This is a genomic window from Vagococcus salmoninarum, assembly GCF_003987495.1.
Lineage (GTDB): Bacteria > Bacillota > Bacilli > Lactobacillales > Vagococcaceae > Vagococcus_D > Vagococcus_D salmoninarum.
In genome coordinates this window covers 1-57,671 of record NZ_NGJU01000022.1, presented here as the reverse complement: position 1 = coordinate 57,671, position 57,671 = coordinate 1, and the positions used below count along the sequence as shown (strand labels likewise).

At 37.7% G+C, this 57,671-nt stretch carries 46 protein-coding genes (1 of these 46 running past the window's edge); 40 read left to right on the top strand and 6 right to left on the bottom strand.

What is annotated here, in order from left to right; genetic code table 11:
- The 7 genes from pstB (CBF35_RS12805) to CBF35_RS12775 form a co-directional block, all read left to right on the top strand.
- Nucleotides 1-672, top strand: the 3' portion of a protein-coding gene (gene pstB, locus CBF35_RS12805) for a phosphate ABC transporter ATP-binding protein PstB (protein WP_126781825.1). 138 nt of this gene lie to the left of the window's left edge; the window shows 672 of its 810 coding nt (coding positions 139-810); the start codon falls outside the window, past its left edge; it ends in the stop codon at nt 670-672.
- Between the two features lie 10 nt (nt 673-682).
- Complete coding sequence (gene pstB, locus CBF35_RS12800; RefSeq protein ID WP_407290295.1) at nt 683-1,435, top strand: phosphate ABC transporter ATP-binding protein PstB; 753 nt, start codon at nt 683-685, stop codon at nt 1,433-1,435.
- Between the two features lie 15 nt (nt 1,436-1,450).
- Nucleotides 1,451-2,131, top strand: coding sequence for a phosphate signaling complex protein PhoU (gene phoU / locus CBF35_RS12795; protein WP_126781823.1), 681 nt, complete (start codon nt 1,451-1,453; stop codon nt 2,129-2,131).
- A gap of 232 nt (nt 2,132-2,363) precedes the next feature.
- Nucleotides 2,364-3,683, top strand: a complete 1,320-nt coding sequence (locus CBF35_RS12790) for a murein hydrolase activator EnvC family protein (RefSeq protein ID WP_126781821.1) — start codon at nt 2,364-2,366, stop codon at nt 3,681-3,683.
- Between the two features lie 203 nt (nt 3,684-3,886).
- Nucleotides 3,887-5,533, top strand: a complete 1,647-nt coding sequence (gene liaX / locus CBF35_RS12785; RefSeq protein ID WP_126781819.1) for a daptomycin-sensing surface protein LiaX — start codon at nt 3,887-3,889, stop codon at nt 5,531-5,533.
- A gap of 62 nt (nt 5,534-5,595) precedes the next feature.
- Nucleotides 5,596-5,928, top strand: coding sequence for a PspC domain-containing protein (locus CBF35_RS12780; RefSeq protein WP_126781817.1), 333 nt, complete (start codon nt 5,596-5,598; stop codon nt 5,926-5,928).
- Nucleotides 5,928-6,287: a phage holin family protein gene (locus CBF35_RS12775; protein WP_126781815.1), complete on the top strand. Its 360-nt coding sequence runs from the start codon at nt 5,928-5,930 to the stop codon at nt 6,285-6,287. The genes CBF35_RS12780 and CBF35_RS12775 overlap by 1 nt, the downstream gene beginning before the upstream one ends.
- 35 nt (nt 6,288-6,322) lie before the next feature.
- Here the strand turns inward: CBF35_RS12775 and CBF35_RS12770 are convergent, their stop codons facing one another.
- A complete protein-coding gene (locus CBF35_RS12770) occupies nt 6,323-8,023 on the bottom strand; it encodes an NFACT RNA binding domain-containing protein (protein ID WP_126781813.1) in 1,701 nt (566 codons plus the stop codon).
- Nucleotides 8,024-8,192: 169 nt separating this feature from the next.
- On the opposite strand from CBF35_RS12770, the gene CBF35_RS12765 reads away from it, so the two are divergent.
- The 6 genes from CBF35_RS12765 (at nt 8,193) to CBF35_RS12740 (ending at nt 15,473) form a co-directional block, all read left to right on the top strand.
- Nucleotides 8,193-8,876 carry a hypothetical protein gene (locus tag CBF35_RS12765; RefSeq protein ID WP_126781811.1) on the top strand — a complete coding sequence of 228 codons (684 nt, stop codon included), beginning with the start codon at nt 8,193-8,195 and terminating at the stop codon, nt 8,874-8,876.
- A 142-nt stretch (nt 8,877-9,018) separates the two neighbouring features.
- Complete coding sequence (locus tag CBF35_RS12760) at nt 9,019-10,968, top strand: S9 family peptidase (protein ID WP_126781809.1); 1,950 nt, start codon at nt 9,019-9,021, stop codon at nt 10,966-10,968.
- A gap of 29 nt (nt 10,969-10,997) precedes the next feature.
- Nucleotides 10,998-12,440: a DUF1958 domain-containing protein gene (locus CBF35_RS12755; RefSeq protein WP_170174805.1), complete on the top strand. Its 1,443-nt coding sequence runs from the start codon at nt 10,998-11,000 to the stop codon at nt 12,438-12,440.
- 363 nt (nt 12,441-12,803) lie between these two features.
- Nucleotides 12,804-13,805: a tryptophan ABC transporter substrate-binding protein gene (gene trpX / locus CBF35_RS12750; protein ID WP_126781804.1), complete on the top strand. Its 1,002-nt coding sequence runs from the start codon at nt 12,804-12,806 to the stop codon at nt 13,803-13,805.
- 15 nt (nt 13,806-13,820) lie between these two features.
- Complete coding sequence (locus tag CBF35_RS12745; protein ID WP_126781802.1) at nt 13,821-14,705, top strand: ABC transporter permease; 885 nt, start codon at nt 13,821-13,823, stop codon at nt 14,703-14,705.
- Nucleotides 14,706-15,473 carry an ABC transporter ATP-binding protein gene (locus CBF35_RS12740; RefSeq protein ID WP_126781800.1) on the top strand — a complete coding sequence of 256 codons (768 nt, stop codon included), beginning with the start codon at nt 14,706-14,708 and terminating at the stop codon, nt 15,471-15,473.
- Between the two features lie 14 nt (nt 15,474-15,487).
- On the opposite strand, the gene CBF35_RS12735 is transcribed toward CBF35_RS12740, so the two are convergent.
- The 4 genes from CBF35_RS12735 to CBF35_RS12720 form a co-directional block, all read right to left on the bottom strand.
- A complete protein-coding gene (locus CBF35_RS12735) occupies nt 15,488-16,216 on the bottom strand; it encodes an ABC transporter ATP-binding protein (RefSeq protein WP_126781798.1) in 729 nt (242 codons plus the stop codon).
- Nucleotides 16,213-17,433 (bottom strand): hypothetical protein, encoded by a 1,221-nt coding sequence (locus CBF35_RS12730; RefSeq protein WP_126781796.1) that lies wholly within the window; start codon nt 17,431-17,433, stop codon nt 16,213-16,215. The genes CBF35_RS12735 and CBF35_RS12730 overlap by 4 nt, the downstream gene beginning before the upstream one ends.
- On the bottom strand, nt 17,430-18,572 hold the full coding sequence (locus CBF35_RS12725) for a hypothetical protein (protein ID WP_126781794.1): 1,143 nt from the start codon (nt 18,570-18,572) through the stop codon (nt 17,430-17,432). The genes CBF35_RS12730 and CBF35_RS12725 overlap by 4 nt, the downstream gene beginning before the upstream one ends.
- A 92-nt stretch (nt 18,573-18,664) precedes the next feature.
- A complete protein-coding gene (locus tag CBF35_RS12720; protein WP_126781792.1) occupies nt 18,665-19,714 on the bottom strand; it encodes a YdcF family protein in 1,050 nt (349 codons plus the stop codon).
- Between the two features lie 318 nt (nt 19,715-20,032).
- Between CBF35_RS12720 and abc-f the strand changes: the two genes are divergently transcribed.
- The 20 genes from abc-f to CBF35_RS12620 all read left to right on the top strand — a co-directional run bounded on the left by abc-f (nt 20,033) and on the right by CBF35_RS12620 (nt 46,820).
- On the top strand, nt 20,033-21,676 hold the full coding sequence (gene abc-f, locus CBF35_RS12715) for a ribosomal protection-like ABC-F family protein (protein WP_126781790.1): 1,644 nt from the start codon (nt 20,033-20,035) through the stop codon (nt 21,674-21,676).
- Entirely contained in the window at nt 21,677-22,312 is a 636-nt protein-coding gene (locus CBF35_RS12710; protein WP_126781788.1) for a Vat family streptogramin A O-acetyltransferase, read from the top strand.
- Nucleotides 22,313-22,383: 71 nt separating this feature from the next.
- Nucleotides 22,384-22,866 (top strand): hypothetical protein, encoded by a 483-nt coding sequence (locus CBF35_RS12705; RefSeq protein ID WP_126781786.1) that lies wholly within the window; start codon nt 22,384-22,386, stop codon nt 22,864-22,866.
- Nucleotides 22,867-23,069: 203 nt separating this feature from the next.
- Nucleotides 23,070-24,359 carry an alkaline phosphatase family protein gene (locus CBF35_RS12700; protein ID WP_126781784.1) on the top strand — a complete coding sequence of 430 codons (1,290 nt, stop codon included), beginning with the start codon at nt 23,070-23,072 and terminating at the stop codon, nt 24,357-24,359.
- A gap of 16 nt (nt 24,360-24,375) precedes the next feature.
- A complete protein-coding gene (locus CBF35_RS12695) occupies nt 24,376-25,617 on the top strand; it encodes an MFS transporter (RefSeq protein ID WP_126781782.1) in 1,242 nt (413 codons plus the stop codon).
- 474 nt (nt 25,618-26,091) lie between these two features.
- On the top strand, nt 26,092-26,958 hold the full coding sequence (gene aroE / locus CBF35_RS12690) for a shikimate dehydrogenase (protein WP_126781780.1): 867 nt from the start codon (nt 26,092-26,094) through the stop codon (nt 26,956-26,958).
- Nucleotides 26,959-26,994: 36 nt separating this feature from the next.
- Nucleotides 26,995-28,023 carry a 3-deoxy-7-phosphoheptulonate synthase gene (aroF, locus tag CBF35_RS12685; RefSeq protein WP_126781778.1) on the top strand — a complete coding sequence of 343 codons (1,029 nt, stop codon included), beginning with the start codon at nt 26,995-26,997 and terminating at the stop codon, nt 28,021-28,023.
- Nucleotides 28,024-28,033: 10 nt separating this feature from the next.
- Nucleotides 28,034-29,104: a 3-dehydroquinate synthase gene (aroB, locus tag CBF35_RS12680; RefSeq protein ID WP_126781776.1), complete on the top strand. Its 1,071-nt coding sequence runs from the start codon at nt 28,034-28,036 to the stop codon at nt 29,102-29,104.
- A gap of 2 nt (nt 29,105-29,106) precedes the next feature.
- Nucleotides 29,107-29,586 (top strand): GNAT family N-acetyltransferase, encoded by a 480-nt coding sequence (locus CBF35_RS12675; protein WP_126781774.1) that lies wholly within the window; start codon nt 29,107-29,109, stop codon nt 29,584-29,586.
- Between the two features lie 24 nt (nt 29,587-29,610).
- The gene (aroC, locus tag CBF35_RS12670) at nt 29,611-30,777 is read left to right on the top strand and encodes a chorismate synthase (RefSeq protein ID WP_126781772.1); all 1,167 of its coding nucleotides are present in this window, start codon (nt 29,611-29,613) and stop codon (nt 30,775-30,777) included.
- Between the two features lie 21 nt (nt 30,778-30,798).
- Complete coding sequence (locus CBF35_RS12665) at nt 30,799-31,908, top strand: prephenate dehydrogenase (protein ID WP_244922604.1); 1,110 nt, start codon at nt 30,799-30,801, stop codon at nt 31,906-31,908.
- Entirely contained in the window at nt 31,898-33,208 is a 1,311-nt protein-coding gene (gene aroA / locus CBF35_RS12660; RefSeq protein ID WP_126781770.1) for a 3-phosphoshikimate 1-carboxyvinyltransferase, read from the top strand. The genes CBF35_RS12665 and aroA overlap by 11 nt, the downstream gene beginning before the upstream one ends.
- Nucleotide 33,209: 1 nt before the next feature.
- Entirely contained in the window at nt 33,210-33,731 is a 522-nt protein-coding gene (locus CBF35_RS12655) for a shikimate kinase (protein ID WP_126781768.1), read from the top strand.
- Entirely contained in the window at nt 33,728-34,573 is an 846-nt protein-coding gene (gene pheA / locus CBF35_RS12650) for a prephenate dehydratase (protein WP_126781766.1), read from the top strand. The genes CBF35_RS12655 and pheA overlap by 4 nt, the downstream gene beginning before the upstream one ends.
- Nucleotides 34,574-34,706: 133 nt before the next feature.
- Nucleotides 34,707-35,723: an LCP family protein gene (locus tag CBF35_RS12645; RefSeq protein ID WP_244922603.1), complete on the top strand. Its 1,017-nt coding sequence runs from the start codon at nt 34,707-34,709 to the stop codon at nt 35,721-35,723.
- Nucleotides 35,724-35,816: 93 nt separating this feature from the next.
- Nucleotides 35,817-36,665 (top strand): DegV family protein, encoded by an 849-nt coding sequence (locus tag CBF35_RS12640; protein ID WP_126781764.1) that lies wholly within the window; start codon nt 35,817-35,819, stop codon nt 36,663-36,665.
- Between the two features lie 79 nt (nt 36,666-36,744).
- Nucleotides 36,745-37,302 carry a DNA-3-methyladenine glycosylase I gene (locus CBF35_RS12635; protein ID WP_126781838.1) on the top strand — a complete coding sequence of 186 codons (558 nt, stop codon included), beginning with the start codon at nt 36,745-36,747 and terminating at the stop codon, nt 37,300-37,302.
- Between the two features lie 186 nt (nt 37,303-37,488).
- On the top strand, nt 37,489-38,382 hold the full coding sequence (locus tag CBF35_RS12630) for an Rgg/GadR/MutR family transcriptional regulator (protein WP_126781762.1): 894 nt from the start codon (nt 37,489-37,491) through the stop codon (nt 38,380-38,382).
- A gap of 486 nt (nt 38,383-38,868) precedes the next feature.
- The gene (locus CBF35_RS12625; protein ID WP_126781759.1) at nt 38,869-45,375 is read left to right on the top strand and encodes a SpaA isopeptide-forming pilin-related protein; all 6,507 of its coding nucleotides are present in this window, start codon (nt 38,869-38,871) and stop codon (nt 45,373-45,375) included.
- Between the two features lie 239 nt (nt 45,376-45,614).
- Nucleotides 45,615-46,820, top strand: coding sequence for a multidrug efflux MFS transporter (locus CBF35_RS12620; protein WP_126781757.1), 1,206 nt, complete (start codon nt 45,615-45,617; stop codon nt 46,818-46,820).
- A gap of 116 nt (nt 46,821-46,936) precedes the next feature.
- Here the strand turns inward: CBF35_RS12620 and CBF35_RS12615 are convergent, their stop codons facing one another.
- Nucleotides 46,937-47,122, bottom strand: a complete 186-nt coding sequence (locus CBF35_RS12615) for a DUF2929 family protein (RefSeq protein WP_126781755.1) — start codon at nt 47,120-47,122, stop codon at nt 46,937-46,939.
- Nucleotides 47,123-47,298: 176 nt separating this feature from the next.
- Between CBF35_RS12615 and dnaE the strand changes: the two genes are divergently transcribed.
- The 7 genes from dnaE to CBF35_RS12580 all read left to right on the top strand — a co-directional run bounded on the left by dnaE (nt 47,299) and on the right by CBF35_RS12580 (nt 57,508).
- Nucleotides 47,299-50,610: a DNA polymerase III subunit alpha gene (gene dnaE / locus CBF35_RS12610; RefSeq protein WP_126781836.1), complete on the top strand. Its 3,312-nt coding sequence runs from the start codon at nt 47,299-47,301 to the stop codon at nt 50,608-50,610.
- Between the two features lie 173 nt (nt 50,611-50,783).
- Nucleotides 50,784-51,746 (top strand): 6-phosphofructokinase, encoded by a 963-nt coding sequence (gene pfkA / locus CBF35_RS12605; RefSeq protein ID WP_126781753.1) that lies wholly within the window; start codon nt 50,784-50,786, stop codon nt 51,744-51,746.
- Between the two features lie 52 nt (nt 51,747-51,798).
- Nucleotides 51,799-53,562, top strand: a complete 1,764-nt coding sequence (gene pyk / locus CBF35_RS12600) for a pyruvate kinase (RefSeq protein WP_126781752.1) — start codon at nt 51,799-51,801, stop codon at nt 53,560-53,562.
- Nucleotides 53,563-53,739: 177 nt separating this feature from the next.
- A complete protein-coding gene (locus CBF35_RS12595; RefSeq protein ID WP_244922602.1) occupies nt 53,740-55,185 on the top strand; it encodes a S41 family peptidase in 1,446 nt (481 codons plus the stop codon).
- 121 nt (nt 55,186-55,306) lie between these two features.
- Nucleotides 55,307-55,849, top strand: coding sequence for a signal peptidase I (gene lepB, locus CBF35_RS12590; RefSeq protein WP_126781750.1), 543 nt, complete (start codon nt 55,307-55,309; stop codon nt 55,847-55,849).
- Nucleotides 55,850-55,878: 29 nt separating this feature from the next.
- Nucleotides 55,879-56,742, top strand: a complete 864-nt coding sequence (gene ylqF / locus CBF35_RS12585; RefSeq protein ID WP_126781748.1) for a ribosome biogenesis GTPase YlqF — start codon at nt 55,879-55,881, stop codon at nt 56,740-56,742.
- Nucleotides 56,732-57,508, top strand: a complete 777-nt coding sequence (locus tag CBF35_RS12580) for a ribonuclease HII (RefSeq protein WP_126781745.1) — start codon at nt 56,732-56,734, stop codon at nt 57,506-57,508. The genes ylqF and CBF35_RS12580 overlap by 11 nt, the downstream gene beginning before the upstream one ends.
- Nucleotides 57,509-57,671: the final 163 nt, after the last annotated feature.

The window sequence follows — 57,671 nt, the reverse complement described above, 5'->3', positions numbered from 1 at the left end:
CAAAATAAAATTACTTCCTTAATTGGACCTTCTGGCTGTGGTAAGTCAACGTATCTCCGTTCTTTGAATCGGATGAATGATGAGATAGCTGGGACGAAAATTACTGGTGAAATCATGTATGAAAAAACTGATATTAATTCTAAAGCCATTGATGTCTATGAAATGCGAAAACATATTGGCATGGTTTTCCAACGACCGAATCCTTTTAGTAAGTCAATCTATGGCAATATTACCTTTGCCTTAAAGCAACATGGCATGACGGATAAAAAACAGTTAGATGAAATTGTGGAAACAAGTTTAAAACAAGCGGCTCTTTGGGAACAAGTTAAAGATAATTTAGATAAGAGTGCACATGCCTTATCTGGTGGTCAACAACAGCGTTTATGTATTGCGCGAGCAATTGCGTTGAAGCCAGACGTCTTGCTCTTAGATGAGCCGGCAAGTGCCTTAGATCCGATATCTACTAGTAAGGTTGAAGAAACCTTGATTAACTTGAAAGAACATTACACAATTGCAATTGTGACCCATAATATGCAACAAGCGGCTAGAATTAGTGATTACACAGCTTTCTTCTATATGGGGAAAGTCCTAGAATACGATCAAACGAGTAAAATCTTTACCCGTCCTAAAATACAAGCTACAGAAGATTATGTTTCTGGGCATTTTGGTTAGGAGAATCCAAATGACGATTATTGAATCAAAAGCGTTGCATTTATATTATGGTAAGAAAGAAGCGTTAAAAGGCATTGACATGGCCTTTAATAAAGGGGAAATCACAGCGTTGATTGGCCCTTCTGGCTGTGGTAAATCAACTTACTTAAGAACCTTGAACCGCATGAACGACTTAATTCCAGATGTCACTATTACTGGAAATGTTATGTTTAAAGATCAAAACATTTATAGCCCTAAAACTGATACCGTTGAACTTCGGAAACAAATTGGGATGGTGTTTCAACAACCGAACCCTTTCCCGTTTTCAATTTATGAAAACGTGATTTATGGCTTACGTTTAGCAGGCAACAATAATAAAGCTGAATTAGACGAAGCAGTCGAAACAAGTTTAAAAGCGGCCGCTGTTTGGGATGATGTGAAAGACAAATTAAACAAAAGCGCCTTATCGCTATCTGGTGGGCAACAACAACGGGTCTGTATCGCCCGGGTCTTAGCCGTTAAGCCTGAGATCATCTTGTTAGATGAACCGACTAGTGCCCTGGATCCCGTTTCTAGTGGTAAGATTGAGAACATGCTCTTTGAGTTAAAAGACAAGTATACAATGATTATGGTGACTCATAATATGCAACAAGCTTCCCGGATTTCTGATAAAACCGCCTTTTTCTTAAATGGCGATTTAATTGAATACGACAAAACTAAAAAAATATTTTTAAATCCATCAAAACAAGAGACTGAAGATTATATCTCTGGTAAATTTGGATAAGAGAGGAGTAACAGTATGTTACGAACACAATTTGAAGAAGATTTAACTAAACTACACGTGCAATTTTCAGAAATGGCTCAAGAGGTCAGTGACGCCGTCTATAAATCAGTTAAAGCTTTCATTAAACACGACAAAGAGATTGCTTTTAATGTGATTGAAAATGACGCTAAAATCAATGAAATGGAAGTTAAGCTAGAAAAGAAAAGTCTTGAAATGATTGCCTTACAACAACCTGTTACCACTGACTTACGAATTATTATTACTGTTATGAAAGCTAGTTCAGATTTAGAACGGATGGGAGATCACGCAGTTTCAATTGCGAAATCAACGATTCGTGTCAAAGGGAACGAGCGGATTCTAGAAGTGGAAGAAAAAATTTCTGACATGGCAGATGCTGTCAAAAAAATGGTCGACGCTGTGAAGGATGCCTATATTGAAGGGGATGCTGAAAAAGCGAAACTAATTGCAACGAATGACAGTAAGATTAATGATTACTTTACTGAAATTTACGACATGTGTATTAAAGAAATGAAAGAAAATCCTGAAACCGTTGTTGGTGGCACGGATTACTTACAAGTCTCTGGTTTCTTAGAGCGGATTGGCGACTATGTCACTAATATTTGTGAGTGGATCGTTTACTTAAAAACTGGTAAAATTTTAGAACTAAACTCAAATCGCACAGATTTCATTGGGTAAAGACTAAACAAAAAAAGCTGCTGACTTTAATGTCTCAGCTTTTTTTGTTTGCAAGTAAATTTATAACCATAAATAAACAACTTAAATAAGGCAGATTACTTAACAAGAAAGGCGCTAGTAAAGCTTATCATTGTTAAGTAATAACTTGTAATACAACTGTAATTTCATAATGGCTGATTTTATGTTATAGTTCTAGATGTGGCAAATAATAATAACGAGGTAAGCTAAATTTATGAAAAATAAATATATTACACTATTATCTGTTTTAGTTATTGGAGCAACGCCTCTTGTGGCAAGCGCTGATGCAATTGATAATGAAATTAATAATACAGAAACTAAAATTGAAACATTAAAAGGTCAAAAGGCGGCAGCAGAAGCTGAATTAGCAATGTTAAACGCTGAAGTGACAGAACTTGAAAATCAAGTTCAATCAACATTAGACCAAAAAGTTGAATTAGAAAAAGAAATGAATAAACTAAATGAAGAAATTCGTAAACTAGAACAAGCAATTGAAAAAAGATCAGATAAAATTGATGATCAAGCTCGTGCAGCCCAAGTCAATAAAGCTGACCGTTTTCTAGATGTTATGTTAGATGCTGATAGTATTTCTGATGCCATTAACCGTTCATGGGCTTATGGAAAATTAGTTAGTGCTAATAACGACATTGTAACTGCTCAAAAAGAAGACAAAGAAGCCGTAGCTAAGTCGAAAGCAACTGTTGATAAAAAACTTATCGAAGTTAACGCTTTAACTGAACAATTAAAAGTTCAACAAGAAGAAATGGTTGCGAAACAATACGATCAAGCGATCTTGACGAAAGAAGTTGAAGCAAGCTTAGCAACAGAAGAAACTAAAAAGACTGGTTTATTAGCTGAGAAAAAAGCAGCTGAAAAACGTAAAGCTGAAGCAGCTCGTATTCAAAAAGAAGAAGCAGCGAAAGCCGCCGCAGCAGCCGCTAAATTACAAGAAGAAGCTCGTAAATCAGAAGAAGCTATTGCGAAAGAAATTGAAAACATCAATACGCAAGAAATGCCTGATGAAGACACTTCTAAACCGGCTGAAGACACAAACACAAATGATGATAGCTCAAACAATAGCAACTCTGGTAATGCTGGTAATTCAAATGCTGGCAATAAGCCTCAAACAGGTTCAGGCGACTTCAAGTGGCCTTTACCAAGTATGAGTATTACGAGTGGTTATGGTAACCGTCCTGACCCTAATGGTGTTTCAGGTAACGGACATGACGGCATTGATTTAGCCGGTGCTAACAACTCGAACGTTTACGCTAGTCGTGATGGAATTGTTGTGTCATCAAGCTTCAATCCAAGTGGTGGTAACTTAGTTATTCTGCAACACGATAATGGTTATTACTCTTACTACTTACATTTAAACTCACAATCAGTCACAGCTGGCCAAGAAGTTAGAGCTGGCGACGTTGTTGGCTTGATGGGCTCAACTGGTAACTCAACAGGAACACATTTACATTTCGGTATTAGTACTGGTATGTGGAGTGGATTTGTCGATCCAGGTGTCATGTTAGGTTTATATTAAAGACTTTGAAAGACTATCAATTGATAGTCTTTTTTCTATCATTTCAAAAAGTTCATGAGCTGAAGTCAAACTAAGACTTACAAAGGAAGAATAAATCCATCTTAAGTCCTATGACATTTTCGTTAAAACAAGGCATAATAGGTAATGTAAGAAGGAAACTTCTTTTAGAATGATAGGTAATTAGCTAAGGAGGCTATAATATTATGAAAGAACGGGAAAGAGTGTTCGAACTAGTCAAACAAGGAATCATCACAACTGAGGAAGCATTAGTTTTGTTAGAAAACATGGCAACTGAGAAAGATGAAAAAATTGTTAAAAAAGAGGCCTTAGACGTTAAAAAAGCGCCAGTATTTAAAAATAGCTTTGATGAAGATAAAAGTTCAATCAGTGACACACCAGAGCAACCATTTAACGAAGAAGAATTATTTGGTTCAGCAGTCGATTTAGAAGAAGCGGAAGCGGAAGCTTTTGAAAAATTTGCTGATAATGAAGAAGCTGATCGTCAACGATTAGAAAAAATCTTAGATGAATTAGCAACTGAAGCAAATAAAACCTCAGCAGAATTGGATGAAGTCAATGTCGAAATTCAAGGTATCTACTCTGAGTTGTTAGAAAAAGAAGAGCAGTTAATGGTTCTTAACACAATTGAAGAGTTAGATGAGTTAGCTGAAGAAAAAGCAGTGGAACGTCAAACAATTGAAGCTGAAATGATTGCTTTAAACGGCTCGCTCGCTGGCTTAAATGAAGAAAAAGCCGCTTTGGAAGAGAAGTTAAAAGTGATTCGCAAAGAACAAAAAGACAGTAACCGGGAACAATGGTCGAAAAAATTTGAAATTCCGAATGATTGGGAAGAATCATTTACTGACTTTGGTCAAAAAATGGGTGAAGCTGGTACTCAATTTGGACGTAAGATGGGGGAAGCTGGCACTCATTTAGGACGTTTTGTCAAAGAAACAATCAAAACTGTCACAGAGACAGTCAATGACAATGTTGATTGGAAAGACATTAGCATTAAAGTCCCAGGCGTTACAACTAATAGCTTTAAACATGAGTTCTTCTACCCAGAAATTACAGCTTCTTTAATTGATGTTAAAGTAGCCAATGGTCAAGTCACTTTCAGTCAATGGGATCAAGCTGACTTAAAAGTTGAAGCTGACATTAAGTTATATGGAAAAATGGATGCGGAGACACCTTTTGAAGCGTTCTTAGAAAGAAGTCAAATCGACGTGGATGAGGAAAAAATTTCATTCCAAATTCCTAACAAACGGATTAAAGCTGATTTACATTTCTACTTACCAGCCAAAGTCTACGATCATATGTCTGTTAAACTATTAAATGGTGACGTCTCAATTACAACCTTAGAAGCGAAAGATTTGTTTATTAAGAGTACCAATGGCAACATGAGTTTTGAAGATTTAACTGCAACAATGCTTGAAGTTGAAGGTGTTAATGGTGATGTCAAAGTTACTAACTGTCACATTATGGATTTCTTAGCGGAATCAGTAAATGGCGATGCGACGATTCACTCAATCATTGAAAATGCAAATATCTCTAATGTTAATGGCGACATTAAAATTACTGGTCAAGGGGAATCTTTGAAAAAAATTGAAGCTAAAGTGGTCAATGGGACGATTAAAGTGGCAATTCCCCAAGAAGTTGGAATTGAAGGCTTAGTTAAAACGAGCATTGGAACTATTAAAAATCGCCTGACTGAGTTTGAGGTCATTCGTGAGAAAACTGAGAAAACGAATCAAATGTTACAATTCCGTCGTTACAATGAAGAGCAAACCGTTGATGTTCGCTTAAGTACAACGACAGGTAGTATTTATTTAAAAGATACAGATCAATAAACAATTAAGGGTGGGAGCTTGCTCCCACTAAACTAATTTTATTTAAGACGAAGGTGAGATAAATGAAAAAGAGATTAATGAAATCCAAAAGTAACGTCGTTTTTTCTGGTGTATTAGGAGGTATAGGGGAATATTTAGGAATTGACCCGACTATTTTAAGAGTAATTTTTATCTTAATCGTTTTTTTAGGGGCAGGTTCACCAATTCCATTGTATTTCATTTTAATGTTTGTTCTACCATCGGATAAACGCGATCACCGCAACGGAAGCTACAACACGTATGAAAATCCAAGGGATAGCTACCAGAGCTACCATAACTATGGTCAACCAACTAAAGGACCCAAGAAACGTAAAGAAGCTGAGAAGGTCGAAGACGAAGATTGGAGCGATTTCTAATGTCATACTTCCAACGCCTTGTTGTTAATACGTTGACATTCGTTTCGTTATCGATGTTGCTTCCTAATGATATGCTTCACGTCAAGAGTTTATTCGTAGCAGTTTTAGCAAGTTTTGTCTTGTCAATCTTGAATACCCTAGTCAAACCAATTTTACACTTACTATCTTTTCCAATCACCTTATTAACTTTTGGATTGTTTAGTTTTGTAATCAATGGTGTGATGTTAAACTTAACTTCTAGTTTAGTTGGGTCGACTAATTTTGGCTTTTCAAGCTTTGGTGCGGCCATGTTAGTTGCGGTCATCATGTCAGTAGTCAATTCAATTGTGCTTAATCATAAATACGATCAAAAATACTAAAAAAACCATTTAGGGATTTCCTAAATGGTTTTTTATTAGGCTTTTAAGGCTGAGACTAAAGCTTCTTCTGGTGTCACGTAAAGGGTTTTTTGTTGTTCGTAAATAACGTAACCAGGCTTAGAGCCATTTGGTTTTTTGACATGTTTCACTTGGACATAGTCAACAGGGACTGAGCTAGATAGACGGAATTTTGAGAAGTAAGCGGCTAACATGGCAGCTTCACGAATCGTTTCCTCACTAGGATCACTTGATTCAATAATTACATGGGATCCAGGAATGTCTTTGGCGTGTAACCAGTAATGATTTTTATTGGCAGATTTTAATGTCAATTGGTCATTTTGTAAATTGTTTTTACCAACTAAAATCGTCGTCTGATCAGTCGCTAAATATTTTTCAGGTTTGCTTTTTTTCAGCTTCTTCCGATTACCGGCTTTTTGTTTAAAGCGAATGTAGCCTTCCTCGATTAATTCTTCGCGAATCACATCTAAATCCATTGGCGAAGCCAAGTCTAATTGGGAGAGGACAGATTCTAGATAAAGGATTTCACTGTGAGTGACAGCGATTTGACCTTGAATGATCTTTACGCCATTTTTTAATTTCGAATACTTTTGAAAATATTTTTGGGCATTTTGCGCCGGTGATAAGTCCTCTCTTAAAGCAATGTGGATTGGCGCATTGTCTTCATAATAATTTTCCAAAGTAATGCTTTTTAAGCCCCGATCAACTTGATGGAGGAAAGTGGTTAGAAGTTCCCCTTTTTGACGGTAGTTTTCGGCATTTTCAGTGTCTAAGAGGGCTTTTTCTAGCTTCTTGATTTTACTTTTAGCTTTGCGATACTCATTATCAATTTTGCGAATGAGCTCGCCGGCTTGCTGCTTAACGCGCTCCCGTTCAGCTTTCCCCTGGTAGTAGCCATCTAATAAAGTGCTGAGAGTGTCATAAGACTGACTATCTGTACCTAATGACTCGTAGTTTAGAGGCGTAAAGAAACTTTTATTTCCGGAAATGGTTAAAGTCGGTGCCGGGTCACTGTCAAAACGATTCCAGAAAGCTTGCCAAGTCGCTAGTCGTTCTTGAGGGTTTTTAGTTAATAAGTAACTAATTTCTTGAGCGGTATCAAAACCTAACCCTTGAAATGTTTGTTGGAAAAATTTTGGTGTTAGTTCATCAGCTAAAGATAATAGTTCAAACAAAGGACCTTGTTCAATTGTAAAAGGATTTTTTTGCTCTTCATTGGCTGGGGGAGCTAGATACTCCGCGCCTGGTAATAAAGTTCGGTAAGTATTTAAACTAGGTCCGACATGCTTAATACAATCAAGGAGCTTGCCAGTCCGTTGATTGACTAGAATAATGTTGCTGTGGCGACCCATCAGTTCAACTGTTAAGACAATGTCTTCCAAGTCCCCAAGCTCATTGCGTTTTTCAAAAGAAAAATGAATGATCCGGTCGTTAGCAATTTGTTCGATTTTAGTTAAAATGGCTCCTTCTAAATGCTTCCGCATAGTCATACAAAAGTTTGGTGGTGATTGCGGATTTTGATACTCGATTTCAGTTAATTGCATCCGGGCATAAGTTGGATGGGCAGAAAGTAATAATTTATGATTTTTTCCTTGGTTACGGATGACTAAAATAATTTCATTTTCATAAGGTTGATGGATTTTTGAAATACGTCCATTCAACACGGTTCCAGCTAATTCATTGATCATTGTGCGAGTAAAGACGCCGTCGAATGACATAATAAGTTCCTCATTTCTTTTTTATAGTTTAACTAGTTAGTAAAGTTACTAGTTAAAAATCCCTCTATCGGCTGATTTTATTTAAAGGTCTTAAGGATTTTATGATAAGCCTTTCCTTTTTAGTCAGCAATGAGTATACTAATATTATAACAGAGTAAAGGTGAAGTGAATGGATAAATTAGAGAAGATTAAACCAATTGTTATTAAAAGAAGCAAAGAAGTCTTTGAATTTCTGAAAGAACGAAAAGAAATGGTTACATTAACGGTTCTTGGACTAGTGCTAGTCGGTTTGTTTATAACCGTTTTTATTCCTAAGACAAAGGCCCAAATTAGAGTCAAACAAACGGATGCTTTAGCCCTTAAGGACTACACTAATACCGATAAAGTTGTCGGGATTACTTATAACCAGTTAGAGGATACGATTATCAATACTGAAAACGTCGTCGTAGCCCTTGTAGATCAAGATGACCCGTATTACGAAGAGTTCGTCATAGCCCTGAATGATAAGCAAAAAATGGCTGAGTTTCCTGAAAAAGTTTACGTGTATCCAATTATTTATGATAAAAAGAAAACGCGAGATTTTTACAAGCTAGAAAGTGGTTTGACCTTAATTTATTTTCAAAACAAAAAAGAAGTTCAACGAATCAATTTAGACTCTCAAAAAGAAGTTGAATTGTATTTAGTGGATCATTTAAATAGCTTGTTGCGACCGAGTAACTCCGAAGTCATGAAACTTGAGGCAGAACGTCTAGCTCGTGAAGAAGCTGAAAAGCAAGCGGCAGCGGAAAAGAAAAAATTAGAAGAAGAAGAAGTCATTGATGAGTTAAAAAACTCAGAAACGACTGACCAATAAGAATGTTGAAAAAACTGTCTTACGGGACAGTTTTTTTCATTACATTCTTGTCAGTATTGGAAAAAGCCCTTGCTAAAAGTTTGAATAAACGAGATAATTACTTAAAGTATTTGAACTAGTATATTAGAATGGAGGGATGAGAATGGACAAAGTTGGAATTGAGGATTTATTTGTTTTGAAATCGGTGTCCCAAACACTAGTCAGCAATAGTCATTATTTTTATCTTGAAACAAAGATTGACGTTGAGCAGAATACTTATCTGAGTGCTGTTTATAGTCTGACGTTAAAGACAAATGAAAGAAAACTATGGAGTAATCAAAACAGTAAAAATAGTTTGATCAAGACATCCCCTAATGGGAAGTATTTGAGCTATTTATCAAATAATACAGATAATAATCAGATGCAAGTTGTGCTGATACCAATTGATGGGGGTGCCCAGCGTCAAATTACCTTTGAAAAAAATGGGGTAACGGACTTTCATTGGACAAGTAATAGCAGCCAAATCTATTATGTCACTAGCCAAAAAGCTCTCTCAGTCACAAGTGAAAATAGTTTGCCCACAGTTACTGTAATTGATAAGTTGAGCTACAAAGAAGATGGCAGCGGCATCATCCCAGGAAATACTTCTTATCAGATCAAAAAACTAGGGGTTTATGATCAAAAAGGAGAAGTCTGTCTTGAATCAACCAATCCTGTTCAATTAAACTATCTTGCTAAGGATGAAAGTTTTCTGATTTTAAGTGACCCTTTAGATGAGCAGGATGAGTGGCGCTACGGTCAAACTTTGTACTATCGTGATGTCCAAAGTGGGGAGCGCTACTCATTAACTGCAAGTATTCCGAAAGGAAGCTTTGCTTTTTGTGAAATGAATCAAGAGGAGACCCATTTACTATTAGTCGGTAACGATTTTAATTATGGCTTTGTGACTCAACAAAAGCTGTATGTCTATGATTTTAAGGAACATGAGTTAAGGTGTTTGACAACGGATTTAGATGTCGAAGTGAATGACAGTATTATTGGTGATTTCCAGCAAAACCTTCGAGGCGTTCAGCCGATTTGGTTAACTAATCACAGCTATCTGTTTCCGACTACTGAAGAAGGCCGGCTCAAATTATATAAAGGCGAATTAGGTCAGGGCAATCAGCTCTTTATTGACGAACCTCTTCATATTACCGAACTAAGCTTAGATGCTGATAACCAGCAACTATTTATTTGTTACACAACACCAATTTTACCTAGCGCTTTAGGGACAATCGATTTAGTAACAGGTGAAATTAAGGAGAGTTATAACCCTAATCTTAGCTACTGTCAGCAAACAGAGATTGTCGAGCCACAGGAATTTTGGTACCAAGGAGCTGAAGATTGGCCAATTCAAGGATGGTATTTAGCACCAGTTGCGACTCAGGAAAAACATCCGGCTATCTTGTACATTCACGGTGGCCCCCAAGTCTGTTATGGCGCCAGCTTTTTTCATGAAATGCAAGTTCACAGTGCTAATGGTTTTGGGGTGATGTTACTTAATCCCCGAGGTGGGATGGGTTATGGTCAAGAATTTGTGAAGGCCATTCTTGGTGACTATGGTAATCAAGACTACTTAGATTTAATGCTAGGAGTCGATGCTCTTTTAGCAAAGTACCCAGAAATCGATTCGGAAGCCCTCTACGTTGCGGGCGGTAGTTATGGTGGCTTTATGACTAACTGGATCATCGGCCATACTCAGCGCTTTAAACGCGGGGTAACACAGCGTTCTATTTCAAACTGGCTTAGTTTCTATGGTACAAGTGATATTGGTGCTTTTTTTGTTAACTATCAACTTCAAAGAAACTTAGAGCAAGGGGCTGAATTGTGGCAAATGTCGCCACTAGCCCATCTGTCAAACATTACCACGCCTTTACTAGTTCTACACGGTCAAGAAGACTTACGCTGTCCTTTAGAACAAGGGGAACAAATGTATATTGGGATGAAGAGCCAAGGCGTCGAAACAAAAATGATTACTTTCCCTCAAAGTAGTCATGGTTTATCACGGACGGGTTTACCAAACTTACGAAAAAGTCGTTTAGAAAGTATTGTCCAATGGTTTTCAAAAAAATAAAATGTTAAATGAATGTTCAGGAGAAAATAATGAAAAAAATTAAAAAAAGTTTACAATTAAGTGTTGCCAGTTTATTAGTGGCAGTTAGTTTAGTAAGTGGCTCGTTAGCAGTTAACGCCGCAGAAGATATTATGGAAATTACGGCAGCAGAAGGCTACACTGTAGCTGAAAGTTATCGTCCAAAAGCGTCTATTGTCATTGATTCCCAGACTGGTAAAGTCATCTGGGATGATAATTCTGACGAGCAAATGAGTATTGCCAGTTTATCAAAAGTCATGACAGCTTACTTAGCTTTTGAAGCGATGGAGCAAGGCAAATATACTTTAGAGACAGCTCTTCAGCCTTCAGAAACAATCATTAATATTTCGCAAATTTATAGTTTAAGCAATAATAAGATGATGGCCGGAGTTGATTATACCGTTTCTGATTTAATGTATTTGATCTTTATGCCGTCTTCAAATGCGGCAACAGTGATGTTAGCTAATCATACGTCTGATAATGATGAAGCAGCTTTTATTAATAGTATGAATGCTAAAGCGAAAGAGTTAGGGATGAGTAATACGGTTTATTACAATGCCACTGGTGCAACCAGTAGCTCATTCTTAGGTTACTATAATCCTGTTGGCATTGATCCCGATGGGGAAAATATTTCAACTGCTCGCGATCTTTCAATATTAATTTATAATTTATTAAAAAAATACCCGCAAGTCCTAGAATTTACTAAAAATGCCACGCATACAGTTCATCCAGGTCAAATCTCAGAAGAGACTTTTGAGAGTTACTTATTTGCCTTACCAGGGAAAAAATATGCTTACGAAGGCTTTGATGGCATTAAGACCGGTTCTAGTCCTTCAGCCGGTTTCGGCTTCGTTGGAACGGCTAAACGGGAAGACACACGCTTAATCGAAGTTATTTTAGGCGTAGGAGATTGGACCGATCAAGCAGGTGAAGAAGAGCGTCATCCGACAGGAAATGCTTTATTAGATCGTGGTTTTGCTGGTTACGAATATAAAAAAATCCTCGACAAAGGGGAACAAGTCATTAATGATCAAAAAATTACCTTGGAGGCTGATTTTTACGATTTTGTCCCTAAAGACAAAGAAGTAACTTATGAATTAATTGATAATAAGCTTGCTGTTGTCTCTGACTTACCCCAAGTGTCAGATAAGATTGCTGAAAACACGATTCCTTTTAAAGGTAAAGTAACGAACAAGGATAAAGAAAAAGAACCTGAGTCAGCAGCTAAGCCTGGCAAAGGCAGCAAAAACAAAAATTATTTAGTGCCAATTTTACTAACAATTATAGGGATCGCTTTAAGTGTCATCGCAACTTTTGTTAAACCACCACGTCAAGGTCGCCGTCATTCAGGTGGCAGTAGTCTCGGAAATATGCTTTTAATTCTTGGCTTACTAGTCGTTATTACTGGGATTGGTTTAGGTATCGCCATCAATTTAAATTTATTATCCCTTTAAAAAGATTTGACAAGTTCTGACATTCATAGTAAACTACAAATTATATTAAAGAGAAGAGAGGGATTTTCATGAAACAATTATCACTAATCGCAAAAGAGCAAGTTCAAGGTTGGCAAAGCTGGCGTAGATAGTTGTGTGTATGAAGATCCTTTCATAGATGCAACTTTAGAGTACATTCTAAATTGTATCTATGTGGCTAAATAGTAAATTAACAACCACCACATAGAGTAGCTAGCTATGTGGTTTTGTTGATCAAAAAAAGAGTAGGGGAAAACTATCCTAACTCTGACTTGAAGGCAATGACTACTAATTAGGAGTCATTGTCTTTTTGTATCTTAAAATATCATAATGGAGGAATTACTAATGAAAAATAAAGGACTAATCAGTGTGATTATTATTATCGGAACAGTACTTGTAGGAAGTTTTATTTTTGAAAAAAACAAAATGGCAGAAAAAGCTGAAGGGCAAGCTAAAATTATGACCGTTGGGGTTTTACAATTTGTTAGCCACCCCGCCTTAGATGAAATCTATCGTGGGATTCAAGCTGGCTTAGCCGAAGAAGGGTATACCGATCAAGACAATCTAAACATTGAATTTCAAAATGGCCAGGCAGATCAAAGCAAGTTAAATACGATGAGCCAACAATTAATTGATAAAAAAGCCGATGTCCTTGTAGGAATTGCCACACCAGCGGCCCAAGCCTTAGCGAATAACACAAAGGACATTCCCATCGTTCTGGGGGCAATTACCGACCCTAAGTCAGCTAACTTAGTTGCCGATAACCAACGACCAGGAGGCAACATTACTGGTGTCAGCGATCAATCCCCAGTAGACGCTCAGTTAGCCTTAGCCTTAAAACTATTACCAGACTTAAAAACCATTGGCGTCTTGTATTCTTCAGCTGAAGACAATTCCGCCTTTCAAGCAGAGAAGTTAGTCAGCGAGGCAGAAAAGTTAGGGATGACTGTTAAGAAATACCCAGTGCCATCTAGTAATGAAATCTCCCAAATGGTTCAAGTTATGAGCTCAGAAGTTGATGCTATCTACTTGCCGACAGACAATGTGATTGCGAATGCTATGCAAATCGTTGTTGATATTGCGAATAAAAATGACGTGCCAATCATCCCTTCTGTAGATACAATGGTTGAACAAGGTGGTTTAGCCACTGTCGGTATTAACCAGTACGAATTAGGTTTGCAAACAGGTCGAATGGTAGCTGATATTTTAAGTGGCAAGTCAGTGCCAGCCACAACACCGATTTATACGTTTACTACCGGGGACATTATTATTAACCAGAAACAAGCAGATAAATTAGGGATTAAGATTCCTGCAGATATTTTAGCAGAAGCGATTATTACTAAATAGAGAAGAGGAAAAAAGATGTTAGTCTCAGTTATTGGTCAAGGGTTGATTTGGGGGATTTTAGGTTTAGGAATTTTTATGACCTATCGGATTTTGAATTTCCCTGATATGACGACAGAAGGGTCATATCCTTTAGGAGCAGCAGTTTGTGTGATGGCGATTACCCAAGGGATATCACCACTCATCGCTACGGTTTTAGGGGTGCTTGCTGGAATGGTAGCGGGGTTAATTACCGGCTTACTTTATACAAAAGGCAAAATTCCGATTATCTTATCAGGAATTCTCGTGATGTCCGGTTTAAACTCAGTCATTTTATTCGTTATGAAATCACCAAGTTTATCATTGTTAAACCAACCACGAATTCATGATATTTTCAACAAGCTAAATTTACCGAATTATTTTGACACAGTGGTGATTGGCTTAATCGGTCTCACTTTAATTATTAGCTTATTACTCCTTTTCTTTCATACGAACTTAGGGCAAGCGTATATTGCAACTGGAGATAATGAAAATATGGCTCGGTCTTTAGGCATTGATACGGATCGGATGAAAATTTTAGGCTTAACGTTATCTAATGGTGTGATTGCTCTAGCAGGTGCTTTATTAGCCCAAAATGATGGCTATGCCAGTGTTGATAAAGGGATTGGGGTGATTGTAATTGGTTTAGCGTCGATTATTGTTGGTGAAGTCATCTTTGGTGAACTGACCTTAACAGAACGGCTAATCGCCATCGTTGTTGGCAGTATTTTGTATCAATTACTAATTTTAGTCGTAATTAAACTAGGTTTTAATACGAACTACTTAAAAATTATCTCAGCAGTTATCTTAGCAATTTGTTTAATGATTCCGCAAATTAAAAGCAAACTTAATTTAGTTATCGGTACAGAACAGGAGGGGAAATAAATGGAACAAGCAGTCTTAGAATTAATCGATGGGGTTAAAACAATTTCAAATGGTCTTAATGAAACGAAAAACATTATGGATCACTTAAATTTAAAGATTCAACCAGGAGACTTTATTACGGTTTTAGGTGGAAATGGTGCGGGAAAATCGACTCTTTTTAATAGTATTGCTGGTAATCTCCCATTAACTTCTGGAAAAGTTTATATCAAAGGCAACGATGTCACGCAAAAAAAAGAAGAAGAACGAGCCCTCTATTTATCTCGTGTCTTTCAAGATCCGAAGATGGGAACAGCTCCCCGAATGACCGTAGCTGAAAATCTTTTACTAGCGATGCACCGTGGACAAAAACGAGGGCTGAAAGCCCGAGATTTAGAAGCTCATCACCCTTATTTTACGGAACTGTGTCAATTAATCGGCAATGGTTTTGAAAATCATTTAGCAACCCCAACTGGTAATTTATCAGGGGGACAACGGCAAGCCTTAAGTCTCCTGATGGCGACGATTACTAAGCCAGATTTATTATTATTAGATGAACATACAGCCGCCTTAGACCCTAAAACTTCCCGCAGTTTAATGGCGCTGACTGAACAACAAATTAAAAAAGACAATTTGACTTGTTTAATGATTACCCACCGTATGGAAGATGCGTTAACGTATGGCAATCGTTTAATCGTTTTACATAAAGGTCAAATTAAAGTTGATTTAGGCCCAGCTGAAAAAGCGAAGCTAACCTTAGCTGATTTACTATTGTTTTTTGAAGGCGAATAGCAAAAGACTCAAAACTAAGAAAGTTTAGTTTTGAGTCTTTTTTGTAAGTAAATTTCGTTGTAAAGTTCGGAAACACTCAAACTGTCTTGAGAATTGTCTTTTGACCAATCATAAGCAACTTGCTGGTCGTTTAAAAATAAAATTCGCTGGGAAATCTCTTCTAAATTGTCCAGTAAGTGAGAGGCAATCACAATAAGTTTCCCTTCCTGCGCTAAGTCTTTCAATAACTGAGAGACGGTGGCAACTAGAGAAGGGTCTAAGCCATTCATAACTTCATCCATTAGCATAATTGGGGAATTAGTAGCGAGTTGCATGCCTAAGGCTAGTCGTTGGCGCATCCCGTAAGAATAGCGGCGAACAGGTAGTTTTAGAAAAGCACTCATGTCGAGAGTTTCAATAATTTGGGGTAAGTGGGAACTAGGTTGTTGCCATAAACGTTGATAAAGGCGGAGGTGCTCATAGCCAGTTAAGTCAGGGTAAAGGTCTTCTAAGGCCGGTAAAATCGTGATTAATTGATGAATGCTACGATTGGCTTTCGGGCTACCGTAAGTTAATGTTTGATTAATTAAAAGTTTACCAGACTGAGGGGGAATGAAATTTAGGAGCAGATGAAGGAAGGTCGATTTACCTGTACCGTTAGGGGCAACTAAGCCAATAATTTGACCACTGTTTAAAGTCAGTGTTAAGTCTGTTAAGACTTGCTGTTTGCCATAAGCCACAGTAATATTATGGAGTTCAATCATCGGTGCTTCCGCCTTTCTGTTATTTCTGCCAGCAAATAGATGAAGAGTTGTAACAGGAGTAAACTACTAGCAAAAAGATAAGTGCCTTTCCATAAGGCAATGGTTTGACTCCCGAGTAAATAATTTTTCTCACCACTTAAAATATTACCAAACTGAGTGTAAGTCAAAGGGTGCCAACTAATTTCCCGAAAAGTCCCATACCCGCGATAAGCGATTAAAGAATGTGCTCCTAAGCTACTAAAGCTAACTAAGGCAACTAAAAAACTTCTAGGAAAGAAGTGGTTTAAGAATAAAATCAAGCTAAGATTTGTGACAATTAATAACCATAAAAACAAACTATTGTAAAAAAGTAAAAAAATAATTGGTTTGACTGTAAAATTTTCCAAATTTTCTAATGGCCGACCGACCATTTGATAAGTTCCATTAAAAATCGGCATTGGTGTTTGTAAATGACCGAATTGATAGTAGTAACTAGTCAAAGCTAAGATAATTGTCAGCCCTAAGAAAAATAATAAGAGACTAATTAGGAAATGTAAGGAAAGTTTTAGTAAGAGCACGTGATGTCTTTTGATTGGCAAAGCCTGAAAAAGGGAAGGATGAGCCTGTTCTTTAATTAAACTGTCCATACTCATTAACGTACTGGCAATAAGTAGGCTAAATGGTAAAAAATAAGTAAAACTCCGATTTAAGAAATGTAAGGCACTTTTTTCAGCAATTAAGTCCGTTGTGACTGGAAAATCTACTTGACTAAAGGCTTGAAGTTGGCGACCTTTATAACCGTAAGCATAGTGGCCGTCATTTTTACCGTAGTGATGTTTGTAGGAAAAATAACGGCGGGGAATACTTAACCCACTATTGGCACGCCATAATAAATCTTGATAGTAGTCAGCAGTGACGGCGGCATACTTAACTAGTTCATTCCTTTCGAGATAATTGAGACGTTCTTCTTGGGTCTGTAATGCTAAGTTTATCTGAAAGATTTCCGCTTCAATTGCTAGCTCAGGTTCTAACTCAGCCAACTCTGCTAGCCGCCCTACCAAGCCATTAATTTGGCGAGTAATCAAGGCTTGATTAATATCTTCCCGAGGTTGATACGTTGTTATTTGCCAAAAGCTATATAAAAAACAACTAGTTAGAAATAGTAGGATGATACTTAAGTTTTTACGATTCTTCAAAAGAGTCGTACTTTCGAAAATAAAATAGCCTAAAAATGTCATGGCTTTTCAGCTCCTTTCCTAGAAAAGTTAGTTAGGAAAGAGGGATTCTTCACATAGCTGAGCCTGCTTAAAAGGAGAGTTAAGCAAGTAATCCAGACTGTAAGGATAAGGAGTCCTTTAGCCACCGTTAGGTTTTCTTGTTTAGTGATTTCAGCTAGACGGCCTTGAAGTAAACTTAAAGGTGCTAAGTAATAAAACCAAGAGCGTTCTAAAAGCAATGGTTCCATCTGCCAATGGCCACTTAAAAAGATTAAAAAAAGAGAGGAAATAGTTATAAATAAAGAACGGGTCAAAGGGACTAAGATTAAAGTCAGTAAGGAAATCAAAGAAACAAGTAGTAATAAGCAAAGAAGGAGCAGTAAGAGGTAAATTATCAGGGGAACGACTTGAAAACCATTAGTAGTATACAGAGGAATGACTGTTAAATGGTTATTAAAACCAAGAGGGATCGCTAAAAATAAGGCATAAAGGCTGAGGGTAAGGAAGAAAAAAGCGAGAGTTAGGAAACTGATCGTCACAAGGTGTGCTAACAGCCGTTGATTTAAGGCATAAGGCAAACTTTTAATAATTGATGGATGGCTTTCTTCTTGAAAGGCTAAAAAGGAACTAGTCATAATCGCAAAACTTAAAGTTGCCATAGTTAAAAGCGGCAATAACAAAGTAATCCCTTGACCAAGGCCATGCTGATTAAAATTAAGGACTAAGGACTGAGCCTTTAAGTAGTTGTGTAAGGTTAGCTCAGCTTCGATTTGGTGAAGAGGTGGCAAGAAGCTTAGTCCCTCAGGATAATAAGCTAGTAGGGCTAATTCATTTTCCCGGAGTTGGCTAACTGTGTTGGAAAAATTGTCATACTTATCTAAGAAGACATAAGAATAAAGACGATTGAGAAGTTGTTCTTCCTTAACTAACAACGCTCTTTTTTCTTGATAATCAGCTGCCCGAGGGTCGGTTTCAAGTTCATTAATGAAGGAATGTATCCCGGCAGTGGCAGTCGCGGAGTCAGCGGCTTGTTGGTAGCGGTCTTGCTGTAAATAGGCCCAGGCTGACAAAAAGCTCAACAAACTAATTAAGCTTAATAAATAAAGGAAGAGCCGACTATTGCCAAAGGTTTTTAAATAAGTCAAAACTAAGAAGAACATAGGCACACCTCCGAAGTTAGAATTTACTTGCAAGTATAGCTGTTCGTATTTTTAAAAACAAGAAAAAAATAAAAAACCTTTCCGCAGAAAGGTTAAGTCAATAAAGTAAGCAGCAGTGGGATTAGTGACAGGATAAATAAGCTAATGATTACCCAGAGATGTTTTTTCTTCGTCATGACTAAGTAGCCAACGTACTCGCGAATAAAGGCAGTAGGTAAGTAGTAGAGGCGGGTCTTTGATCCGACACCCCGAACTTTGATTCCTTGCTCAGCAGCTAATTTACCAGCCCGTAATAAATGATAATTGTTTGTAGCGAGAACAACACGTTTATTTTTAAAACTCGAAATGCCGTCCTGTTCTCTAGCAATTTTTTCTGAAAAAATTAGATTTTCCCGAGTATTTGTCGATTTATCTTCTAAATGAAGGGTATTTAACTGGTAACCTTCTTCGTGAATGTAATTGGCCATGGCTAAAGCTTCGGAAATTTCTTCATCAGCCCCTTGTCCCCCAGATAAAATCAACGTTGGTTGATGATTGAACCGTTCTTCTTGTTTGTGATAAAGAGTGATGGCAGCTTGGATACGACTAGCTAATAAAGGGGTGACTTTGTCTTTATTTAAACCAGCCCCTAAGACGATAATGTAATCAACTGGTTGATTGAGTGGAAAGAGATTAAAAAGGAGACAAGTTAAGCTATATAAGATAAAAATGAAACCAAAGTAAAAAACAGCCAAGTTAAGGAAACCGAATAAACTTAAGATCACAGTGTTACTTAATTTAGTTGTCACAAAAAACAAGCTAATTTCAAAAAAGATTAAGGCGGTGGCAATGATTAAAGGTAAAAAATTACTAAAAGAAGGCCGTTCATGTTTTAGTAAGACCCCTTCGTTCCAAAATAAGGCAATAATTATGCCATAGATGCCAAAGAGTCCACATACTAGTAAGACTAGAATGACTGGCAAGGCTAGGAGTAAAGCTAGGCTTTGGCTAAATTTTTCTAATAATAAGACAGTTACTAAAAAAATCCCCCCAAGTAAATATAAGAAAAAGCCACCAGTCAGAAGACTTGTTGGTTTTTGGTTAAACCAATACAAAAATAAAAAGCATGGTAAGATGAGAAATAAACTGATAATTAGTAACATGGAACTCCTCCTTAGAATGTTATGTTAATAGTGTAACATTTTTTTCCTTTGAAAGTTTTTTTACAAATCTCTTAATCTTTGCTATACTATGTCTATTAGATGAAAGAACGAGGTATCAGTGCATGAAAATATAATCTTATTGAGCCATTTTATTTTAATAAATAAAAACAATAGGATTAGTGTGCACTTTTTTAAAAAAGCAATGAGACAATAATAAGGGGTTAAACTCTTTATTTACGTGCAACTACTAATCCTTCCAAAAATATTGGAAGGATTTTTTATATTAGAAAGATTCTTCCTAATCAGGGAGTTGATTTAATGAAAGAATTAGTTAAATTACAAAAGATTGAGCTAGAAAGAGACAGTCGGAAAATTTTCGAGATTGAACAATTAGTCATTAAAAGCGAAAGCATCATTGGGATTGTCGGTGGGAATGGTAGCGGTAAGAGTACTCTGTTATCATTATTAGCTTTTGAAGAGGAAGGGTATCAAGGTAAGTTAGTAACAGAACTAAAGGCAGAAGAGATCATCCTCGTAAAACAAGAAGTGGCAGCCATCGGTGACAGTGGCTTCAGTGATAGGGTTGGCAGTCAGATCAAAGAGTGGCAACGCTTAGAAGGTTATGACGCATTAAGTGGTGGCGAAAAACTCAAAAAACGCTTGAGTAATGGCCTAGGTAAAGTTGGTTCCTTATTATTACTAGACGAACCAACAAACCATTTAGATGAAAAAAGCGTGTCAGAATTAGTCCTCGAGTTGCAAAACTACCGGGGGACGGTCGTCGTTGTTTCCCATGACCGGCAATTTTTAGACCAAGTTGCCACAGAGATTTGGTCGATTGAAGACCAAGTAGTTACTAGCTACCCCGGCAATTACAGCCAATTTAAACAACTACGAGAGCAAGAGCGGGCTCAACAAGCCAATGAGTTTAGTAAGCAACAAAAGGAAATTAGAAAAATTCAAGGCGAGATGACACGATTGACTAATTGGTCGGAAAAAGCCCACCGAGAGTCAACGAGTCCGAATAAAAGTGAGTCAAAAATGGGGTCAAAAGAATATTTTAGAATGAAAGCTAAAAAAATGGACCGCCAAAGAAAGTCAATTGAAAAACGCTTGTTGGCAGATTTAGCTGATAAAACAGTTGAGCGCGTCAAAGATGAGGCCCAAGTTAGCTTCAACTTACTTGAAGGCCAACGAAAGCAAGGGCCACTTTACTTAGTCAACTATTTGTCTAAAAGTCTAGGGACAAAAAAATTGTTTGAGGATGCTCAGTTGACAGTCCAATATGGGGATCACCTTGGAATAATCGGGGATAATGGCAGTGGTAAAAGTACGTTACTTAAAATTTTATTAGGGGAATTAACTTTTGAAGGCAGTGTCTGGCGTTCGCCCAGTGCTCAAATTGGTTATTTAAGTCAAGAGGTTCTTGATTTACCAGAGGAAGTCACAGTTGCTGATTATTTAGATGTTCCCCGTTCAGCTGAAAGTCAGGCAAAGACCTTGTTTGTTAACTTAGGGTTTAAGATTGAGCAGTGGCAAGTCGTTATAAAGTATTTAAGTATGGGAGAACGAGTTAAACTAAAATTAGTTGCCCATATTATTCAGGAAAAAAATGTCTTAATTTTAGATGAACCAACTAATCACTTGGATTTGCCTTCCCGGGAACAGTTAGAGAAAGTCTTAAAAGCTTACGAAGGAACATTGATCGTTGTTTCCCATGACCCGTATTTTAGAGAACAAGTTAGTCAACGAACTCTAGAAATTCGTCAAGGGAAGTTAATTGATCCAACTGTGACGAGCCAAACAGGGACAAATTCAGATAAAATGTTGTTAGAATTTAAAAAAGCGGAACTTTTAGCAACGTTGTCAAGTCAACCAGTCACTAGCTCAGCTTATCAAGTGGCAGATCAAGAATTTCAAAAAGTCTTAGAAGAATTAAAAAATATTAAGGAGTTGTTGTAAATGAATGGCCCAAACCCTGATGAAAAATACCCTTTAGCCGGTAATCAAAATCTCCAATTTGCTAAAAACATGGTTAGTCGTAGTAACGTTGAAATTGGTGACTATACGTATTATTCGGCTGAGGCTGGTGAAAGTTTTGCAGAAAGAATCACTGATCATTATGAGTTTATCGGTGATCGACTTCTGATCGGTAAGTTCAACGCAATTGCCAGTGGGGTAACGTTTATGATGAATGGCGCCAATCATCGGATGGATGGCTCTACTTATCCTTTCAATATTTTTGGCAATGGCTGGGAAAAGGCTACGCCAACGTTAGCCCAACTGCCCTATAAAGGGGATACTGTTTTAGGGAATGACATTTGGATTGGTCGTAATGTGACGATTATGCCCGGGATCACCATCGGTAACGGGGCGATTATTGCTGCCAATACAACTGTCGTTAAAGACGTACCAGCCTTTGGAGTCGTAGGGGGAAATCCAGGAACTTTGCTAAAAATGCGCTTTTCACTAGAAAAAATCGCTACATTACAAGAACTAGCATGGTGGGATCACCCAATTGAAAAAATCACAGAAAATTTAACAAGTATTTTAAGTTATGACGTGGAAGCTTTATTAAAAAACTTTGAAAAAAGATGACAATGTTGAAAGAAATAACTTCTAAAAAACACATTTAAGGTATAATTAATGTAATCTTTTGGAGGTGGGTTATGAATAAACTAGTTATTTTATTTGGGGTACTACTTGTTTTAAGTAGTTGTCGTGAAAGTAAACAGTTGTCACCGAATGATTCTGAAGAATTTGCAATCGAAAGTTTTGAGACTTATCCGGCTGTGGCGGAAGACTTAGCCAATGCTCATATTTATCAAGTCTTAAGAAATGGCCGGACCCAAGCCCAAGGCATGTTTATTTTTGAAGGTCAGAAACTGCGAGTTTATAAAACATATACCCCGCCTAACCCTAATTTATCAGCAGAAAAATTAAAAAACATTCAAGAACAGATTGTGATCGAACTTGGCTTAAATGATTATTCTGAATTTGAAGAAGTTTTTGAAAAAACTTATGATGATGTTGAAATTACAACTAAAAACAATCATTTTTTTCTGACTGTGAGTGACAGGACTTACGAGTTAATTAAAATTGGACCTAACCGACTGAAAGACCCTTTAGGGATTGAATACGAAATTAGATAAACGAATTTTCAAGGAACCCGTCTTTAGCAAAAGCAGATACTCACTAGTGATGAGTGTCTGCTTTTTTCTTATTTCAGTTATTTTATGTTAGTCAGCTAGGCAATATTCAGTTAGCTGAGGTCTTCGATAATATAACAAGGCGAAAAAGTAGTGGTCTTTTTTAAGAGTTTGCTATAATAGTAGATAGAAAGCAGGTGAAAAAAATGTCCAAAAAATTAGTTGTTATTTCAATCGATGCCTTAGGGGCCAGTGATTTAAGTGGTGATTTAAGTCATTTACCAACATTGAGGAAATTACTGAAAAAGGGGACTCATATCAAAGCAGTTACAGGTATTTATCCGACTTTAACTTACCCTTCCCACACAAGTATTATTACTGGGGAGTACCCATTAAAACATGGAATTATTAATAATACGAAGCTTCAAAGTCAGAAAACTTCACCAGATTGGTTTTGGTACTATCAGGCAATCAAAGTTCCGACCTTGTATGATTTAGCTCATCAAGTAGGCTTAACAACGGCGGCTTTTTTATGGCCAGTAACAGCAAAAAGTCCGATTACTTATAACATTGCTGAAATTTTTCCTAATCGCATTTGGACAAATCAAGTCTTAATCTCATTACAAGCCAGTTCACCGTGGTTTTTATTCGATATGAATCGTCGCTTTGGTCATTTAAGACAAGGCATTCAACAACCTTACTTAGATGATTTTGTGACAGCTTGTGCAGTTGATACGCTAGTTAGTAAGAAACCAGATCTAAGTTTGATTCATTTAGTTGATATGGATAGTCAACGGCATGAACATGGTGTTACTTCTCAGGAAGCTCAAGCTGCTTTAGTTCGTCAAGATCAGCGAGTCAAAGAAATTATTGAAAGTACTAAAGTTGCTGGCACATACGATCAGACGGTTTTCGCTATTTTAGGAGACCATTACCAAATCGATGTCACTAAAATGATTCGTTTAAACTATGAGTTTGGGCTACGAGGGTGGCAGCGAACTAATAAGAATCAGACGACTAAAAGTGATTGGGATGTTTATGCAAAAAGTGCGGATGGTTCAACTTACATCTATTGTCAAGAGTCAGCTACAGTAGAGCCGCGAGAAATTCGGGAAGTTATTGCAAGGGTGGAAGGCATTGAAAAAATCTATACAACAGAAGAAGTGATCCACCAAGGGGGGCCAGCTAATTGTACTTTTATGGTAGAAGCTCAGGCCGGCTATTATTTTACCGATGAAGCCCAAGGGCCAGTAGTTGAAAGTGTCCTGCCTTCAGAGATTGGTTCGACTAATCGTTACCGGGCTGTCCATGGTTATTCTCCTCAAAAACCAGATTATGCAACAACGATTGTTTATGCGGGTCCTGGAATTAAAGAAAATTATCAGATTGAACAAGGGCAGTTAGTTGATGAAGGACCAACATTTGGCGCAATTTTAGAGTTGCCACCATTTCCTCAGACGACAGCTGGTAAAGTTGTTTCAGAAATATTTGACTAAAGAGGAGTGGAAGTAAATGAAATTTACGAAAGAAGAAAAAAGCTGGATTCTGTATGACTGGGCTAACTCAGCATATTCATTAGTTATTGTCACAGCGTTATTACCTATTTATTTTAAATTTGTGGCAGGCAATGCCGGTATCTCAGATGCCAACTCAACTGCTTACTGGGGCTATGCTTCGGCGATTGGTACTTTAATTGTCTCCTTAGCGGCGCCAATTCTTGGAACATTAGCAGATTATCAAGGGTATAAAAAGAAATTATTTAGTTTATTCGCCATCTGTGGCATGATTACAACTGGGGCCTTAGTTTTAGTGCCAGATCAAAGTTGGTTAGCATTATTAGTAGTTTATATTATTTCCCATATCGGTTTTTCCGGTGCCAATGTCTTTTATGACGGCTTTTTAGTCGACGTGACGACTGACGACCAAAACGATAAAGTCTCATCTTACGGTTATGGCTTTGGTTACATTGGTAGTGCCTTACTTTTTATTGTGGTAATGATTTTACAACTATTTGGGGCTGATCTCTTAGGAACTCAACTAGTAACAAAGTTAAGCTTTATCTTAACAGCCTTGTGGTGGGCAGTCTTTTCGATTCCTTTTTTCAAGAATGTTCATCAGATTCACGGCATCCCTCATGACCCCCAACCGATCAGAACAAGTTTGAAGCGGCTGGGGCAAACGATGAAAGACATTAAAGACTATCGTCAGATTATGTTTTTTTTAATCGCGTATTTCTTTTATATTGACGGAGTTGATACTATTTTCACAATGGCCACCGCTTTTGGGATGGATATGGGAATTACTAGTACGACCTTAATTATTATTTTATTAGTCGTTAATATTGTAGCTTTTCCATTTACGATTTTATATAGTTATTTAGCTAAACTATTTGGTACAAAACCAATGATTTTAACAGCGATTGTCGTTTATATTGGCATTTGTATTATGGCAATGTTTATGTCGAAACCTATTCATTTTTGGTTACTAGGCTTACTAGTTGGGAGTTCTCAAGGGGGGATTCAAGCCTTAAGTCGTTCTTATTTCGCCCGAATTATTCCTAAAGAACGGTCGAATGAATTTTTTGGCTTTTATAATATTTTCGGTAAATTCTCAGCTGTTTTAGGGCCCTTGATTTTTGGAGTAATGACCCAATTAACAGGGAAATCCCAATATGGCATCGCAAGTTTGATTTGTTTATTTATCCTTGGTGGTGTCATGTTATTCTTAATGCCTGAGGGGAAAGTTCAAGATTAGTTTGGGCATATCTATTTGTTAACTTGTTCAATATTACAGTAATTTAACAAAAAAGGATTGACATTAAAAAAAGTTAAGGCTATACTAAGAACAATTCTTATTAAAGAACAGCGAAAGGAAGTTATAATTATGATAAAGCACGTAACTATTACACAATTGAATAATTATTACTTTAGCTATTTTAGATAAGTTTGTAGCCATAATACATTATGGGTACAAACCTAACAGTTTGTATCTGTGATGGCTAAGGATTATTTTTAACGACCAAGCCACAGAGATGAAATATCTACAGTGGCTTTTTATATGTTTGAATCTAAGTGTATTGCGCATACACTTTTGGGGAAGACGTCCACTGTAGAGTTAGACAGTGGACGTCTTTTGTTTTTGAAAAAAATAAAGTCAATCAGAGAGAGTAGGCTATCTAAATAAGGTATAATAGTTATATTAAATAATTCACAAGCAAGGAGCAAGCAGATGATTACAGGGGAAACTCGCTTAGCAGGTGTCATGGCGACACCAATTAAACACAGTTTGTCACCATTGATTCATAATACTGGTTTTACTTACAAGACTATTGACAGTGTTTACTTAGCCTTTGATGTTAGCCAAGAAGAACTGCCACAAGCCTTAGAAAGCATTAAAGTCTTGAATATGTTAGGCGTCAACTTATCCATGCCTCTTAAACAGTTAGCCTATGAATTAGTTGATCAAACGACAGCAGCCGCTGATTTAGTCGAATCAATTAATACGATTGTTCATCATGAGGGGCAATTGATTGGTTACAACACAGACGGCATGGGGTTTATGGCAAGTTTAGTAGAAGCCGAAGTGGAAGTGATTGGTAAAAAGATCACCGTCCTAGGAACTGGCGGGGCGGGGTTAGCAATCATCGCCCAAGCCGCTTTAGATGGGGTTAAACAAATTTACGTCTTTAAACGTAAAGGTGGGGACTTTGATAAGGTGAAAGAAAAAATTTACAAAATTAGCCAAGTCACAAATTGTCTGATTACGTTACTCCCTTTAGAAGAAAAGGCCTTGTTAAAAAATGCAATCGCTCAAAGTCACTTATTAGTTAATGCAACGAGTGTTGGCATGAGCCCTAATGAAGATGACTCGCTAATTAGTGAAACTCATTATTTTCATGACCAGCTAGTTGTGGCAGACATTGTTTATCAACCGGAAGAGACTAAGCTACTGGCTTTAGCTAAGCAGGCAGGCTGCCTAACAGTTAATGGCCTAGGGATGTTGATCCATCAAGCAGCCAGTGCTTTTGAATTATGGACAGAAACGAAGTTACCTATTAAGGAAGTCAAAGAAGCAGTTAAAAATCAAATAAAATAAAACAGTATCAAAATGATACTAATGGAGGAAAGTCAAATGATCGTAATTATGAAATCAAACGCAACGAAAGACCAAGTGAAAGTTATTATAGAGAGAGTCAAAAAAGAAGGGTTAGAAGTCCATTTAAGTGAAGGCCAAGAACAAACCATTATTGGTTTAATTGGGGATACTCGGAATGCCCAAGAAATTGGATTTGCTAGTTATGAAGGTGTTGAAAAAGCGGTTAAAATCACGTTATCTTACAAATTAACTAGTCGTGAGTTCCACCCAACGAATACGGTCGTTGATGTGGATGGCTTGAAAATCGGCGATGGCAGTTTAGTAACGATGGCTGGCCCTTGTTCGATTGAAGGGTTAGAGTCAATTATGGAATGTGCCCGGATTGCTAAAGCTGGGGGAGCGACAGTCCTTCGTGGTGGTGCTTTTAAACCAAGAACGTCACCATACGCGTTCCAAGGCTTAGAAGAAGAAGGCTTACAATACATTCGTCAAGCTGCTGATAAATACGACATGAAAGTGATTACTGAAGTCATGGACGAAGCAAACTTAGAATTAGTCTGTAAATACACAGATATTTTACAAGTCGGCGCCCGTAACATGCAAAACTTCAAATTACTTGAAGCGATTGGTCGCACTGGCATGCCTGTAGCTTTAAAACGCGGAATTTCAGGAACGATTGATGAATGGTTGAACGCTGCCGAGTACATCGCTAACCAAGGCAACTTCAAAATTATTTTTGTTGAACGTGGCATCCGAACTTACGAAACAGCTACCCGTAATACTTTAGATTTAAGTGCTGTCCCAGTTATTAAAAAATTAAGTCATTTTCCGATTATCGTTGATCCTAGTCATGGTGTTGGAGTTTGGGATTACGTCCCACAAATGGCAGTTGCTGGGGTTGCTGCGGGAGCAGATGGTTTAATTGTTGAAATCCACCCTGAGCCTACGAAAGCTTGGTCAGATGGGCAACAATCATTAAATGAAAAAACCTACTTAAATATGATGGAACAAGTCACTATTATTGAAGCCGCAATGACACAAATCAATCAAATTAAATTAGTTTAGGAGCAGTCAGATGGACTTAAAAGTAACTTTACCCACTCATCAATATACTTTGAAAATCGGCGAGAACTTACTCAGTTCGCTAGGCCCATGGGTCGCGGAATTGTGGAGCAAACAAAAAGTGATGATTATTACCGATCGAAATGTCTCAGAGCTTTATGGTCAACAAGTGATTGAGAGTTTGCAAGCAAGTGGCTTTGAAGTCGGTCTTTACGCGATTGAACCAGGGGAAGCTAGTAAAAGTTTAGCAAATGCCGAAAAGTTATATGAATGGTTAGCCGCAGAGGAAATGACTCGCAAAGACGGCATCATTGCTTTAGGTGGCGGTGTCGTTGGTGATTTAGCTGGCTTTGTAGCTTCAACGTATATGCGGGGCTTACATTTCTTACAAGTCCCCACAACGTTACTTGCCCAAGTCGATAGTAGCATTGGTGGCAAAACCGCCGTAAATAGTTCCGTTGCCAAAAATCTAATTGGCACTTTTGCTCAACCTGATGGGGTCTTAATTGATACAGCTACTTTAAAAACATTAGAACCTCGCCGAGTTCAAGAAGGGATTGCTGAAATTGTAAAATCCGCAGCGATTGCGGATATTGCTTTATGGCAGTTATTAGAGAGTTTTTCTTCAACCGCAGAACTATTGGCACACAGCACAGAAGTGATTGAAGCTTGTTGCCGAGTGAAGCGGGGCGTAGTTGAAACAGATGAAAAAGATACGGGCCAACGTTTAATCTTAAATTTTGGTCACACAATCGGTCATGCCATTGAAAATACTAGTGGTTATGGCGTTGTCACTCACGGTGAAGCCGTGGCCATTGGTATGGTGCAAATTAGCCAAGTTGCCGAAAGCAAAGGCTTAATGCCCCAAGGTATAACTGCTCAATTAAAAGAAATGTTAGTAAAATTTAGTTTGCCAACGAGAGCCGAAAACTGGCAGCCGGAACAGTTATTTAAGGCGATTACCCATGATAAAAAAGCTGGTGGCTCACAGATTAAAATCATTTTATTAAGTGAACTTGGTAAAGCTAAAATAGTTGAATTAGCAACAGCAGAAATGGTGGATTATTTAAAAAGAGGTGAATAAACATGGTTCATAAAATTAATTTAGTCCAAATCCAAGTTGAGGAACTTTCAACATTTTGGCAAATTCAAAAAGTTAGTTTTCAAGACTTACTAACTAAGTACCAAGATTTTGAAACAAATCCTAGCAACGAATCTTTAGAACGGGTTAGCCAGCGTTATCAAAGAAAGGGAACTAAATTTTATTTTATAACTAGCTCAAACAAAGCGATCGGTGGTGTTGTTGTGACTAAAACAGGCGAAGGGACTGCTCATATTGGCCCAATATTCATTAAACCGACTGAACAAGGGAAAGGCTACGGTCAAATAGCGATGCTGGCAGTTGAAAAGACTTACCCAGAAATTAAGGAGTGGCAACTAGATACTATTAAAGAAGAGCGTAAACTTATTCACCTTTATCAAAAAATTGGCTATCAATTTCAAGGTAATGGTCAAAAGATCAAAGAAAATATGACTATTATAGACTTAATTAAAATAAGCGACTAACAAGTCCGATTAGGAGGCAATAAAATGAGATTTATTACAGCAGGAGAATCCCATGGTCCAGAGTTAACAACAATCATTGAAGGCTTACCAGCGGGAATTCCTTTAAGCGTTGAAGATATCAATCACGAATTAGCCCGGAGACAAGTTGGTTACGGCCGTGGTGGTCGGATGTTAATTGAGAAAGACCAAGTTAGAATTACTTCTGGAGTGCGTCATGGCGAAACATTAGGCTCGCCGATTACTTTAGTTGTTGAAAATAAAGATTGGAAAAATTGGCAATCAGTCATGTCGATTGAAGCAGTGACGGAAAAAGAAAAGAAAAAGCGTCGCGTTTCCAAACCTCGCCCAGGTCATGCCGATTTAGTCGGTGGCATAAAATATGATTTTAAAGACTTACGAAACGTCTTAGAACGGTCATCTGCCAGAGAGACAACGATGCGAGTTGCAATTGGTGGAATCGCCAAAAAAGTGTTAAGTGAATTAGGGGTGGAAGTTGCCGGTCACGTCATTGAAATCGGTGGGGTTCGTGGCACTGTCCCAGATGAACTAACTGTGGCGGAAATCCGTGAGACGTCGGAAAAGTCAGAAGTCAGATGTCTTGATCCTAAAGTTGAAAGTGACATGAAAGCTGTGATTGATGAGGCTAAAAAAACTGGTAATACAGTTGGTGGTGTCGTTGAAGTGATTATTGGCGGTGTGCCAGTTGGCTTAGGTAGTTACACTCAATGGGATCAAAAATTAGACGGCAAAATCGCCCAAGCCATTACAAGTATTAATGCTTTTAAAGGGGCAGAATTCGGCGTTGGCTTTGAAGCTGCCCGCCTACCAGGTAGTGAAGTCATGGATGAAATTTTATGGGATGAAACCAATGGCTACACTCGTCGCAGTAATAACTTAGGTGGTTTTGAAGGTGGTATGACAAATGGTATGCCAATCGTCGTTCGTGGCGTGATGAAGCCGATTCCCACCTTATACAAACCACTTCAAAGTGTTGACATCGATTCAAAAGAAATTTTCAAAGCTAGTGTTGAACGGTCAGACAGTTGTGCTGTGCCAGCAGCTAGTGTTGTAGCTGAGGCAGTCGTGGCAACGGAAATTATGCAAGCGATGTTTGATAAGTTTGAAAGTGACTCTTTCCGCCGGATGAAAGCAGCCGTTACTGCTTACCGAGAAGAAGTCCGCCTATTTTAAGCTAGAAAGGAGCCACTTCAAGTGACTGACATAAAAAAAATATTACTAGTAGGCACAGGTTTAATTGGTGGCTCACTGGCTTTAAACATTAAAGAAGAGTTTCCAGAAATGATCATTTACGGCTTAGATAATAACCAAGAATCCCTTAAATTAGCTTTACAGTCTGGGGTTATTTCGAAGATTGCCCTAAATTTTGAAGAAACAGTCCAAGAAGTCCAAATGGTGATTTTATGTACACCAGTCAAACAAGCCATGAGTTACTTACAACGGCTTGCCAATGTACCATTGACTCAACCGATTTTAGTGACCGATGTTGGCAGTACGAAGATGGAAATTATGTTGATGGCAAAAAGCCTTAAAAATCCTTTAGTCACCTTCATTGGTGGTCATCCAATGGCAGGCTCCCATAAAACGGGCTTTATCGCTGCCGATCGTAATTTATTCGAAAATGCTTACTTTATTTTGACCTCTGCTGATGAAGGCCAAGAACGAGAGTTGACACAATTAAGGGAATTATACCGTGGCACTCGTGGTAAATTTATCTACTTAACAGCTCCAGAACATGATGAGATGGTGGCTGTTGTTAGTCATTTGCCTCATATTATTGCGGCTAGTTTAGTCAATCAGCAACAAGGTTTTGCAAAAGAGTACCCACTAGTTAATCAACTAGCGGCTGGTGGGTTTCGTGATATTACGCGAATCGCTTCTTCAAGTCCCTTGATGTGGCGGGATATCTTAATGAGTAACCGTCAACCTTTAATTAAGCAACTTGAGGATTGGCAAGGAGAAATGAGCAAAATTCGGACTTTTTTGGAAACGGGTAATGAAGAAGAGATCTTTTCATTCTTTTTAAAAGCTAAGGAACAGCGGGACAGCTTACCAAAACGGAAAGCTGGGGCCTTAGCTAGTTTCAACGACTTATTAGTTGAAGTGCAAGATTACGCTGGTCAAATTGCGAAAATTACGACTATTTTAGCAGAGGCTGATTTATCTTTAACTAACTTAAAAATCATTGAAAATCGAGAAGACATCTACGGTACTTTACAGTTAACTTTTAAGTATGCTGGGGATGTTATGATTGCGAAAGAACACTTAGAAACTATAGGAGGTTATCGTTGCCATGAAAAGTAATGGTGAATTACGAGTATTACAAACAAAGGCTCAAGGAATCAAGGGGCAGTTAAAAGTACCAGGGGATAAATCAATTTCCCATCGCAGCATTATGTTTGGTGCCTTGGCTCATGGTAAAACGGTGATTCATGATTTCCTAAGAGCGGATGATTGTTTAGCAACAAAAAGTATGTTTGAAACTTTAGGAGTTAAAATTGATGACGATGGCCAAGTCATAACGGTTCACGGTCAAGGCTTAGAAGGCTTGAAAGCTCCTAGTCAAGCCATTGATATTGGCAATTCGGGCACAACGATTCGTTTAAGTTTAGGGTTGTTAAGTCGGGCTAATTTCACGACAACCTTATTCGGTGATGACTCGATTGCTAAACGACCGATGAAACGAGTGATGTTACCTTTGCAAGAAATGGGCGCCACTTGTTTTGGAACGGCAGGCACAGAATTTCCACCTATTACTATAGAAGGAACGAGTCACCTTCATGGAATTACGTATCACATGCCAGTGGCTAGTGCTCAAGTTAAATCAGCGATTTTATTAGCTGCTTTACACGCAGAGGGGCAAACTCTGATTCATGAAAAAGAACTAACTAGAAATCATACAGAAATGATGATTCGTCAATTTGGTGGCGAAATTAATGTTCAAGGGAAAGAGATTAGCTTACGAGGCCCCCAAAAATTATCCGGTCAAGAAGTCATCGTACCAGGGGATATTTCTTCAGCAGCTTTCTTTTTAGTAGCAGGCTTAATCCTTGAAAACTCCGAAATCACCTTAAAGAATGTCGGCTTAAACCAGACTCGCACAGGAATTATTGATGTGATTCAAGCCATGGGTGGTCAAATCGCCGTTGATTTAACTGATGCTCAAAATGAGCTAGGAGAGATTACCGTTAGTTCCAGCAATCTTAAAGGCATCACTATTGGCGGCGAGATTATTCCTCGCTTAATTGATGAACTACCAATAATCGCCTTGTTAGCGACTCAATGTCAAGGTCAAACGATTATTAAAGATGCTGAAGAGTTGAAAGTTAAAGAAACTAATCGGATTGATGCAACAGCTTGTGAGCTGAAAAAATTAGGGGCCCAAGTTGAAATTACTGCCGATGGGATGATTATTACTGGTCCAACCCCACTTCATCAAGGAGAGGTGACTAGTTATGGTGATCACCGGATTGGTATGATGTTAGCGATTGCCGCTTTATTAGTCAATGAAGGAGAAGTCAGATTAGCTCAGAGTGAGGCAGTAGCTGTCTCTTACCCGAATTTTTATGCAGACTTAGCTAGTCTTGTGAAAGTAGGAAATTAATATGGCAGAAATCATTTTGATTGGTTTTATGGGAGCCGGTAAAACAACAGTTGGTCGCTTATTAGCCGAAAAACTTGAACTAGAGTTGACTGACATTGACCATAAACTAGAACAGACTTACCAGCTTTCTGTGGCGGAGTTTTTTAACCAATACGGGGAAGCTGCTTTTAGAGTAGCGGAACAAGAAGTGTTAAAACAAGCCTTAGCAGATTCGGGGATTATTGCTACAGGTGGTGGCATTGTTGTTGAAGCAGCAAATCGTCAGTTACTTCAGAAACAAGGCTGTGTGATCTACTTAAAAAATAGCAGCCAAGCAGCCTATGACCGAGTGACTAAAGATCACATGAATCTTAGACCTTTAGCAGTCAATGGTGACAAAGGGAGTTTTTATCAATTACATGCCAGTCGTCAAAAGTTATATCAAGAAGCGAGCCAGCTGACAATCGACACAGATGACTTAACGCCTAGTCAAGTTGCTTCACGAATTATCAGTGAATTAAAAGGGAAGGTGGGAGACAGATGAAGATCGGCTATTTAGGACCTAAAGGCTCATTTACTTCGATTGCCAGCCAAAGACTGGCACCGACGGCAGAACACCTAGCTTATCCGACAATCATTAGTTGTTTAGCTGGCTTAGAGCAGGATGAAGTGACACAAGTCGTCGTACCGATTGAGAATACAATTGAAGGAACCGTTAATGGAACCATTGATTATCTTTTTCAAAGCCAAGGACTGGGAATCAAGGAAGAAGTAGTGATGCCGATTTTACAGCAATTATTCATTAATCAAGAGCAGAATTACGAATTAAATCAGATCAAAGTCGTCTATTCGCATCCTCAGGCCTTAGCCCAATCCCAACAGTTTTTACATTCTCAGCTTCCTCAAGCAGAACTGAAAACCGTGGATTCCACGGCGTTAGCGGCTGAAATAGTTGGTAGTAAAGAACCTTTATTCTCGGCGGCAATTGGTCATCGGGATTGTCAAAATGAGTTCAAAGTGAAAATTTTGGCAGAAGATATCCAAGACTTAAGGTATAACAAGACTTCTTTTTGGGTTATTGAAAAAACCTCAGCAAAACCTGAAATAAATCTGGCTCAGACGAAACAATCAATCTGTGTAGTAATGCCAAATAACTTGCCAGGGGCTTTACAAAAAGTTTTAACTGCTTTTAGTTGGCGAGATATCAATTTAAGCAAAATTCAATCTCGGCCTTTAAAAACAGTCTTAGGAGAATATTTTTTTGTGATAGAAATCGTTAGAACCCCAAATAATCATAGCTTAATCGCGAATAGTTTAGCTGAAATTCGTCTGTTAGGTGGCATTGTTAAAGACTTAGGTAGTTATACTAGTCAAGAAGTAAGGTAGCGTTCATCAGCTACCTTATTTTTAATTTATAAGAAATTCCATAAGAATCTCTAAAAACCATTGCAAATACTTGAATTTAAGCTATGCTGAAGAATAGGATATTTTGTTTTAAAATAAATTCGAGGTGACACGTATGTCAAGAATGGAAAGATTCCATAGTGAAGAACAAACAGGCGCTAAAAATGAAGAAGGATTGAACAATTCACCACAAGGTAAAAAACCTAAGAAACCTAAAAAAGTTAAAGAACATCGGGGCAGTGTGGCTCAAAGTTTTGGGAAATTGCTCTTATTAATAATCGTTTTATTAGCTGCTTTTAGTTTCTATGAATACAATAAGGGGATCCGGGTCGCCAAAAATGACGAAGACTTTGGGGAAATTGAAATTACCGATTTTTCAGGCCAAAAGAGTCAAGATGGCTCAATCAATGTCCTACTATTAGGGAGCGACTCCCGGGGAGACGATATGGGACGTTCAGATTCAATTATGATTGCTCATTACAACAAGAAAGATAAAACCCCTAAAATCGTTTCCTTTATGCGAGACACCTATGCTAATATTCCTGGCTACGGCTACAATAAAATCAATGCCGCGTATTCTTTTGGCGGACCAGAACTCGTTAGACAAACAATCAAAGCAACCTTTGATATTGATGTCGAGTATTATGCCATTGTTAACTTTGGCTCTTTTCCGAAAGTCATAGACACTTTAGTTCCTAATGGCTTAGAAATTGATGCGGAGAAAGACCTTGAAGTCGAAGGCGACGATATCAAAAAAGGGCTGCAACGAATGGACGGCCACTTAGCCTTACAATATTCTCGTTTTAGAAAAGATGAAGAAGGTGACTTCGGTCGAGTGCGACGTCAACAACAAGTCATTAACGGTATCTTTGACCAAGGACTATCGTTAAAAAATAGTCACAACTTGCCAGAAGCGATTGGTAAAGTTCAAGGTTACACCTCAACTAACGTTCCAGCTAAGATTTATCCAGGAATTGTTAAAGATTTCTTATTTGGCTTATCGAAACCTTTAGACAAGTTAGTCGTTCCAGTTGAAGGTTCTTGGGATTACAATTCTTATCCAGATGCGGGGAGTGTCTTAGAAATTGATGAGTCTGTTAATAGTCAAGCCATTAAAAACTTTTTAAATTAAGTAGTCATTGATAAGTAGGTAGTTGTTATTTCTTGTCAGCTAAAATTATGATATAGTTAAAGTAATTTCCATTAGATAAAGTGAGGTATAAAGATGAAAACCGCAGTTGTGACTGATAGTACCGCCTATTTAACCGAAGAATTAAAAAATCACCCAGATTTATTTGTCATTCCAATTCCTGTCATATTAGATGGCAAAATTTATAATGAAGGCATTGATATTGAAGCCAATGATTATTACGAACTTTTAAATAATAGTAAAGAGTTCCCAACAACCTCTCAACCTTCGATTGGTGAAGTCTTAGAGATGTATCAAGAGATTGCGAGAGCAGGCTATCAACGAGTCATAAGCATTCATTTGTCTTCTGGGATTTCCGGCTTTGTCAATAATTTAATATCTATGGCCCCAGGCATAGAAGAAATTGAAGTCTTACCTTTTGACTCGAAAATTACGAGTATGCCGATGGGTCATATGGTAAAAACGACTCTAGAAATGATTGCAGCAGAGGAATCTGTGGCAGATATTTTCAAACGTTTAGAAAAGATTCGTGAGAATACCGAAGCCTTTTTAGTCGTAGATGACTTAAAAATCTTAGTCCGAGGAGGCCGACTTAAAAATGGGGCGGCTTTAATCGGTAGTTTACTTAAAATTAAGCCAATCTTAAAATTTGATAATGGCGATATTGTGTTATCAGAAAAAATCCGTTCAACGAAAAAAGCGTTAGCTCGAGTGGAAGATTTGATGGCTAAGCGCTATAAAAAAAGTAAAGATGAGTTAACATTTTTCATCATTCACGCGAATAGTATTGCGATTGCGGAATTAGAGAAAAAAGAAATGGAAGAAAAATACCCAGGTATTAAGATTGAAATTGGTCACATTGGGCCAGTTGTTGGCACCCATATTGGGGAAAAAGCGATTGTTTTTGCTTGGTGTGGTCAATAAAACAAGCAAAAAAGAGAACCAAAGAGGACCTTGCTTTGGTTCTCTTTTTCTGAAATTAGGAGGAGGATAAATGACTAAAATTGAACGTTGTAGTTGGGCTAATGTTAGTCTTAATGAACAAAAGTACCATGATGAAGAATGGGGAATTCCTGTTAAAGAAGATCACCTTTTATTTGAAGTCCTTGTTTTGGAAAGTATGCAATCAGGTTTGAGTTGGGCCACGATTTTAAGTAAACGAAGCACTCTTAGAGCTGCTTACGAAGAATTTACGCCAGAAAAAGTAGCCGTATTTGATGAACAAAAAGTGACTGACTTACTAAATGACCCTGGGGTGATCCGTCATAAACTAAAAATTAAAGCCACGATCACTAATGCCCAACAATTTTTAGCCATTCAAAAAGAATGGGGCAGCTTCACCAGCTACATCTGGCACTTTACTGAAAATCAAGTGATTAATACTCAGTGGTTAGACATTAGTCACGTTCCTAGTACGAGCCCCCTTTCAGAAGCAATTAGTAAAGATTTAAAAAAGCGGGGCTTTAAATTTTTAGGTCCAACAACGGTCTATTCTTTTTTACAAGCAGTTGGAATTGTCAACGACCACGTTGTGACTTGTTTCAAAAACATTGCAGAATAAAAGTCTACAATAGTGGACTTCACTCCGAGGCGGCAAGGGTTGTTCTGATTTTTAAAAGTGTTTCTAGTTTTACAACGCTGTTAAATCAAGGTTATTAAAGAAGTCCTAATTATAGGACATTTACTTGTTCCGTTATTTAGAGATTTTTGGTATACTTTAGACAGTTAAAATAAAGGAGTGCTGAAAGTGAAAGGGTACGGGGAAACAATTAGAACCATTCGCCAAGAAAAAGGCTTTTTACAAAAGGAAATCTATGATGGGGTCGTAGCTAAAAGTTTCGCTATTCGCTTTGAAAAAGGCGAAGTGATGTTACAATATGATACTTTTCTAACAGTCTTAAACAGTTTAAATATAACAGTAGATGAATTTCATTTTATTCATCAAAATTATCAATTAGTAGTCGAAAAAAACTTTTGGACAGAATTTACCGAAGGAGTCAGTAGTAGCAATGAGCGGAAACTACTTAATGTCTACGATCAAGAAGTTAATAGTAAGCGGGTGTTTAATCGAGTGGTTGCTTATTTAGCCCGTGGTTTAGCGACCTACTATCAAGTGACCACGGAAAATTTAGCCCAGGCCTTAAATAAAGAAGAAATCAGTTATGTGGAGAACTACTTTTTAAGGAAAAAATTATGGACCTTAGATGATGTGACTTGTATCAATTTGATGTATCCTATTTTAAAACCGGCTATTCGAAAAGAGCTTTTTAAGAAAGCCCATCAAGAACTTCTTAATTATCGTGATTTCCCTAATTACTATGAACGAATGACTAGCTTTTTAAGTGACTATATTTTACTCTGTTACGAAGAGGCTGACTATCAAGAAGGTAATTTATGGTTTGTAAAGTTACAGTCTTTGCCAAGACGTAAGGAAAGTATTTATTTTGGACTTAAAATTACTTTGTGCGAAGCTTACTATGTTTATACTAAAAAAGATTTTGTTCGCTCAGAAGAACTGATCAACAACTATGTCACAGTCCTATCTAGTATTGGTTATCATGCAGAAGGCGAGCAAGACATGAAACAGTTTAGAAATTTCAAGCGTAAGTTTGATTCATACCATATGCGAATTATTCGATAGTCCCAGCTTAAAAACATTAAGGTCTAAGGGGAAGAAGGCTTAAGGGGTTAAATGAAAACAAAGCTGCTTCACCTCTTTTTTGAAAGAAAAAAAGATGAATCAGGAAGTTTTTTTAAAAGTAATTATCGTAAAAAGCTGATGACCCTTGGTCTCGGCTTTTTTTGTTGATGAGAAAGTAGTGAAGAAGAAGTAAGGAAAGTTAAATACAGTCGTTATTTTATTGTCATTTTTAATTTCTATGTTCACGACACCCTGTTTTTAAAAGGTTTATTTGTCATGAAAGCTACGTTAATTCCGAAAGTGTGTATTTTGAGTGTAAATACTTTATATTAAACAATTCTGTATGATATACTTGCCTTAAGTTGTTCGTTAAACTTTAATCAAACGAACGGCTAGCGAGTAGTGAAAGCCTTATCACAAGTGCTTAGGCGTTTTGTTACACGCGTTATTTATAAGACTATAACTATTAGAAATGGGGTTTGTAAGATGAAAAAGAGATGGACAGTAGTTTCACTTGTAATTTTGTTATTTCAGTATTTTTCTCCATTAGTTGCAGTTGCTGAGAGCCTTAGCAATAATTCAGACAGTTTTGCAATTACGCAACTAAGTGTCAATGATGGCGCAGTAATAAAGGATGAAGTCGTACCGATTAAACTTAAAGGTACCGCAACAACGAGTAGTAAAGTAACACGAACAATTAATTTAGTCGGTGCTACAGCTGTTGCAGGGACTAATGGCCAAGTCACAAGTGATTCTGGTGTGATCGGTCAATTTAGTTCAAGTGGCGCAAGGGTTTCCGTGACACTAAACCCAGAAGTAAATGGTGATTTTGAAATAAATTTCCAAGGTAAAATCCTTGATACTGAGACGCTGCAGCAATCGATTAGCGTGAATGGCGAATTTGGTTCAGTACCCTCGGCAATTACTCTGGCAGACTCACCAACGACAGATAGTTCAGAAAATATATTAGAAACAGGAACATCGGCCAGTTCTCAGACTGCAGAAAGTGATGAGTCAAGTCAAGTCACCGAAACAGAGGAATCGGCAACAACAGAGTCTGAAACAAAAGAAACTGAAACAAGTCAAAGCAAAGCACCAACTAAAGCACCGGCAAAAGCAGCCGCTAAAAGAGGACCACAAAATGTGGCAGATTTTTTTGCAAGTAGTGCAAGTGGTCAAAGTAATCTATTTACAAGTGCCATATGGGTCGATAAACTTGGCGAAGGCGCCGTGGAAATTAAGGACCCCTCAGCTCACATTGGCGAGATGGTCTACTTAAATTTTAACTACAACATTCCTGAAGACGTGCGGGAACAAATGCAAGACGGTGACTTTTATGAAGTTCAATTGCCTGCTGAAATATCAATTAAGACGCCGATCGATTTTGAATTAGTTGGCGAGCATGGTGTCTATGGCACAGGCCGGATTGAGACTGACGGTAAAATGACTATTACGTTTAATGATAAAGTGAAAGAGGAATCCAATATTAGCGGTGTCGTAAATGTTGGTGGAACACTGGCACAAGGCAACATGCCGGGACCTGGCGACAATACAATTGACATTCCATTCTTAGAAGAAAATGAAGGGTTGCCAATTAATGTTAAACCTAAAACGGAAGAAACAATTAGAAAGACTGGTCATCCAGACAAACAAGTTAATCCAAATCAATTAATTTGGGAAGTTGACATCAACGTTGGCTTAGAAAAATTAACCAATGCGGTTGTTACTGAAAGTTTCCCAGAAGGAACTGAATATGAAAGTGTGGCAGTTTATAAAGTCAAAGTTGATTTCAATGGTGTTATCATTCCTGGAGAAAAAGAACCTATGGAGGAAGGGAAAGATTACACAGTCGACAGTAATGGCAATGTGACCTTTATTGGTGAAATTAAAGATGCTTACCGGATTGAGTACACAACTAATATTAATCCTGATAGTAAGCCTGGACCAGAAGGTGGCGAAGTGGCATACAAAAATACGGTAACGATTAAGTCTGACGAGTTGACAGAAGAAATTCCAGCTAGTAGCACGATTACTTCTAAATATAATAAAAGTTTAGATAAAGTCAATGCCGGCTACGATCCGAAAACTCAAACAATGAAATGGACAATTAAGTACAACTACACAGAGAATAATATTCTTGAAGAAAATGCAACAATTGAAGATACGTTTACTAGTAAAATGATTTTATTAGATGAAACTATGGTCCTTAATCGAGTATCTTTTGATGAACAAGGACTACCAATTGAAGGTGCAGCTTTAGTTGAAGGTCAAGATTATACGTTAACGCCTAATCCTGATGGGGATGGCTTCATAATTCAATTCGTTGGTAAGGTTGACTACGCTGTCAATGTTCACTACGAAACACAAATTGATGAAGAAGTCACTGGTAATCAAGATTATGGCAACAAAGTCATTGATGGTAATGGTAACCAAGGGGGATCACATGGTGGCGCCACGCAACAAGGTTTAATTAAAAACTTAGTGAATGTCAATCATGCCAGTAAAGTCATTAACTGGGAAATTTTAATCAACCAAAACGGTTATGAATTAAATAATTGGTCAATGAAAGACACAATGAGTCCTGGATTAACTTTATCTTATCCAGATGGCCGAAAATTTGTGATTCAAGATTTAACAGAAAATAAAGTCTTAGAAAAAGATGTTGATTATACTTTTGTTTATGATGAAGAAGCTGGTACGATCGATATCGCCTTTATTGGTGAGTATGCTCAAACATCAAATAAATTCAAAATACTATATGATACTAAATTTGATACTGCGGCTTTAAATGAAGCAGATTTAGAAGTTTTCACTAACGATGTGACGTCGACATGGACGAACAAAGATGGTTCTTCTTTGACCTCGAAGGATCATGACGAGTACGAGCCTAAGGCTGAAGATAGTGAAGATGGTAAGAAATCTGGGGACTATAATGCTCTGACTAAAGAAGTCACTTGGACTTTATCTATTAACTACAATGCTCAAGATTTAGGACAAGTAACAATTACTGATCCGATTACTTCAAATCAAAAGTATGTTACTGGTAGTTTACAGGCCTTTAAATACACGATTAATCCAAGTAATGGCGAAATTGTTAAAGGTGAGGAAGTCTTGCCTTCAGAATTTGAGACGAAGTACAAAATTCAAGAACCAGATGCGACTAACGGTCAAGTCTTAACAATTGATATTAATAAGGTTGGTACGAAAGACCAACTACTCTTTACTTTTAAAACAAGTTTAGACGGAGAAGTTATTTTAGCTAGTAATACTTACCATAATAAAGCAACAGTCAGTGCCTCGAAAGTTGATGGTGATTTTTCAATCCAAGGGGACGTTTCGATTGCTAATGGTGGCAGTTTGATCCAAAAAACAGGGTCGCAAGAAAAAGATGGTTACTTACATTGGAATGCGACAGTTAACCCAAGTCAATCAACAGTCTATGATGCGGTTATTACTGATAATCCTTCAGCGAATCAATCCATTGATGAAAGTTCAATCAAACTCTATGAAACAATTGTGACTGAAAAAGGGAAAATTTCTAAAGGTGAGGAATTAGACCCAAGTAAGTATGTTATTAAGCTAGTGACAGATCAAGACACAGGTGAACAAGAGTTAACAGTGACCTTTACTGATGAAAAGATTGAAAAAGCTTATATTTTAGAATATCGAGCAATGTTAATGTTAGAAAAACCAAATGGCGAAACAGCCACGAATAAAATTAAACTATCAGGTACAAATAAAGAAGACATCGAAGAAGAAATTTCCAAAGAAGTTGGTGTTAGTGCCTCAGAAGGTGGCGGGACAGCCGTCGGTGAAACAGGTACTTTAACCATTCGTAAAACCGATGAAGATGGTCTCGTTTTAACAGGGGCAAGTTTTGAATTATGGGATAAAAAGCAAACACAAGTGTTACGTGAAGGTGATGTTGACGCTGACGGCGTTTTAGCTTTTAAGAAATTACCTTACGGCGAATACTATTTAAAAGAAACAAAAGCACCAACTGGCCACAACATTATGGAAGATTTAAAAACTGGTCGCAAAGTCACAATTAATAAAGATAGTTCAGCAGCCGGAGCGTTGCTAGACATTATTAATGAAGCTTCCGAAGTAGAATTGACTAAAGAAGGGCAAGATGGCACGAAATTAGCCGGAGCGACTTTTAAACTAGAAGTCTTCTTAAATGGTGCTTGGTCTCAAACGCCTAACGGTCAAGGAATGACTACAGATGAAGATGGCAAGTTAGCAGTTAAAGGCTTAACCCCTGGGAAATATCGTTTTACTGAAATGGTTGCTCCGAGTAAGCCACAAGAATACTTACTAGATCCAACACCAATTGAATTTGAAGTGACTGCTGACGAATTAGGTCAATCCCCTAAAGTAACTGTTGGCCCAGTTATTAACTACTTAGGTTCAGCTAGCTTCATCAAAAAAGATGGTAAGGATTTAAACAAAGTTTTAGCAGGTGCTGAATTTAAAGTTGTTAGAATTAAAAATGGTCTCGGTCAAGCAGTAGTTGAACCAAACCCAGCAGTCTTTACCTCAAATGCTGAAGGTGAAGTTAAGCTAACTAATTTATCGCCGGGAACTTATGAATTAACAGAAACGAAAGCTCCGGCAGGTTATTTATTAAATACTAATAAAGTGACCTTTGATATTGCAAAAACCCAAGCCGGTCAACCAGAAAACCTTAATTTGGAAGACTTCCTTGATTACCAAGGAACGATTAACTTTGTTAAAAAAGCTGTCGATAATCTTGGGAATGTTGCAGGTAACTTAGCAAATGCTGAGTTTGAAATTAGCTCAGTCGATGGAAAAACGACTCAAACGGTTACAAGTGATGCTGATGGTTTAGTGGCAGTTAGCGGACTTGCGCCCGGGGATTACACGGTTAAAGAAACAAAAGCCCCCGTCGATAAAGATGGCAAGGCGTATATCTTAAATACCGAGGTTGTTGAATTTACAATTCCAGCAGAAGCAGCTGGGGAACCTGACCCAATTGTCTTAAGTGATTTCTTAAACTATAAAGGCAGTGTGAATTTAGTTAAAGTCAATACTGCTAATGAGGGACTTCAAGGGGCAGAGTTTACGTTGTATCTAGTGAGTGATCATTGGAATAACGACCCACTAGGTGTCTTCGAATCAGACAGCGAAGGTAAGCTCAAAGTGACTGATTTAAGTCCTGGTGGATACAAGTTAATTGAAACAAAGGCACCAATTTTAAATGCTGACGAAGGTACGTCATATGTTAAAAATGCTTATCCGCGTTTCTTTGAAATTAAAGGGGAACAGGAAGGGGCAGTTGAAACAATTGACCTTGGCGATTACCAAAACTTTAAAGGTCGAGCGGTCATTAGTAAAGCCGATGGGGATCAAGAAGACACATTTTTACCAGGTGCTGAGTTTGATCTTTATCAATTAATTGAAGGTGATGAAGGAACTGGCACAGAACCCGAAGAGAAGTTTATTCGCGACATTGTTTCAACGGAAGCGGGTGGCCTAGCCCTTGACAATCTAGGGGTTGGTTCATACAAGTTAATTGAAACAAAAGCACCAGATGGTTACATCATCAATGCTAACCCAATCTTTATTACAGTCACGCAAGAAGACATTGATGACCCAACGAATGAAGATGCCTACGAGTTTAATAACTACAAAGGCAGTGTTAAATTCAAGAAAACTGATGAAGGAAGTAAACTGTTAGTCGGTGCCGAGTTTAATATTTATTCAGTAGACGAAAATAACAAACCAAGTGAAACACCAGTTAATGAAAAACCAATCACATCTGAAAATGGCGAGTTCCTTTTTGAAGGGATTGGTGACGGCTCTTACGTGTTAGTTGAAACGAAGGCAGCTACTGGACATATCTTAAATACCCAGGCCTATGCTTTCACAATTGAGCCCCATGTTGGTAAACCAGAAGTCGTGGAACTAGCAGACTTCATTAATTACCAAGGTGAAATTAGCTTAGTGAAAACAAACGAAGCTGGCGAAGGCTTAGCTGGCGCCGAGTTTACGATTCAATCACTGACTGATCCAAGCCAAGAGAGTCTACAAGTCACTAGTCAAGACGAAGGTCTAATTACAGTCAAAGACTTAGCGCCTGGGGACTACAGCTTAACAGAAACGAAAGCTGGGACAGGCTACTTATTAAATACGACAGTCGTTGAATTTAATATTCCGACTGAATTCTCTGGTAAACCAGAAGTTCTTGAATTAGCAGACTTCATTAATTACCAAGGTGAAATGAGTTTTGTTAAAAAATCTGAAACTGGGCAAGAATTGTTAGACGCCCAATTCAAAATTGTTTCAGCCGATGGTCAAATCACTAAAACGGCAACTAGTAATAAAGCTGGTTTAGTCGCCTTTGAAGGCTTAGCGCCAGGTCAATACACCTTAAGTGAAACGTCTCCTGCACCGAATTATTTATTAAATAAAGAGACAGTTGACTTTGAGATACTAGCTGAATTCTCAGGTAAACCAAAAGTTGTTGAATTAGCAGACTTTATTAACTACCAAGGGTCAGTTGAATTGACTAAAGTTGATAAAAAAGACGCTAAAACTGTTTTAGCAGGGGCTGAATTCAAATTAGAAGATAGCCAAGGGCAAGTTGTCGCAGATAAGTTAGTGACTGACAAAACAGGTAAAGTGGCAGTTGAGACTTTAACTGAAGGAACGTACTATTTTGTCGAAACAAAAGCACCAACAGGTTACAAGCTTTCAACTGAGAAACTAAAAGTTGATATTAAAGCCAGTGTTGGTAAACCAGAGATGGTTGAAGTTAGTTTCGAAAATAGCAAAATACCTGAAGAACCAAATAAACCAGGGAAACCGGGCGAACCGGGGAAACCAGGTAAACCAGGTAAACCGACAACACCAAACAGTGGTAAGTTACCGCAAACGGGAGCTGTAAATGGCTCGCCTTATCTCTATCTTGGTATTGCGATTCTAGTAATTTTAGGAAATGTTTATCGGGTACGTCGTAAAGAAAATTAAGAAATAGCAAGAATTTTTTAAGAAGTCTTTCACAAGTATCTAAGATACGAGTGGAAGGCTTCTTTGACTTTTAAAAGATAAAAAAGTCAATAGTGACGAAGATGTTCGGCAAACTGCACAAATCGTTATTGTCAGAAAATTTCACAAGTGTTTTTCATCACTTACAGGAGAAGAAGTGTATACTTAAATTATGTATAATTATAAGTCGAAGACGACTAATAGAAAGATGGAGAGAATAAATGCGAGTTGATTGGAAACGAAATATGTATATAGCTTGGGTAGGCTGTTTTTTTACAGGAGCTAGTTTTAGTTTAGTCATGCCATTTATTCCTGTTTATATTGAAACATTAGGAGCACCAAAAGATAAAATTGAATTTTATGCAGGCTTATCCATTAGTGTGACGGCTTTAGCGGCTGGTTTAGTCGCCCCAATTTGGGGAAACTTAGCAGATCGCAAAGGTCGCAAATTAATGATGGTCAGAGCAGCTGCTGGAATGACGTTAACGATGGGGGCTTTAGCCTTTGTACCTAACGTTCAATGGTTACTGATTATGCGCTTCTTCACAGGAGTGCTGTCAGGCTATATTCCAAATGCCACGGCGATGATCGCCTCACAAGTCCCGATGGAAAAGAATGGTTGGGCTTTAGGGACGTTAGCAACTGGTACCGTGGCGGGTAACTTGATTGGCCCTTTAATGGGCGGGGCCTTGGCAGAAGCTTTTGGCATCAAAAATGTCTTTTTAATTACTGGGACAGTCCTTTTAATTAACACCGTCTTGACAATCTTTTTTGTCCATGAAGAATTTACGCCAGTTGAGAAGAAAAATTTAATTTCGACAAAAGAGCTTTTCAAAAAAGTCGACAAACCGACCTTGCTCTTTGGCTTGTTTGCAACGACCTTGATTTTACAAATCGGCATTACTAGTATTAGCCCGATCTTAACGTTATATATTCGTCAGCTAGGTGGCAATGTCTCGAATATTTTATTTGTTAGTGGCTTAATTGTCTCAGTTGCTGGAGTCTCAGCCTTTATTTCATCACCTATTCTCGGTAAGCTTGGTGATCGTGTAGGGAATCAAAATGTCCTGTTAGGGGGCTTAGTCTTTTTCTTACTATGTATTTTCCCAATGGCCTTTGTTAAAACGCCTTTTCAACTAGGCGTGCTTCGTTTCTTAATGGGCTTTTCAACAGGGGCACTAATGCCATCAATTAATTCTTTAATTAGTAAATTGACACCACGTGAAGGGGTTAGTCGAATTTTTAGTTTCAATCAGATGGCTCAAAACTTTGGGCAAGTAGTCGGACCGATGATCGGGTCGATGATTGCTAGTGGTTACGGTTATCAATGGGTCTTTGTCGGGACCTCAGGCTTTATTGTCTTAAATATTGGTATCTCCTTGATGAATTTCAAAGGAACAATCGGCAAAAAAATTAGTTTTAAATAAAAAATAAAAAGCTGAATTCTCAGAAGAAGGACCAAAAACCCTGGTCTTGCTCTAGAATTCAGCTTTTTTAATACAAAAAAACAATACAAACAGCGTATTGTTTACAATAGAGTTATTTAATTGCTAGGACTTTTTTCTTTTGGTTGAGATACTTCACCAATAATAATCACAATTAAAGCAATAACGATAGAACCAATCAACGCTTCAGGGAAACTATAGACGCTATGGTTTAAAGCAGCTCCTAAGTAGCCAGCGATTTGTCCGATAATGATTGCCCAAAGTAACACAATAATATGACGCATACTGTTACACCTCTCTTCATAGCATATTTTAGCACAGTATTTGTAAAAGTGAAAGAAATATTAGTCTAAGTTAAGGCTCTGGATAAAGTTCCTTCTCGCTTTTTTCGTGTTATAATAGTAAATAGAGAGATGAATGAAAGGAAGGAGGAGTGCCCGTGATAGGACAATTACAAGTGATGACTTCCTATTCCTTATTAGCAAGTACTAACAGGATTGGAGAAATTGTTTTAAAAGCCAAAGAATACGGCTATGATGCTTTAGGGATAACTGATTTAAATGTCATGCATGGTGTGGCAGAATTTTATCAAATGTGTCAGAAACATCAGATTAAACCTTTGATTGGTCTCACTATTGACTATTATCAAGGAACTCAATCAGATGAATCAGCTCGTTTGCTTTTATTTGCTAAAACTCAAAAAGGTTATCAACAATTGATTAAAATATCAACGATGAAGATGGAATTACCAGCTAAAGATAAATTGTATTATAGTCAATTTAAAGAGCTGTTAAATGACTTAGTCGTGATTTTTTCCGATATAGATTCAGAAGTCGCAACCTTGTTTCAAGAGCAAAAAGAATCAGCTTTACAAGAGCTAGTGGCAGACTTAAAGAACCGAGTGGATCCTGAAAGTTTATTTGGTGGCTTAACTTTGCATGATGAGAACCCTCGTAAAGAAAGCTGGCTGAGTTTTTTAAATGAACAACAGATCCCAGCAGTGGCGCTACAAGATGTTCGTTATTTGAATCCTAGTGATGATTTTGCTTTAAAAGTTTTAAAAAGTATTGATGAAGGGACTCGGATTAGCCCAGAGGCCATTCAACAAAGTGGCGAGTATTATTTGCCTACGGCTGAAGCCATGAGAACTAAATACGACGCCCACAATTACAGGGAAGCCATCGCTAATCTATCTTTAGTGACTGACTTATGTACTTATGAAATGAGCTTTAACCAGACGTTGTTGCCTCACTTTGAAGTTCCTGAGGGCTATTCAGCTAAAAGTTATTTACGTGAAATTTGTCAGAAGAATTTACCGAAACGGGTTAAAAACTTAGATGGCAGGTATTACGAACGATTAGAACTAGAATTGTCAGTTATTAGTGAGATGGGATTTGATGATTACTTTTTAATTATTTGGGACGTTATGAATTTCACAGCAGCGGAAAAAATTGTGATGGGTCCTGGTCGGGGCTCAGCAGCTGGTTCGTTAGTAGCCTACGTGACGAATATTACTGATGTCGATCCAATTGAATATGAGCTCTTATTTGAGCGCTTTTTAAATAAAGAACGCTACACAATGCCAGATATTGATTTAGATATTCCTGATAACCGACGAGACGATGTTTTAGCTTATGTTAATCAGAAATACGGCAACCATCATGTGGCGCAAATTGCGACTTTCGGGACAATGGCAGCTAAAATGGCTTTAAGAGATGTTTCGCGGGTCTTTGGCTTGTCACAAAATGAAGCCAATCAATGGTCGGCAGCCATGCCAAACGTTTTAAAAATCACTTTAGCTGAAGGGTTGAAACAATCTAATAAACTCCAAAAATTAGTTAATGAGTCAGAACGTAACCGTTTAATCTTTGACACGGCTTTACGGATTGAAGGACTATCTCGCCACGTTTCCACTCATGCAGCAGGTGTTGTCATTAGTGATGTAGACTTAACTGAACTAGTGCCCTTGCAAGCAGGTTCGAATGAGATTCCTTTAACTCAATTTGCAATGGGGGACGTTGAAGCAATCGGCTTACTAAAAATGGATTTCTTAGGTTTAAGAAATTTAACTATTTTAGACGGCACCTTGCAGCAAGTGAGACGAATTTATCAAAAAGAAATCATCTTAAATCAATTACCAATGGATGATGAGAAGACCTTAGCATTATTTAACAAGGCTCAAACAGTGGGCATCTTTCAATTCGAATCTCAAGGGATTAAAAACGTCTTGCGGAAACTAGGTCCTACATCAATTGAAGATGTGGCGGCAGTCAATGCCTTGTATCGACCAGGTCCAATGGATAATATCGACCTCTTTGTTCAACGTAAAAAAGGTCAAGTTGCCATTGAATACCCTCATGACAGCTTGAAAGAAATTTTAGACAAGACTTATGGCATTATCGTCTATCAAGAACAGATTATGCAAGTGGTCTCAAAAATGGCTGGCTTTTCTTATGGGGAAGCAGATATTTTAAGACGGGCGATTAGTAAAAAAGAGAAAGTTATTTTAGATGAACAACGGCAACACTTTGTTGAAGGCTCATTAAAAGAAGGCTACGATCTAGAAACAGCCAATCAAGTTTACGACTATATCGAACGCTTTGCTAACTACGGCTTCAACCGCTCTCATGCCATGGCCTACGCCTTTATCGCTTATCAAATGGCATATTTAAAAGTTCACTATCCGGCACCATTTTTTGCTGCTTTATTGAATTCAGTTCGCCATAACTTGCCTAAAATTAAAGAATACATCGTTGAAGCTAAACGCTTTAACTTAAAAATTAAAGGCCCGGACATTAATCAAAGTTACTACGGCTTTTTCTTAGATAAACAACACATACTATTCGGCTTTAGTTCTTTAAAAGGGATGCGTAAAGACTTTATAAGCAATATTGTGGAAACTCGCAAAGCTAACGGCAAATTTAAGTCATTAGATGATTTTTTACTGAGAATTGATCGCAAGTGGTTAAAAGAAGAGACGATCTTACCATTAATTTTAATTGGTTGTTTTGATAATTTACATGGCAATCGCAAACAGTTAGTTGTCGATTTAGACGGCATGATTAAAAATATTTTATACAGTGGCGGTAGTATGGACTTACTATCGATCTTAAGTTTAAAAAAAGAAACGATTGAAGACTACTCCATCGAAGAGAAGCTAGATCAAGAAGAGCAGTATTTAGGAACTTATTTGTCAGGACATCCGATTGATGATTTTAAAACAGTCCGAATTGTCAAAAACGTTCAGCATGTTAATCAACTAGAAGTAGGAACAAAAGGGACCTTACTAATTTATAGTCGGAGTATCCGGATTATTCGGACGAAAAAAGGGGAACAAATGGCCTTTATCGAAGGAAATGACGATACTTCTGAAATTACTATTACGGTCTTTCCAAGATTATATAAAAAAATTGCTAAAGAATTAAAAGAAAATACTGTTTACTTAATTGAAGGAAAAGTTGAAAGAAGTAACTATAATCAAGAAATCCAAGTTTTAGGAGAAAATATTATCAGTTCTGATCAATTAAAAAAGACGATTGGTTCTAAAATATGTTATATTAAAGTAGCTAAAACAGAAAAAGACCCAGATCAAAAAGTTGAGGCAATTAAAGAACGATTAACAGAACATAAAGGAATTTACCCAGTCATTGTTTATCTTGAACATAATGCACAAAAAATCATGTTAAGTGACGAATATTGGGGGAATAATGGCGTTGAGCTCCAAAATGAGTTATCCTATTTAGTAGGACAGGAAAATGTTGTTTTTCAATAGAAGAGACTGAAAAGAGTGCCTTTTCTAAGAATTTTCATTTTTTTTCATGAATATTTCTGTTTTACAAAGACTTTTCATTATAAAAATGGTAGAATAGTTTCGAGGTTTAAGTATTATATACATTTATCAAATCTTTAAATGTGTGTCAAAATAATTATTGAGGTGAGAGTCGAATGAAACGTATCGCTATTTTAACAAGTGGTGGAGATGCACCTGGCATGAACGCAGCAATTAGAGCAGTAACCCGTAAAGCAATTCACGATGGCATGGAAGTCTATGGTATTAACTATGGCTATGCTGGATTAGTTGCCGGAGATATTCGCAAACTAGAAATTGCTGATGTTGGAGATAAAGTTCAACGAGGTGGAACTTTCTTGTATTCAGCCCGTTATCCTGAATTTGCAACACAAGAAGGTCAACTTAAAGGAATCGAACAACTTAAGAAATTTGGGATTGAAGGGCTAGTCGTTATTGGCGGCGATGGATCATACCATGGCGCCATGGCTTTAACTAAGCACGGTTTCCCGGCAGTCGGAATTCCTGGAACAATCGATAATGATATTCCTGGGACTGATTTTACAATTGGTTTTGATACAGCAATTAATACTGTTTTAGAGTCAATGGATAGAATTCGTGACACAGCAACATCTCATGTCCGGACATTTATTATTGAAGTGATGGGACGAAATGCTGGGGACATCGCTCTTTGGGCCGGTGTAGCTGGTGGTGCAGATGACATCATCATTCCTGAGCACGATTTTGATGTGGCAGCTGTCGCAAAAAAAATCACCCAAGGTCGCGACCGTGGCAAAAAACATTGTTTAATTGTTTTAGCTGAAGGCGTCATGGGCGGTAATGAATTTGCTGAAAAATTAGCAGAACATGGCGATTTCCATGCCCGGGTATCAGTTTTAGGTCACGTTGTTCGTGGTGGATCACCATCGGCGCGCGATCGTGTTTTAGCAAGTAAATTCGGCTGGAAAGCTGTTGAATTGCTAAAAGAAAATAAAGGTGGACTATGTATCGGGATCCGTGACAATGAAATTGTTGCAACTGATATTGTCGATACTTTAGAAAATGGCAAACATCACCCTGATTTGTCACTTTATACCTTGAATCAAGAGATTTCTTTTTAATTTGTTAATGACTTGTTTATTAAAATAATTTGAATATAGGAGCGTTTATGTAATGAAAAAAACGAAAATTGTTTGTACTATTGGACCAGCTAGTGAGACTGTTGAAATGCTAGTAGATTTAATGAATGCAGGAATGAATGTTTGTCGTCTTAACTTTTCACATGGTGATTTTGAAGAACACGGTAACCGTATTAAAAATATCCGCGAAGCTTCAAAAATTTCAGGCCAACGTGTCGCAATTCTTTTAGATACAAAAGGACCAGAAATTAGAACACATAACATGGTTAATGGCGAAAAAATTACAATCGTTAAAGATTCAACCGTTCGTATTTCAATGACTGAAATCGAAGGAACACCTGAAAAATTCTCTGTTTCTTATGAAGAGTTAATCAATGATGTTGAAATTGGCACGCATATTCTTTTAGATGATGGTTTAATTGATTTAGAAGTTGTCGAAATCGACAAAGCAGCTAACGAATTAGTGACAATCGCTAAAAACGAAGGGTTACTAGGTAGCAAAAAAGGAGTTAACGTTCCTGGTGCTTCAATTAACTTACCAGGTATTACTGAAAAAGATGCGGCTGATATTGAATTCGGAATTCAAAACGATGTTGATTTTATTGCAGCAAGTTTCGTTCGTCGTGCAAGTGACGTCCTTGAAATTACTCGTATTTTAGAAAAAAGTGACGCGACTCATATTCAAATTATTTCTAAGATTGAAAACCAAGAAGGTGTTGACAACTTAGATGAAATCTTACAAGTTTCAGACGGCTTAATGGTTGCTCGTGGGGACTTAGGTGTTGAAATCCCAACGGAAGATGTGCCGATTGCTCAAAAATTAATGATTAAAAAATGTAATGCTCTTGGGAAACCAGTTATTACAGCGACACAAATGTTAGACTCTATGCAAAAAAATCCTCGTCCAACTCGTGCTGAAGCAAGTGACGTAGCTAACGCAATCTACGATGGAACAGATGCTATTATGTTATCAGGTGAAACAGCTGCAGGGGATTACCCAGTTGAAGCCGTTCAAACAATGACAAGCATTTCTGTTAGAACTGAAGAAGCGTTAGTCGATCAAGATGCTTTTGCTTTAAAAGCCTACAGTAAAGCCGACATGACTGAAGCAATTGGTCAATCAGTTGGACATACTGCTCGTAACTTAGGAATTAAAACAATCGTTGCAGCGACTGAGTCAGGTCACACTGCCCGCATGATTTCTAAATACCGTCCGAAATCACATATTGTAGCGATTACTTTTGATGAAAGAAAAGCTCGTGGTTTAGCTTTGACATGGGGAGTTTTCCCAACAGTTACTGAAAAACCTGAATCAACAGATGATATGTTTGCTTTAGCAACAGAAGTTTCTATGAATGAAGGCTTTGCTAAAGAAGGCGAATTAATCCTAATCACAGCTGGTGTTCCAGTTGGTGAGCGTGGTACGACTAACTTAATGAAAATTCAATTAATTGGTTCTAAATTACTTGAAGGCCAAGGAATTGGTCGCGATTCATTAATCGCAACATCAGTTGTAGCAACTTCTGCTGAAGAAGCTAACAAAAAAGCAGTTGAAGGGTGTATTCTAGTTGTTAAAACAACTGATAAAGATTACATGCCAGCAATTGAATTAGCTGGAGCTTTAGTTGTTGAAGATGGTGGTTTAACATCACATGCAGCCGTTGTTGGAATTGCTAAAGGCATTCCAGTAATCGTTGGTGCGAAAGATGCGACAACAATTATCGCTGATGACACATTAATTACCGTTGACCCTCGTCACGGCGTTATCTTTAATGGAGCAGCAACAGTTTTAGCATAAATTTATTAATCTTAAAGCTAGGAAGATCTCATCTTCCTAGCTTTTTTCTTTGTTTATCCAAGGAAATAACAATCTTTTAGGACTGAAATGTGCTAAAATAATAGAATAGTTTGCATCGAGAGGTCTTTTAAGCAAAGGCAAAGCTCTTAGAAAAGAAAAAGAAAGAATGTGATTTTAGTGGATAATAAAGAAGCGAACACCATCCCCTTTAACAGACACTTGATTTCATTAGCTTGTGTTGCAATTATTGCAAGTGGTGGAACTTATAAATTAATGGATATTAAACAAGAACGAGCCCGTCAACAAAGCGAATTAACGTACCCTCATGGTGAAGATTTAGCCAAAGTTAATGCGACTTATGAAACGATCGTCAGTAATTACGTTGGTGATATTGATAAAAATGAGTTGATTAACGGTGCGATTAAAGGCATGACAACGGCCTTAGATGACCCTTACTCAGATTATTTAGTCGATGATGAGTCGGAAGATTTAAATGAGACAATTACCGGTAGTTTTGAAGGCATTGGCGCAACAATGCAAGTTGATGGTGACCAACCGAAAATAGCCGAACCGCCAATCAAAGATTCACCTGCGGAAAAAGCCAAATTAAAAGCCAATGATTTAATTTTAAAAGTGGATGGCAAAGAAACGGCGGGTCAAGAGTTAACCGAAGTCGTTTCCAAGATTCGTGGTAAAAAAGGCACTGAAGTGACCTTAACGATCGAACGTGATGGCAAAGTTTTTGATGTCACTTTAACAAGAGACACGATTCCAATTGAAACGGTCTTTAGTAACATTGATAAAAATGACAAAACAGTTGGGAATATCCGAGTAGCCACATTTACTGAACATACGAGTCAAGAATTCCATGATGCCATTGTTGACTTACGGAAAGCAGGCGCTAAATCTTTCATTATTGATATGCGGCAAAACCCAGGTGGTCTTTTAGATCAGGCGGCTATTATGTCTAGTATGTTTTTAAAAGACGGCAAAACAATTGTTAAATTTGAAGATAAAAACGAAAATAAAGAACAGTTAGTCGCTAGTAAAAACTTAGATGGTGGCTTTAAAGTAACAGAACCAACAGTTGTTTTAGTCAATGAAGGCAGTGCTAGTGCATCAGAGATTTTTGCTGCTGCCTTAAATGAGTCAGCAGATATCAAAGTCGTAGGCGCAACGACTTTTGGCAAAGGCACAATGCAAAATGTTCAATCGCTAGGCAACAATAGCAACTTGAAGTTAACGACTAACAAGTGGTTAACGCCAAAAGGCACGTGGGTCAATGAGAAAGGCTTAAAACCTTCAGTCACAGTTGATTTCCCAAGTTATTACGATTCGATTCCGATCGATCGCAGTCAGTCATTTAAGTTAGGTGATACCGGGGAAGAAATTAAAAATATTAATTTGATCTTAAATGGTTTAGGCTACGATGTCCCTAAAGACTCAGATAGCTACTCAGAACAAACAGAAGCTAGTATTAAAGAAGTTCAAGAGAAAGCTAAGTTAGAAGTGACAGGTAGTTTAGATAAAGAGACTGCAACTGCCATTGAAATGGCGTTGTATGAACAAATTATAAAAAATGACTTAATTTATGAAGCAGGCCTTAAAGTCTTAACTAAATAGTTATAACGATGTTGTGGAAGTCTGTGATGTCCCTTAAATCAGGGATTTGCTAAAATTAAACATAGCAATTTCCTTTAATTTTTATTATGATGGAGTAATCAAAGGGATTGGGAGCGAAGTTATGGGAAAGAAAATAATGGAAACAAGTGCATATTGGCTTAAAATGGCTGTTTTAGCCGGGATTTTAGTTTTTATTATCCGCGGCTTTGTTTTCATACCGATGAAAATTGAAGGAAGTTCAATGGCGAAAACCCTTTTACAAGGGGATCAAATTGTTTATGATAAATTTTCAAAGATCAAACGTTTTGATGTGATTATTTTTCAGCAACCAGATGGCACTATTTTTGTCAAAAGAGTGATAGGCATGCCTGGGGAACACGTTCAGTACATTGATGACGAACTGTTTGTCGATAGTCAAATTATCGACGAAGATTTTTTAGGCCAAGCTAAAATTAAAAGAAGTAGTAATCAATACACGACTAACTTTGATTCAAAACAAATCTTGAATAATAAAAACATTTCAAAAGATGCGTATTTTGTCTTAGGTGATAATCGCCGCTTAAGTAAAGACAGCCGCTCCTTTGGTGAAGTTAAAAGTGACGATGTGATTGGTAAAGTTCAAATGGTTTACTATCCATTAAATAGAATCAATAGAATTAAATAATCAGTTAAGAAGATATGGAGTGTAACAACATGACGATACAATGGTTTCCAGGACACATGGCGAAAGCCCGTAGAGAAGTAACAGAAAAATTGAAATATGTCGACATCGTTTTCGAATTAGTCGATGCTCGTTTACCAATTTCAAGTCGTAATCCAATGATGGATGAAATTGTTCAACAAAAACCGCGCTTAATTTTATTAAATAAAGGGGATTTAGCCGATCAACGTGAAACCCAAAAATGGCGTGATTATTTTGTAGCTAAAGGTCACGCAGCCTTGATTATCAACTCTCAAGAAGGACGAGGTATTAATCAAATTGTACCTGCCTGTAAAGAAGTTCTCAAAGAAAAGATTGAACGTCGAGCTAGCAAAGGGATGAAACCCCAAGCAATCCGAGCGATGGTTATTGGCATTCCTAACGTTGGAAAATCGACTTTAATGAATCGTTTGATCAAAAAAAATGTTGCCAAAACGGGAAACAAACCAGGAGTCACGAAAGGCCAACAATGGTTGAAAGCTGGCAAAGATTTAGAGTTATTAGACACGCCAGGGATTTTATGGCCTCGTTTTGAAAATCAAGAAATTGGTCGAAAACTTGCATTAACTGGGGCGATAAAAGACAACTTGCTACACATGGATGATTTAGCCATGTACGGATTAGACTTCTTTGGTCGTTATTATGAAAAAGATTTACAAAACCGCTATAGTTTAACTGAAGAAGAGTTGGAGTTAACGACAGTTGAGCAATTATTGTTAATTACTAAAAAACGAGGCTACAAAGATGATTACGATCGGGCCAGTCAAATGATCATTCAAGAAATTCGTGCTGGTAAAGTTGGGACTTATACGTTAGATCGCTACGATTTGCTTGAGGAATTAACTAATGACAAGTAAGAATATCCCGATTAGTGAGATCAAAGATCAGTTACTAAGTGTTAAAGACCTTGAAGACCCCATTTATCAGAAATTTATGACTGATGAACGAATTGGTGTCCAAAAACTGATCCTCAGTTGTCAAAAACGTCTTGAAAAAGCGGCGCTAATGTTAGCCGAAGCCTATGAAAGACAAGCTTACGAACGTCAAGCTTATCAAAGTGGCTATCACGTAATTGCCGGCATTGATGAAGTTGGCCGTGGCCCTTTAGCTGGACCGGTGATTGCCGCTGCCGTGATTTTACCAGAGGAAGTTGAACTAATTGAAGTCAATGATTCTAAGCAAGTCTCTGAGAAAAAACGGGACTTGTTTTATGAGCAAATTATGGATGTTGCCTTAGCTGTTGGCATTGGTGTTGTTTCAGAAGGGGAAATTGATCAATTAAATATTTACCAAGCGACGAAACTAGCCATGAAAAAAGCGTTAGCCAACTTGGACTTACAGCCTGATTGTCTATTAATTGATGCTATGAGTTTAGATGATGTAGCCATTCATCAAGAAAACATTATCAAAGGCGATGCTAAAAGTGTCTCAATTGCCGCTGCTAGTATTGTGGCTAAAGTCACTCGTGATCGCTTGATGAAAGATTATGGCCGAACTTATCCAGGTTATGGTTTCGAAAATAACGCTGGTTATGGCACAAAAGAACATCTAATTGGTTTAGAAAAGCTAGGACCTTGTCCGATTCATCGCAAAACCTTTGCACCAGTCAAAAATTATTTTTAATAAAGTAAAAGCTCTGATTGACTGCGTATTTTTTAGGCTCTACGTCAAATTGTGTGGATGGCTAAAATTTAGTCGAATAAATAGTTACTTAGGCAGCTTCATCAGAAATGGTGAAGTTGCTTTTTTGTGTCACTTTAAAACTGATTAGAATGCGGTGTTTAAA

Coding starts and splice junctions, on each gene's coding strand:
- CBF35_RS12780 (WP_126781817.1), top strand. CDS start 5,596: ATGAAAAAGAGATTAATGAAATCCAAAAGTAACGTCGTTTTTTCTGGT.
- CBF35_RS12695 (WP_126781782.1), top strand. CDS start 24,376: ATGAAATTTACGAAAGAAGAAAAAAGCTGGATTCTGTATGACTGGGCT.
- CBF35_RS12775 (WP_126781815.1), top strand. CDS start 5,928: ATGTCATACTTCCAACGCCTTGTTGTTAATACGTTGACATTCGTTTCG.
- CBF35_RS12725 (WP_126781794.1), bottom strand. CDS start 18,572: ATGTTCTTCTTAGTTTTGACTTATTTAAAAACCTTTGGCAATAGTCGG.
- CBF35_RS12615 (WP_126781755.1), bottom strand. CDS start 47,122: ATGCGTCATATTATTGTGTTACTTTGGGCAATCATTATCGGACAAATC.
- CBF35_RS12705 (WP_126781786.1), top strand. CDS start 22,384: ATGAATAAACTAGTTATTTTATTTGGGGTACTACTTGTTTTAAGTAGT.
- phoU (WP_126781823.1), top strand. CDS start 1,451: ATGTTACGAACACAATTTGAAGAAGATTTAACTAAACTACACGTGCAA.
- CBF35_RS12580 (WP_126781745.1), top strand. CDS start 56,732: ATGACAAGTAAGAATATCCCGATTAGTGAGATCAAAGATCAGTTACTA.
- trpX (WP_126781804.1), top strand. CDS start 12,804: ATGAAAAATAAAGGACTAATCAGTGTGATTATTATTATCGGAACAGTA.
- CBF35_RS12720 (WP_126781792.1), bottom strand. CDS start 19,714: ATGTTACTAATTATCAGTTTATTTCTCATCTTACCATGCTTTTTATTT.
- lepB (WP_126781750.1), top strand. CDS start 55,307: ATGGGAAAGAAAATAATGGAAACAAGTGCATATTGGCTTAAAATGGCT.
- CBF35_RS12655 (WP_126781768.1), top strand. CDS start 33,210: ATGGCAGAAATCATTTTGATTGGTTTTATGGGAGCCGGTAAAACAACA.
- pyk (WP_126781752.1), top strand. CDS start 51,799: ATGAAAAAAACGAAAATTGTTTGTACTATTGGACCAGCTAGTGAGACT.
- CBF35_RS12740 (WP_126781800.1), top strand. CDS start 14,706: ATGGAACAAGCAGTCTTAGAATTAATCGATGGGGTTAAAACAATTTCA.
- CBF35_RS12640 (WP_126781764.1), top strand. CDS start 35,817: ATGAAAACCGCAGTTGTGACTGATAGTACCGCCTATTTAACCGAAGAA.
- CBF35_RS12645 (WP_244922603.1), top strand. CDS start 34,707: ATGTCAAGAATGGAAAGATTCCATAGTGAAGAACAAACAGGCGCTAAA.
- aroA (WP_126781770.1), top strand. CDS start 31,898: ATGAAAAGTAATGGTGAATTACGAGTATTACAAACAAAGGCTCAAGGA.
- dnaE (WP_126781836.1), top strand. CDS start 47,299: ATGACTTCCTATTCCTTATTAGCAAGTACTAACAGGATTGGAGAAATT.
- aroC (WP_126781772.1), top strand. CDS start 29,611: ATGAGATTTATTACAGCAGGAGAATCCCATGGTCCAGAGTTAACAACA.
- liaX (WP_126781819.1), top strand. CDS start 3,887: ATGAAAGAACGGGAAAGAGTGTTCGAACTAGTCAAACAAGGAATCATC.
- CBF35_RS12625 (WP_126781759.1), top strand. CDS start 38,869: ATGAAAAAGAGATGGACAGTAGTTTCACTTGTAATTTTGTTATTTCAG.
- aroE (WP_126781780.1), top strand. CDS start 26,092: ATGATTACAGGGGAAACTCGCTTAGCAGGTGTCATGGCGACACCAATT.
- CBF35_RS12770 (WP_126781813.1), bottom strand. CDS start 8,023: ATGTCATTCGACGGCGTCTTTACTCGCACAATGATCAATGAATTAGCT.
- CBF35_RS12790 (WP_126781821.1), top strand. CDS start 2,364: ATGAAAAATAAATATATTACACTATTATCTGTTTTAGTTATTGGAGCA.
- CBF35_RS12735 (WP_126781798.1), bottom strand. CDS start 16,216: ATGATTGAACTCCATAATATTACTGTGGCTTATGGCAAACAGCAAGTC.
- CBF35_RS12765 (WP_126781811.1), top strand. CDS start 8,193: ATGGATAAATTAGAGAAGATTAAACCAATTGTTATTAAAAGAAGCAAA.
- aroF (WP_126781778.1), top strand. CDS start 26,995: ATGATCGTAATTATGAAATCAAACGCAACGAAAGACCAAGTGAAAGTT.
- abc-f (WP_126781790.1), top strand. CDS start 20,033: ATGAAAGAATTAGTTAAATTACAAAAGATTGAGCTAGAAAGAGACAGT.
- ylqF (WP_126781748.1), top strand. CDS start 55,879: ATGACGATACAATGGTTTCCAGGACACATGGCGAAAGCCCGTAGAGAA.
- CBF35_RS12760 (WP_126781809.1), top strand. CDS start 9,019: ATGGACAAAGTTGGAATTGAGGATTTATTTGTTTTGAAATCGGTGTCC.
- CBF35_RS12675 (WP_126781774.1), top strand. CDS start 29,107: ATGGTTCATAAAATTAATTTAGTCCAAATCCAAGTTGAGGAACTTTCA.
- CBF35_RS12755 (WP_170174805.1), top strand. CDS start 10,998: ATGAAAAAAATTAAAAAAAGTTTACAATTAAGTGTTGCCAGTTTATTA.
- pfkA (WP_126781753.1), top strand. CDS start 50,784: ATGAAACGTATCGCTATTTTAACAAGTGGTGGAGATGCACCTGGCATG.
- CBF35_RS12710 (WP_126781788.1), top strand. CDS start 21,677: ATGAATGGCCCAAACCCTGATGAAAAATACCCTTTAGCCGGTAATCAA.
- CBF35_RS12745 (WP_126781802.1), top strand. CDS start 13,821: ATGTTAGTCTCAGTTATTGGTCAAGGGTTGATTTGGGGGATTTTAGGT.
- pheA (WP_126781766.1), top strand. CDS start 33,728: ATGAAGATCGGCTATTTAGGACCTAAAGGCTCATTTACTTCGATTGCC.
- pstB (WP_407290295.1), top strand. CDS start 683: ATGACGATTATTGAATCAAAAGCGTTGCATTTATATTATGGTAAGAAA.
- CBF35_RS12620 (WP_126781757.1), top strand. CDS start 45,615: ATGCGAGTTGATTGGAAACGAAATATGTATATAGCTTGGGTAGGCTGT.
- CBF35_RS12730 (WP_126781796.1), bottom strand. CDS start 17,433: ATGACATTTTTAGGCTATTTTATTTTCGAAAGTACGACTCTTTTGAAG.
- CBF35_RS12700 (WP_126781784.1), top strand. CDS start 23,070: ATGTCCAAAAAATTAGTTGTTATTTCAATCGATGCCTTAGGGGCCAGT.
- aroB (WP_126781776.1), top strand. CDS start 28,034: ATGGACTTAAAAGTAACTTTACCCACTCATCAATATACTTTGAAAATC.